Origin of the sequence: Duncaniella sp., assembly GCF_029056165.1 — a bacterium.
Classification (GTDB): domain Bacteria; phylum Bacteroidota; class Bacteroidia; order Bacteroidales; family Muribaculaceae; genus Duncaniella.
Window position 1 is genome coordinate 57,672 of the sequence record NZ_JAIDBW010000029.1, and the last position, 47,908, is coordinate 105,579.

At 49.7% G+C, this 47,908-nt stretch carries 34 protein-coding genes, 1 rRNA gene and 2 pseudogenes (1 of these 37 running past the window's edge); 15 read left to right on the top strand and 22 right to left on the bottom strand.

Annotated features, from left to right (window positions below):
* The 6 genes from K2G41_RS06090 to K2G41_RS06115 all read right to left on the bottom strand — a co-directional run.
* Positions 1 to 28 carry the beginning of a glycoside hydrolase family 43 protein gene (locus tag K2G41_RS06090; protein ID WP_300116447.1) on the bottom strand. The gene continues 1,568 nt to the left of window position 1, outside the view, so the window shows 28 of its 1,596 coding nt (coding positions 1-28); it begins with the start codon at positions 26 to 28; its stop codon lies beyond the left edge, outside the window.
* A 48-nt stretch (positions 29 to 76) separates the two neighbouring features.
* Positions 77 to 406, bottom strand: a complete 330-nt coding sequence (locus tag K2G41_RS06095; RefSeq protein WP_300116449.1) for a heavy metal-associated domain-containing protein — start codon at positions 404 to 406, stop codon at positions 77 to 79.
* A 33-nt stretch (positions 407 to 439) separates the two neighbouring features.
* Positions 440 to 2,473, bottom strand: a complete 2,034-nt coding sequence (locus K2G41_RS06100) for a TonB-dependent receptor (protein ID WP_300116451.1) — start codon at positions 2,471 to 2,473, stop codon at positions 440 to 442.
* 194 nt (positions 2,474 to 2,667) lie between these two features.
* The gene (locus K2G41_RS06105; RefSeq protein ID WP_300116453.1) at positions 2,668 to 5,064 is read right to left on the bottom strand and encodes a TIM-barrel domain-containing protein; all 2,397 of its coding nucleotides are present in this window, start codon (positions 5,062 to 5,064) and stop codon (positions 2,668 to 2,670) included.
* A 266-nt stretch (positions 5,065 to 5,330) separates the two neighbouring features.
* A complete protein-coding gene (locus tag K2G41_RS06110; RefSeq protein WP_300116455.1) occupies positions 5,331 to 5,582 on the bottom strand; it encodes a hypothetical protein in 252 nt (83 codons plus the stop codon).
* Between the two features lie 548 nt (positions 5,583 to 6,130).
* Positions 6,131 to 6,817: an L-ribulose-5-phosphate 4-epimerase gene (locus K2G41_RS06115; RefSeq protein ID WP_300116456.1), complete on the bottom strand. Its 687-nt coding sequence runs from the start codon at positions 6,815 to 6,817 to the stop codon at positions 6,131 to 6,133.
* Between the two features lie 189 nt (positions 6,818 to 7,006).
* Here K2G41_RS06115 and uvrB point away from each other — a divergent pair, with 189 nt between their 5' ends.
* The gene (gene uvrB, locus K2G41_RS06120; RefSeq protein ID WP_300116458.1) at positions 7,007 to 9,139 is read left to right on the top strand and encodes an excinuclease ABC subunit UvrB; all 2,133 of its coding nucleotides are present in this window, start codon (positions 7,007 to 7,009) and stop codon (positions 9,137 to 9,139) included.
* Positions 9,140 to 9,196: 57 nt separating this feature from the next.
* Positions 9,197 to 11,146 (top strand): YgiQ family radical SAM protein, encoded by a 1,950-nt coding sequence (locus tag K2G41_RS06125; RefSeq protein ID WP_300116460.1) that lies wholly within the window; start codon positions 9,197 to 9,199, stop codon positions 11,144 to 11,146.
* A gap of 18 nt (positions 11,147 to 11,164) precedes the next feature.
* Here the strand turns inward: K2G41_RS06125 and K2G41_RS06130 are convergent, their stop codons facing one another.
* The 7 genes from K2G41_RS06130 to thrA form a co-directional block, all read right to left on the bottom strand.
* A complete protein-coding gene (locus tag K2G41_RS06130) occupies positions 11,165 to 11,320 on the bottom strand; it encodes an MvaI/BcnI family restriction endonuclease (protein WP_300116462.1) in 156 nt (51 codons plus the stop codon).
* 435 nt (positions 11,321 to 11,755) lie between these two features.
* A complete protein-coding gene (locus tag K2G41_RS06140; protein ID WP_300116466.1) occupies positions 11,756 to 12,928 on the bottom strand; it encodes an iron-containing alcohol dehydrogenase in 1,173 nt (390 codons plus the stop codon).
* Between the two features lie 127 nt (positions 12,929 to 13,055).
* Complete coding sequence (gene scpA, locus K2G41_RS06145; RefSeq protein WP_300116468.1) at positions 13,056 to 15,191, bottom strand: methylmalonyl-CoA mutase; 2,136 nt, start codon at positions 15,189 to 15,191, stop codon at positions 13,056 to 13,058.
* Between the two features lie 28 nt (positions 15,192 to 15,219).
* Positions 15,220 to 17,082 (bottom strand): methylmalonyl-CoA mutase small subunit, encoded by a 1,863-nt coding sequence (mutA, locus tag K2G41_RS06150; RefSeq protein ID WP_300116470.1) that lies wholly within the window; start codon positions 17,080 to 17,082, stop codon positions 15,220 to 15,222.
* A gap of 279 nt (positions 17,083 to 17,361) precedes the next feature.
* On the bottom strand, positions 17,362 to 18,666 hold the full coding sequence (gene thrC / locus K2G41_RS06155; RefSeq protein WP_300116471.1) for a threonine synthase: 1,305 nt from the start codon (positions 18,664 to 18,666) through the stop codon (positions 17,362 to 17,364).
* A gap of 47 nt (positions 18,667 to 18,713) precedes the next feature.
* Complete coding sequence (locus tag K2G41_RS06160; protein WP_300116473.1) at positions 18,714 to 19,949, bottom strand: cofactor-independent phosphoglycerate mutase; 1,236 nt, start codon at positions 19,947 to 19,949, stop codon at positions 18,714 to 18,716.
* A 9-nt stretch (positions 19,950 to 19,958) separates the two neighbouring features.
* Positions 19,959 to 22,394 (bottom strand): bifunctional aspartate kinase/homoserine dehydrogenase I, encoded by a 2,436-nt coding sequence (thrA, locus tag K2G41_RS06165; protein ID WP_300116475.1) that lies wholly within the window; start codon positions 22,392 to 22,394, stop codon positions 19,959 to 19,961.
* Between the two features lie 296 nt (positions 22,395 to 22,690).
* Between thrA and prfA the strand changes: the two genes are divergently transcribed.
* The 9 genes and pseudogenes from prfA (at position 22,691) to K2G41_RS06205 (ending at position 33,531) form a co-directional block, all read left to right on the top strand.
* On the top strand, positions 22,691 to 23,800 hold the full coding sequence (gene prfA / locus K2G41_RS06170) for a peptide chain release factor 1 (protein ID WP_300116477.1): 1,110 nt from the start codon (positions 22,691 to 22,693) through the stop codon (positions 23,798 to 23,800).
* Between the two features lie 98 nt (positions 23,801 to 23,898).
* Positions 23,899 to 24,729: an orotidine-5'-phosphate decarboxylase gene (pyrF, locus tag K2G41_RS06175; RefSeq protein ID WP_300116479.1), complete on the top strand. Its 831-nt coding sequence runs from the start codon at positions 23,899 to 23,901 to the stop codon at positions 24,727 to 24,729.
* 338 nt (positions 24,730 to 25,067) lie between these two features.
* Complete coding sequence (locus K2G41_RS06180; RefSeq protein ID WP_300116481.1) at positions 25,068 to 27,167, top strand: pectate lyase; 2,100 nt, start codon at positions 25,068 to 25,070, stop codon at positions 27,165 to 27,167.
* Between the two features lie 122 nt (positions 27,168 to 27,289).
* Positions 27,290 to 28,165 (top strand): annotated as a pseudogene (locus tag K2G41_RS06185) (hypothetical protein); the annotation flags it as partial.
* Positions 28,166 to 28,537: 372 nt separating this feature from the next.
* Positions 28,538 to 28,828: pseudogene (locus K2G41_RS12385) on the top strand (thrombospondin type 3 repeat-containing protein); the annotation flags it as partial.
* 111 nt (positions 28,829 to 28,939) lie between these two features.
* On the top strand, positions 28,940 to 30,193 hold the full coding sequence (locus tag K2G41_RS06190) for a M64 family metallopeptidase (protein ID WP_300116507.1): 1,254 nt from the start codon (positions 28,940 to 28,942) through the stop codon (positions 30,191 to 30,193).
* Between the two features lie 123 nt (positions 30,194 to 30,316).
* The gene (locus tag K2G41_RS06195; protein ID WP_107033022.1) at positions 30,317 to 30,571 is read left to right on the top strand and encodes a type B 50S ribosomal protein L31; all 255 of its coding nucleotides are present in this window, start codon (positions 30,317 to 30,319) and stop codon (positions 30,569 to 30,571) included.
* Positions 30,572 to 30,906: 335 nt separating this feature from the next.
* Entirely contained in the window at positions 30,907 to 32,784 is a 1,878-nt protein-coding gene (locus tag K2G41_RS06200) for a LysM peptidoglycan-binding domain-containing protein (protein WP_300116484.1), read from the top strand.
* Between the two features lie 6 nt (positions 32,785 to 32,790).
* A complete protein-coding gene (locus K2G41_RS06205) occupies positions 32,791 to 33,531 on the top strand; it encodes a porin family protein (RefSeq protein ID WP_300116486.1) in 741 nt (246 codons plus the stop codon).
* A gap of 134 nt (positions 33,532 to 33,665) precedes the next feature.
* Here K2G41_RS06205 and K2G41_RS06210 read toward each other — a convergent pair whose 3' ends face one another.
* From K2G41_RS06210 to rplM, 7 genes are all read right to left on the bottom strand, one after another.
* A complete protein-coding gene (locus K2G41_RS06210; RefSeq protein ID WP_300116488.1) occupies positions 33,666 to 34,640 on the bottom strand; it encodes an SDR family NAD(P)-dependent oxidoreductase in 975 nt (324 codons plus the stop codon).
* A 475-nt stretch (positions 34,641 to 35,115) separates the two neighbouring features.
* Positions 35,116 to 35,844: a LytTR family DNA-binding domain-containing protein gene (locus K2G41_RS06215; protein ID WP_300116489.1), complete on the bottom strand. Its 729-nt coding sequence runs from the start codon at positions 35,842 to 35,844 to the stop codon at positions 35,116 to 35,118.
* Positions 35,845 to 35,860: 16 nt separating this feature from the next.
* Complete coding sequence (locus K2G41_RS06220; RefSeq protein WP_300116490.1) at positions 35,861 to 36,958, bottom strand: sensor histidine kinase; 1,098 nt, start codon at positions 36,956 to 36,958, stop codon at positions 35,861 to 35,863.
* Positions 36,959 to 37,230: 272 nt separating this feature from the next.
* Positions 37,231 to 38,223, bottom strand: coding sequence for a translation elongation factor Ts (gene tsf, locus K2G41_RS06225; protein ID WP_300116492.1), 993 nt, complete (start codon positions 38,221 to 38,223; stop codon positions 37,231 to 37,233).
* 51 nt (positions 38,224 to 38,274) lie between these two features.
* Positions 38,275 to 39,105: a 30S ribosomal protein S2 gene (gene rpsB / locus K2G41_RS06230; RefSeq protein WP_300116493.1), complete on the bottom strand. Its 831-nt coding sequence runs from the start codon at positions 39,103 to 39,105 to the stop codon at positions 38,275 to 38,277.
* A 235-nt stretch (positions 39,106 to 39,340) separates the two neighbouring features.
* Entirely contained in the window at positions 39,341 to 39,727 is a 387-nt protein-coding gene (gene rpsI / locus K2G41_RS06235) for a 30S ribosomal protein S9 (RefSeq protein ID WP_297072391.1), read from the bottom strand.
* Between the two features lie 7 nt (positions 39,728 to 39,734).
* Entirely contained in the window at positions 39,735 to 40,214 is a 480-nt protein-coding gene (rplM, locus tag K2G41_RS06240) for a 50S ribosomal protein L13 (protein ID WP_300116495.1), read from the bottom strand.
* 371 nt (positions 40,215 to 40,585) lie between these two features.
* Between rplM and K2G41_RS06245 the strand changes: the two genes are divergently transcribed.
* A complete protein-coding gene (locus K2G41_RS06245) occupies positions 40,586 to 41,575 on the top strand; it encodes a YitT family protein (protein WP_300116497.1) in 990 nt (329 codons plus the stop codon).
* Between the two features lie 301 nt (positions 41,576 to 41,876).
* On the opposite strand, the gene K2G41_RS06250 is transcribed toward K2G41_RS06245, so the two are convergent.
* The gene (locus K2G41_RS06250) at positions 41,877 to 43,067 is read right to left on the bottom strand and encodes a pyridoxal phosphate-dependent aminotransferase family protein (protein WP_300116499.1); all 1,191 of its coding nucleotides are present in this window, start codon (positions 43,065 to 43,067) and stop codon (positions 41,877 to 41,879) included.
* Positions 43,068 to 43,303: 236 nt separating this feature from the next.
* Between K2G41_RS06250 and K2G41_RS06255 the strand changes: the two genes are divergently transcribed.
* Both K2G41_RS06255 and K2G41_RS06260 read left to right on the top strand, forming a co-directional pair.
* On the top strand, positions 43,304 to 44,152 hold the full coding sequence (locus tag K2G41_RS06255) for a lysophospholipid acyltransferase family protein (RefSeq protein WP_300116501.1): 849 nt from the start codon (positions 43,304 to 43,306) through the stop codon (positions 44,150 to 44,152).
* Positions 44,153 to 44,243: 91 nt separating this feature from the next.
* The gene (locus K2G41_RS06260; protein ID WP_300116503.1) at positions 44,244 to 45,515 is read left to right on the top strand and encodes a sigma-54 dependent transcriptional regulator; all 1,272 of its coding nucleotides are present in this window, start codon (positions 44,244 to 44,246) and stop codon (positions 45,513 to 45,515) included.
* Positions 45,516 to 45,537: 22 nt separating this feature from the next.
* Here K2G41_RS06260 and K2G41_RS06265 read toward each other — a convergent pair whose 3' ends face one another.
* Positions 45,538 to 46,410, bottom strand: a complete 873-nt coding sequence (locus K2G41_RS06265; protein WP_300116505.1) for an N-acetylmuramoyl-L-alanine amidase-like domain-containing protein — start codon at positions 46,408 to 46,410, stop codon at positions 45,538 to 45,540.
* 672 nt (positions 46,411 to 47,082) lie between these two features.
* Here K2G41_RS06265 and K2G41_RS06270 point away from each other — a divergent pair.
* Positions 47,083 to 47,908 (top strand): 16S ribosomal RNA (locus K2G41_RS06270); the annotation flags it as partial.

The window sequence follows — 47,908 nt, forward strand, 5'->3', positions numbered from 1 at the left end:
CGATCGCTAGTGCCTGTAAAGTTTTCATGAAATAAGGTTTTTAAGGATAAGTGATGGATTGGGTAGGACAGACGGCTTATTTCTTTTCAGCCGGTTTGTTGTTACTGTCGTCACACGCGGTTACTTCTGTTGCAGAGTAGCCGATTTTTGCAAATCCTTTCTGTATGGCTTCAACCGAGGTCTTTTCGGGGTTATAGTCCACCTTTACAGTCTGGCCGGAGAGTGAGGTGTCGATGGATTTGACACCCTTTTCAAAACGCAGATTGGATTTGATCTTTTTCTCGCAGTTTTCACATGACATTTTGGGCATTACGGTGAATACTGCGGTAGCCTGATTGGGTTTCTTCGCGCTTGCACCCACACAGAGGGTCATGAGTAGGAGAGCGATGCTAAGGAGACGTTTCATATCAATTTGTAGTTTAGTGTTTATGGTTAAAGCTTAGAGATATTTTGTGAAGTTGTAGCGGAGACCGGCGTAGATCATCGCGCCGTGGATAGGGGTGTGGACCATTGTCGCATCGAAGTCTGGTCCCCACGGATCTGATGCCGATATGATGGGGTGTTTCTGTCGGTAGCCCGTCAGATTCTCGCCGCCGATGTAGATGCTCCAGTGACGGAAGTTGCGCGTAAGCTGTGCGTTGAGTTGTGCGTATGGATGGTAGCGTTCGCTCCACGACAATGCCCCGTCAGCCGTGCGGTATGGATCGGGATTGCGGCCACTGCCGTTGATGGCACAGGTGATGTCGAGTTGCCACAGTCCCATATCGGGTGTGTAGCCAAGCGTGATGAGACCTTTGTTGCGCGATGTCAGAGGCTTATGGCGCATTCCGTCACCGTAGTTTGCTTTAACGTCGGTCAGACGGTAGGCAGCTGTCAGGTTTAGATCGGAAAGAATGTTGTAACTCGCCTCGACCTGAAATGTGTGTGAATATGAGCGACCACCGAGATTTCCGATGATGGCTGCATGAGGATCTGCGTCAAGGTTGAGCAGGAGTTGGTTGGCGAAGCGGGTGTAATAATACTCCGCTGACAATCCGAGTGATTTCCCCCACAGGCGCAGTGATGAGGTCACGCCTGTGCCGAAATTCCACGCGCTTTCCTGCTTGAGATCTTTTTCGATAACGAGCCGGCGTGATGATGCAAGGAGGTAATGATACTCGGCAAGCGGATGAGGCGAATGGTAGCCTCGTCCGGCTGACAATTGCACTGACAGTGGATCCATGATGTTGTAGCGGACATGGAGACGCGGCGTGAACATCATACCGTAAAGCGAACTGTGGTCGAGTCTCACACCGCCCATAGCTATGAGACGGTTGTCAATGTTGAGAGTGTATTGACCGTAACCGCCGTATGTCATTTCATGGCTGTCAATATCATTGACGGGAGCGGAGAGATCGTTGACCGCGCGCAGATGCTGACGGTAATTGTCATAGACCATGCTGAGTCCTGCCGAGAGGGCATGAAGATCATTCCATTTGCGCTCGAACATGGCTGAGACATAGGCTTCCCGCTGGATCACATCGTAGAGCTTGCGTCCGTAATCCGAATTCTGATCATGAAAGCTCATAGAAGCGATCATGGCTACATTTCCGTCGTTGTCACGATCAAAAATGTAGGCATTTTTCGTGAAGGCTTCTACACGGCGGGTGTCGATATTTATGATGTAGGGATCTGAATAATGCTGACCGTGGGCTATCTGTCCGCTTTTCCTATGCTCATCAAGATATTTGACAGCTGCCTGAAAGACATAGTTTCGACCGAGGTAAGCCCAGCGGTTCATCCCGGCAAACTGGCGGATACGCGGAGCGTCGGCAAAGCCGTCGTCATTTTCATCATGAGATTTGAAAGAGTTCTCGCCATGAAGCAGGATCGCGGTGCTCCATTTGTCGCCGAGATGGATATTGCCGTCGAAATTTCCTTCGACCTTACCGAGATGGTCAGCATAGAGGTTGGCCGAGAGACTCGGATCAAGCTGAGGTTTCTTCATCTCGACGTTGATCTGTCCGGTGATGGATTCATAGCCGTTTTTTACCGAACTCGCGCCCTTGGACACCTGAATGGACTGCATCCACGGACCGGCTATGTAGCCGAGGCCGAATGGACCGGCAGCCCCTCGGAAGTTCGGAATGTTTTCTGTAAGCATCTGCACATAGCTTCCTGAAAGTCCGAGAAGTTTTATCTGACGCGCTCCGGTGGCTGCATCGCTGTAGCTGACATCGACTGACGGGTTTGTTGTAAAACTTTCTCCAAGGTTACAGCAGGCCGCGCGTTTTAGATCCGACGCGGAGATGACTTCAGTGTTGAGAGAAGTCCCGCGCAGTTTACCGAGCGTACGGCGTTCGGTGACGACGACTTCCTGAAGATCGGTCGTCAGGGAGTCGGGCACTTCCGGTGATGGGTTCTGTGCCAAGGCTGAAATTCCGCATGTCAGTGCGAGGAGGAGCGTGTGAAGTCTATCTGTGTTTGGTTTCATCAGTTTCTGTGTCAATGCTTTCAAATCCACCGCGAAGTTACGAAATTTCCGTGATAAAATTAATGTTTATGGAGTGACGGATAGCATGGAGCTAAGGAGAAAGAATAAGAGCGATGCGGTTACGTCACTATACATGGTGACTTGACCGACATCGCTCGGATTATTAAGAGTTACTTGACAATAAATGTTTTGGATCAGCGGATCTCTATGTCGAGAGGTTGCGCCACCGTCCATTTGGTATTTATGGTCACTGTGGCTGTTGCGGGATCATATTTCCATACTCCTTTCGAAAGCTTCCTGCCATCAACAGTGATTTCATTGGGACGGACATCGAGAAGGTGGATCTTGAAGGTCATTGTCTTGACGGCAGGTGCACCGGGATAAGTCCCCTCAGAGCTGACATGAATGTTGATACCCTCGACTGATGCCTCACCTCGGAACGTTATGAGTGAGTAAGCTTTGTCAGCGAGTGATGAGGTTGATTGGCGGTCATCTTCATACATCACGTATTCCGATTGGCCGAGGTAGGGATAATAGTTGACTGTGTAGCGGTCTGTGCGGTAGTCGCCAGTCGATTCCATGTCATAATCAGCTTGCGGGAGGAATGCTCCGGCACGTACGAAAAGCGGAAGTACGGAGAGCGGTGCAGGATAGGTGATAGTGTCTCCACCATGATAGAACTTGGCCGGATTGTTGTAATCCACCCAAAGACCGTCGGGAAAAATGATCTGACGCTCTGTCGTGGCAGGTGTAAGCACCGGAGCTACGAGGAGGTCGCGTCCCCAGAGGTATTCGTCAGTTATATCGTCATACTTCCCGCTTCCGGTCGCATAGAAGTTAAGAGGACGGACGAGTGGCTGACCCTGCGAGGCGTTTTCGTAGGCCAGAGTGTAGTTATATGGTAGCCAGCGGTAGCGTTCCTTAATGAGCGGAAGGATTATATCCTGTTGATCAGGATATTTGTAGGGTTCGGCTGTGGCCTGCGCGTGGGTGCGGAGAATAGGGGAGAAGAGTCCGAGCTGAAGCCAGCGCACATAGAGTTCCGGATCGTAGGGGTGGTTCTCATCAATAGCAAATCCGCCTACGTCGTGGCTCATATAGCCGAGACCGCTGAGGCCAGAGTTGAGCATTATGGTGATCTGCGGCTGCAGTCCTCCCCACGAACGCGACACGTCTGTTGACCACGGAAAGACACTGTAACGCTGGAGACCGGTAGTACCGCCGCGCATCATTGTCATGAGACGTGTGTCGGGGAAATCGGATTTGAACATGTCATATATGACCTGACTCCAGTCGTTGCCATACTGGTTGTGATATTCACGCGTGGTGAGACCATTGGCATGCAGGCCGGTCTCAGGATGAACTTCGGGTTCGCCGAGGTCGCCCCACCAACCGCCTACACCTTCTTGGGTCAGCGTGCGGTAGCGGTCAGCAAGCCATTTGCGTGTTTCGGGGTTGGCCATGTCAAACATACCTCCTTCTCCCACCCAGATGGTCACTTCCTGCGGATTGCCGGTCGAGTCCTTGAGGAGGAGACCTTTCGAGGCGAGTTCGTTGTAGTTTGCAAGACCGTTGGAGTTACGGAGGATGTAAGGTTGGGAGATGATTACTGTGTTGACACCCTTCTTCTTCAGGTCGGCAAGCATTTTCTTATGGTCAGGCCACTGGACGGGATCCCATTCGAGGCGTCCCATATCTTGTTCCTTGCCATACCAGTAAAGGTCGAGGACTATGCCATCTACAGGATAGCCTGCACGGCGGAGGGTGTCAACCACGCCTGTTGTCTCGTCCTGAGTGCGGTAACCGTATTTCGATGTTATGTAGCCCAAGGACCAGAATGGAGGAAGATCCTGACGGCCTGTGAGGGCAGAGAGTTGGCGTGTGGCGTCGGCAAGCGTTCCCGCGCCGTTTATGAAGTAATAGGAGATCGGAGTGCGCGATTCAGACGTATAGACTATGGGATTTGACATCACCATGCGGGCTGCGGCGTAGTCATCGAATACGACGGAGTAGCCGTTGGACGAAATGAAGAGTGGCATGGTGATATTCATTTGATTTATTCGTGGATCACCGGCGGTGTAGCCGTAGTTCTGACGGTTGTACATAACAAGGGTGTCACCGGCGAGATTGAAACTGTGACCTCTCTCGCCAGCTCCGTAAAACGATCCTGTGCCCATTGTCGAGAGTGAGATCGTGGGTTGTCCATCCGCATCTGTGCGGAGGCCGGGATCGCTCACCGCTTTGTTTGCACCGGCGTTGATATCGACTGCACCGCTTACGCTATCCACACGCACAACTATGCCGCTACCGGTGGTCATGAGGGCTATTCGGGGTGAGGTGCTTATGGTTGCTTTGGCCGTTGATCCGGTGAGTACGGAAGCCGCTGACGGCTTGATCTCCTCGCCGGGGAGACAGTTTGTAACTTTGATGATATTGTCGGTGACGGGGACAACTGTCACCTGTCGGCCTGAAGGTGTCGTAAGTTCAATACGTGCCGAAGATGTCTGGGCCGAGGCATGCGGGGTGAATAGTTGGGAGGCAAAGATCAACGCCAACGTTCCCGTCAATTTGGCAGAACCGATGATTTTCATATCTGATTGGAAGTGTAAGTTTGAATTTTAGAAATGTAGGATTCCCTGATAAATTTTTACGCTTCACAAAGTTAGTGAAATTTCTGATAAACAACAAACGGTTAGGCGTCCTCGGATAATTCCATCGTGGCAAAGATACCTGCAAAGATGGCCGTCCCACTGCTGATTTAAAGATTAGGGTATTGTCGAAAAAGCAAATCGGCTTCGCAATTCAAATTTGATGCGAAGCCGATAATAATTTATTGAAAACGATAAGACATCAAGACTTATTTGCCGAATATACCACCTAACATGCCACCGGCCTTACTTTTAAGACCGTCAATGACGTTGTCCTTGACGCTGTCGATATTGAGATTGCCTACACTGCTGAGCAGACCGTCTGCATGAAGCTTTGAAATGATATCGGGCAAGGAAATATTTTTAAGGTCGAGACCTTGAAGAACGCTTGTGACTTTAGAGATATCGAATGAGTCACCGAATTTTTCCTTGAGTTGGGCGAGGATTTCTTGGATGTCCATGTTTGCTGGGGATTTGAGTTATCGATTAGAGTTTTTTATTTAAACGTCCGGGTGATTGGAATAGTTTAAACTACGATAACATTTATTCGCTCAAACAGATGGCTGGAACTGTGAGTTGACTTTAGCGTTTCAAGCCTCCGATGATTGGACATCTGATCCAAACCGATCCAATTTACGGCATGTCCATTTCCAAGCTCTATAATAAACATAAAGAGTGATGGCCGATAATAATATCAGGGTATAGGATGAAGCTAAACCGTTATCACGAAGGATTCGGTTTACGATAACAATGATTACACTGAAAATCCCGATAAAAATGAGAAATCCGATAATGAATTTCCACTTTGCCAACTTACTTTTATTATTGATCATGCCAGTTAAGTCTTGATTTTAATGAGAAGATTAATTTTCAGTAAAGTTAATCTATTTGTCAGATTCACGCAAACATTGTGGATTGAATAAGGGAATGTTTCTACCTCATAAAAAATCCCGGTTGCCAGTCTGGCAGACGGCAATCGGGAGTGAGTTAATTAGAAAATAAGTTCTGATCAGTTCTGGCCGTAATATGCGCCCGGACCGTGCTTGCGGTTGTAGTGCTTCTCGATGAGGAGGGGATTCATCGTGAGGTTGGGATTGACCCCGTATGCAATGTAGGCCATTTTAGCTACCTGTTCGAGCACCACTGCGTTGTGAACGGCATCGGCAGGACTTTTGCCCCAAGTGAAAGGACCGTGGTTCTTCACGAGCACTCCGGGAGTGTGCATGGGGTTCATGCCCTCGAAACGCTTGATGATGACGTTTCCGGTCTCAAGTTCGTAGTCACCCATCACTTCAGCTTCGGTCATGTCTGGGGTGCAGGGGATGGCGTGATGGTAATAATCAGCGTGGGTAGTTCCGATATTGGGAAGGTCGATACCTGCCTGAGCCCAAGCTGTAGCGTAGGTTGAGTGAGTGTGGACCACACCGCCGATCTCAGGGAAAGCGCGGTAGAGCGCGAGATGGGTAGGAGTGTCGGATGAGGGACGGAGATTACCCTCTACGATGTTGCCGTCAAGGTCAACCACAACCATATCCTCAGCCTTCATATTGTCGTAATCTACACCGCTGGGTTTGATGACCACGAGACGGGTTTCAGGATCGATACCTGATACGTTGCCCCATGTGTAGATGACGAGGCCGTGTTTCACGAGATCAAGATTGGCCCGGAACACTTTTTCTTTAAGTTCTTCAAGCATTGTCAGTAATATATTTTTTGTTAGTTGGAAGATCGGGATGTTCTATCAAGTGCTGCAGAAGGAATCTCGCAACCACTCTCAGCAAAGTCCGTCCCAAAAATAGTCATAATTGCGGAGATATGCAAAAATAAGCTAAGAGAGAAATCAGTCTATTGGAAATAATGGGATAATTTACTACCTTTGTAAGTTATGAATTTCCAGTTATCTTCACAATATAAACCGACGGGTGATCAGCCACAGGCCATTGAGCAACTTGTGGCTGGAATCAAGGCCGGGGAGAAGGCGCAGACCCTCCTCGGTGTGACCGGTTCGGGCAAGACGTTCACGATGGCTAACGTCATAGCACAGATTGAAAAACCCACACTAATCCTAAGCCATAACAAGACCCTCGCGGCGCAGCTCTACAGCGAGTTCAAGGGATTTTTCCCTAACAACTCGGTGCAATATTTCGTGTCATATTACGACTATTATCAACCGGAAGCCTATATCCCGACGGTCGATAAGTATATCGAAAAGGATCTCATGATCAATGACGAGATCGAGAAACTGCGTCTCGCCACTGTATCCGCGCTGCTTTCGGGCAGGAAGGATGTTGTGGTGGTTTCATCCGTCTCGTGTCTCTACGGTATGGGTAATCCGGAGGATTTCGACAGTAATGTCGTGACAGTGAAAGTAGGGCAGAAGATAACGCGCAATAAGTTTTTGCGCTCGCTCGTGGGGTCGCTGTATTCGCGCAACGAAATGGAACTCTCGCGTGGAACTTTCCGCGTGAAGGGTGACACCGTTGATATACGCCTCGCATACGAGGAAATCATAGTCCGTGTGACTTTCTGGGGTGACGAGATCGAGTCGATCAAGACCATCCATCCTTCCGACAATACGTCGCTTGGCTCACACGATGTCTTTCAGATCTATCCTGCCAACCTTTTCGTGACTTCCCCTGAACGCATGGGGTCGGCCATCGGACAGATTGAGCTTGATCTGGGTGAACAGTACAACTATTTCATGCACGAGGCAAAGGAACTTGAGGCGAAACGCCTGCTTGAGCGTGTGACCTACGATGTCGAGATGCTTCGTGAGGTAGGCCATTGTTCGGGTATCGAGAACTACAGCCGTTATTTCGACGGGCGTCAGCCGGGAATGCGGCCTTTCTGCCTGCTCGATTATTTCCCGAAGGACTTCCTGACCATAATCGACGAGAGCCATGTGACTCTGCCGCAGTGCAGGGCGATGTATGGCGGTGACCTTTCACGAAAGATGAATCTCGTGGAGTATGGTTTCCGTCTCCCGGCCGCACTCGACAACCGTCCGCTTAAATTCGAGGAGTTCGAACGGCTCACACCGCAGGTGCTTTACGTGAGTGCCACTCCTGCTGACTACGAGCTTGAAAAGTGTGAGGGTGTGGTGGTCGAGCAGATCATCCGTCCCACCGGCCTTCTCGATCCGGTTATAGAAGTTCGCCCGTCGTTGAATCAGATCGACGACCTTTTGCATGAGATCAACGAACGCATAGAGCGTGATGAACGCGTGCTTGTCACGACTCTCACCAAACGTATGGCCGAGGAGCTCAACGACTATCTCACACGTCTGCGCATAAAGACTGCCTATATCCACAGCGATGTCGATACGCTTGACCGAATAAAGATTCTCGACGGTCTGCGGGCGGGCGAGTTTGATGTGCTTGTGGGTGTCAATCTTCTCCGTGAAGGTCTTGACCTACCGGAAGTGTCGCTCGTGGCTATCCTCGATGCCGACAAGGAAGGCTTCCTGCGCAGTCACCGTTCGCTGACTCAGACCGTAGGACGTGCGGCGCGAAATCTTAACGGTACTGTCATCATGTATGCCGACAAGATCACCGATTCCATGCAGCAGACCATCGATGAGACGGCACGTCGCCGTGCGGTGCAACTTGCCTACAATGAGGAGCACGGAATCACGCCTCAGGCTATCATCAAGGCGCGCAATTCTATAATAGGGCTTGAGACTGATGACGAGACTGCTGACAACCTCAAGGCAGCACGTTCGCGTGCATCCGCTTCGGCATCGACAAAGCAGCAGAAGACCGGCCGCTCGAAAGCTCCGGTACCCTACGCGGAGGAATACAGCACAAAGGTCAATCTTGCCGCTGATCCTGTCATGCCGTATCTGTCGGCCGAGGCGTTGCAGAAACTTATCACCAAGCGCAGACTGGAGATGGTCGATGCGGCCAAGCGTATGGACTTTATCGAGGCTGCGAGGCTGCGTGATGAGGTCTTGGCTATGGAGGAGCATCTGGCAAACATGCCTGCTGAAAGTAACGCCACTGAAACGAAGAGTGAATAAGCGCAAATCTGATCTGACTGTCCGAACGGACTTTTTATCCCTTTCCGACAAAAAACTATGAAGCAAGTCAAAAGAACACAAGATAAATCCGAGACACCGAAAATAAATGGCAAACAGCAGCCACAGACGGCTATCCGTCTGCCATATCCTCCGATTGACCGCTATCTCCCGACGAGCGTGAAGGAGATGAAAGCTTTGGGCTGGGATCACGTGGATGTGGTGCTGTTCACGGGTGATGCATACGTGGATCATCCCTCTTTCGGTGTGGCTGTCCTCGGACGGGTGCTTCAGGCTGCGGGCTATAATGTGGCCATAGTGCCACAGCCAAACTGGCAGGATGATCTGCGTGATTTCAAGAAATTCGGTGCTCCGCGATTGTTTTTCGGCGTTTCGGCCGGAGCGATGGATTCGATGGTCAATCATTACACCGCCGCACGCCGCCGGCGTAGTGATGATGCCTACACACCCGGAGGTCGTCATGGTGCGCGCCCCGATTATCCGACCGTAGTTTATTCGAAAATACTTAAAGAGCTTTTTCCTGACACTCCGGTCATCGCTGGCGGTATCGAAGCCTCCATGCGCCGTCTGAGTCATTATGACTATTGGCAGGACAGGCTGCGCCCTTCGCTGCTCGCCGATTGCGAAGCGGATCTGATCAGTTATGGTATGGGTGAGAAAACCATCCTTGAGATCGCACGGCGTCTCGACGACGGCGAGACTATCGGCTCGATGGTAGATCTTCCCCAGACTGTGGTTCGTGTGTCTGATGCTGATGCGGTTCCGGCCGAGGGTGACATAGTCCTCCATCCGTATTCAGATTGTCGGCGTGACAAGCGTCTTCAAGCCGAAAATTTCAAGCATATCGAGCAGCAGAGCAATGCGATGCACGGACGCACGCTGTGGCAACGTCACGATGATTTCTGGGTCAAGGTCAATCCGATGTATCCTCCGATGACCACCGGTGAGATAGATGCTTCGTTTGATCTCCCATACACGCGTATGCCGCATCCGCGTTACAAGGATAAGCGTATCCCAGCCTACGATATGATCCGCCATTCGGTCAATATTCACCGTGGATGTTTCGGCGGGTGCTCATTCTGTACAATTTCCGCACATCAGGGAAAATTCATAGCTTCACGAAGCAAGGAATCTGTGCTGCGTGAAGTGCGTCAGGTCACGCAGATGCCTGATTTCAAGGGCTATCTGAGTGATGTAGGCGGTCCGAGTGCGAACATGTATCGTATGGGGGGAAAGAATCTTGCTGTCTGTGAAAAGTGTCTCCGTCCCTCCTGTCTCCATCCCAAGGTCTGTCCAAATCTCAACACTGACCACCGTCCGCTGCTGGATCTCTATCATGCTGTGGATGCCATTCAGGGAGTGAAAAAATCATTCATAGGCAGCGGTGTGCGCTATGACCTTTCGATGCATCCTACCGGTGACGGAAAGATTGATGCGGCCAATCGCCGATATAACGAGGAGCTGATCACATCCCATGTTTCCGGCCGTCTGAAAGTTGCCCCCGAACACACATCGGATACCGTGTTGAACATGATGCGCAAGCCTTCATTCCAGCTTTATCACGAGTTCAGCCGATTCTTCGATACCGTCAATTCACGTCACGGACTCAAGCAGCAGTTGATACCTTATTTCATATCTTCTCATCCGGCGTGTCGGGAGGTAGATATGGCTGAACTTGCAGCCGAGACCAAGGAACTGAATCTGCATCTCGAACAGGTGCAGGATTTCACGCCTACGCCAATGACACTATCGACGGAAATATATTATACGGGCTATCATCCATATACCGGCGAAAAGGTTTTCACGGCCACTACTCCGGAGGAGAAACTGGCACAGCGGAAATATTTCTTCTGGTATGACCGTGCCTACCGTCCCGACATCACCCGTTCACTCCAGCGCATGAACCGTCCCGACTTGCTTAAAAAACTCTTCCCGGCTCAAGCTGCCTATCCTTATCGAGGAGCGAAAAATGAGAAATATAGGAGATAAATGTCATGAATACGAGGATCAATTGACTATTTCATGTAGTCTGTAGAGTTTGATGAGGTTGGATTCTTTGATCCTGAATCCACTGCCGTGGTCATGAGGCTTACCCATATTCTTCCCACTCCCGTAAGTTCCCATGCGGATATCGTAGCGGATCTCGCCTGCATCGACCATCATTGACAAGTGAAGACTTCTCTCACATTTTTGTCTTTATCCGTCATATTCGATGAGTGTTTGTATAAGTTTTTCTGAATCCAGAGTTTGATTCTCCTCGGTAAAGATATAATCCAATTTAACATTAAAGTAACTGGCTATGGCATAGAGTTGCTTGAGCGTATATTTATGTTGAAATTTAGGACTTTCAATGTTGCCGATCAGTCCGCTACTGATATCAAGGATATTGGCAAGACTCATCTGACTGACATTGTTTGCGAGTCTAAGAATCCGGATTCGGTTGATTATTTCTATCTGACATTCAGATTTTTGCATCGTTCACTTATTTTGTGAGTAAATTTATCTAAATTTTTGACCTATAGGCCAAAAATTACCGTTATCTTTCCGACATCTGAGGTTTGCGGAAAGGTAACGGTAAGATTTTCCTGAATTAATTGGTTACTCTGCTGCGAGGCGGAAGATGGCTTCGGTTGCTTTGGCATCGAGGGGGAGATAACCGCCGATTTGCGGACCTTTGTTCTCATGGAGTTTGGTCACGAGGCGGGTTATGTCGGGGTTCTCAATTCCAAGTTCCTTCATTGTGATGGGGAGACCGATTGAGTGGAAGAAACTGCGCAGTCGAGCTATGCCTTCAGTGGCAGCTTTCGTGTCGTCAGATTCGGTAACGTCAAAGACTCTACGTGCGAACTGTGCGACCTTTGCGGGGAGGATTGTAGTGACGTAAGTCATCCATGCAGGGGTGATCACGGCAAGTCCTGCTCCGTGTGTCACGTCGTAAAGTGCGCTCAGTTCGTGCTCGATGAAATGTGATGCCCAATCTTCTTGACGTCCGCAACCACAGATACCGTTGTGGGCAAGAGTGCCGCTCCACATTATGTTTGCGCGAGCATCGTAATTCTGCGGATCGGACATTACTTTCGGGGCTTCTTCGATGATTGCTTTAAGCAAGCCCTCACACAGACGGTCAGTGACCTCTACCTGCTCCGTCGGGGAGAAATATCGCTCCATGATATGGACCATCATGTCGGCTATTCCGCTTGCGGTCTGATATGGCGGAAGTGTGAATGTGAGTTCCGGATTCAGACATGCGAATTTCGGACGGAGTGCTGTGTCGGTGCGAAGCGAGAGTTTGCGGAGTCCATCAAGACGCGTGATTACGGAATTTCCACTTCCTTCGCTTCCGGCAGCAGGTATGGTGAGAATGACACCTAAAGGAAGAGCTTCGTTGACGGTTGCCTTACCGCAATAGAAATCCCAGAAGTCACCGGCGTAGGGAATACCTCCGGCAATGGCTTTGGCTGTGTCAATCACAGATCCGCCACCGACGGCAAGCATAGCGTCGATATTTTCGTCACGGCCGAGGGTGATGCCTTCATAGACTTTGTCGTCCGTAGGATTCGGACGTATGCCGCCGAGGCTTACGTGAGATATACCGGCTGCGTCAAGGGATTTTTTCACGCGGTCGAGCAGACCGCTGCGAATGGCCGACTGACCTCCATAGACAATCATGATTTTCTTCCATCCGGCAGCTGCGGCCAGTTCAGCAGCTTTTTCTTCAGCTCCGTGGCCGAACACATAGCGGGTGGGGGTGCAGAATGTAAAATTATTCATGAGTAATTTTCAGATTATTCTAAGCTAATAAAAGGATTACTTAAAACAGATAACCTTGCAGGAATTGCTCCCTGCAAGGTTATCAATGCTGATTTGTCCTGATGTTCAGGGTGTATGTGCTGTCCGATCAATCCTCAGGCTGGAGGAGTTCGAGCATCTTGATGGCTGATACGGGGATACGTGTACCGGGGCCGAAGATAGCAGCGACACCTGCCTTGTAGAGGAAATCGTAGTCCTGTGCGGGGATCACACCACCGGCAGTCACGAGTATGTCCTCACGACCGAGTTTCTTGAGTTCTTCGATCACCTGCGGGATGAGGGTCTTGTGACCTGCTGCAAGTGACGATACGCCAAGGATGTGAACGTCGTTCTCCACAGCCTGACGGGCTGCTTCGGCGGGAGTCTGGAAGAGGGGACCCATATCTACGTCAAAACCACAGTCGGCATAGCCTGTAGCAACGACTTTAGCACCGCGGTCGTGACCGTCCTGACCCATCTTTGCGATCATGATACGGGGTTGACGACCTTCGCGTTTAGCGAATTCCTCACACATCTGCTGAGCCTTCACAAAGTCAGGGTCAGCCTTGGTTTCTGATGAATACACTCCTGAAATAGTTCTGATTACTGCTTTATAACGGCCTACGACCTCTTCGCAGGCATCGGAAATTTCACCGAGAGTAGCACGGACGCCAGCGGCCTTGACTGCGAGATCAAGGAGGTTGCCTTCCTTGGTGCGGACGCATTCGGTGATGGCTTCAAGAGCTTTCTTGACAGCCTCTTCGTCACGATGTTCCTTCAGATCGACGAGACGTGCCACCTGATCCTTGCGGACTTCGGTATTGTCGATTTCGAGGATATCGATAGGATCTTCGTGGTCAAGACGATACTTGTTGATACCGACGATGGTCTGACGGCCTGAGTCGATGCGGGCCTGAGTGCGGGCTGAAGCTTCTTCGATACGCATCTTAGGCAGACCGGATTCGATTGCCTTTGCCATACCGCCGAGTTTCTCGATTTCCTGAATGTGTTCCCATGCACGGTGAGCGATCTCGTTGGTGAGAGCCTCCACGTAGTAAGAACCACCCCACGGATCGACCTGCTTGGTGACCATGGTCTCTTCCTGAATGTAGATCTGGGTATTGCGGGCAATACGTGCGGAGAAGTCAGTCGGGAGAGCGATAGCCTCGTCAAGCGCGTTGGTGTGGAGCGACTGAGTGTGGCCGAGGGCTGCACCCATAGCTTCGATACATGTACGGCCAACGTTGTTGAAGGGATCCTGCTCGGTGAGTGACCAGCCGGAAGTCTGCGAGTGTGTGCGCAGTGCGAGTGATTTGGGGTTCTTGGGGTTGAACTGCTTGACGATCTTTGCCCAGAGAAGACGTGCGGCACGCATCTTGGCAACCTCCATGAAGTAGTTCATACCGATAGCCCAGAAGAATGACAGACGGGGAGCGAAAGCATCGATGTCGATACCTGCGTTGATACCTGCGCGGAGATATTCGAGACCGTCAGCGAGTGTATAGGCAAGCTCGATGTCGCATGTTGCGCCGGCCTCCTGCATGTGGTAACCCGAAATTGAGATCGAGTTGAACTTGGGCATGTTCTGCGAGGTATATTCGAAGATGTCGGCGATAATGCGCATCGAGAATTCCGGCGGATAGATATAGGTGTTGCGCACCATGAACTCCTTGAGGATGTCGTTCTGGATAGTACCGGCCATCTCTTCGAGCTTTGCACCCTGTTCGAGACCTGCGTTGATGTAGAAGGCGAGCACGGGAAGTACAGCACCGTTCATGGTCATCGAGACAGACATCTTGTTCAAGGGAATACCTTCGAAGAGCACCTTCATGTCTTCAAGAGAGCAGATGGACACACCGGCCTTACCTACGTCGCCGACTACGCGTTCGTGGTCAGCGTCGTAGCCACGGTGTGTGGCGAGGTCAAATGCCACTGACAGACCCTTCTGACCCGAAGCGAGGTTGCGGCGGTAGAAGGCGTTAGATTCAGCAGCAGTTGAGAAGCCTGCATACTGGCGTATGGTCCAAGGACGGAGGGGATACATCGCGCTGTACGGGCCACGGAGGAAGGGAGGAATACCTGAAACATAGTTGAGGTGTTCGAGACCTTCGAGATCTTCCTTGGTATAGATGGGCTTTACCGGGATGAGTTCGGGGGTAAGCCAGTCTTCCCCCTGAGTTTCGGGAACGTGCTGCTCACCGAAAGCATCTTTTACAATGTCGATTTCTTTGAAATTCGGTTTCATGTCTTAAATATATGTGGGGGTTGACGATTTACTTTTTGAGCAACTTGGCATTGAATGCGCGGAGAGTGTCGAGCACGTTGCAGCGCACATGAACGAAGTCGTTGATGCCGATAGCCTTGAGATCGTCAGTGCAAGCGGGAGCACCGGCAACGACGAATTCTGCACGGCCGTCGAGATACTTGAACGCTGCGGGGGCAAGCTCTGCATACTCGTCATCGCTTGAACAGAGGACCACGATGTCAGCACCCTTTTCGAGAGCTGCATCAACGCCCTGCTCTACGGTGTCGAAACCGAGATTGTCAATGATCTCGTAGCCGGCGCAGCCGAAGAAGTTGGTCGAGAACTGTGCGCGGGCGAGACGCATGGCGAGGTTACCGATGGTGAGCATGAATACTTTCGGACGGTTGGAAGCTGCTTCTGTCTCAAGACGGAGGGCTTCGAAGTCACTTGCAGCACGTTTGGTGGGGAGACCGGCGGGAGTTTCGCAAGCGTCACCGTGACCACCGCATGCGCAGGGGAGTGAACCCTTGAGATCGACGATCTTATCAGCTGCCATCTCGTTGATGTTGGGGTACTGGTTAGTACCGAGAAGGATTTCCTTACGGCGAGCGACGTCGGTGTGACGTTTTTCTGCACTTTCACGGATGGCCTTCTGCACCTTATCGTCATTGCAGCAAGCGAGGAAACCACCGTTATCCTCAACTTCAAGGAAGAGTTTCCATGCTTCCTTAGCGATGGCTACGGTAAGTGTCTCCACATAGTAGCTGCCACCTGCGGGGTCAATGACCTTGTCGAGATGGCTTTCCTCCTTGAGAAGGAACTGCTGATTGCGTGCGATACGCTCCGAGAATTCATCGGGAGTCTTGTAAGGCACGTCGAAAGGAGTGACGGTGATGGAGTCAACGCCTGCGAGTGCGGCCGACATAGCTTCGGTCTGGCTGCGGAGGAGGTTGACATGTGCGTCATAGAGAGTCTGGTTGAAGCGCGAAGTGACAGCGTGGGCCACCATCTTTGCAGCCTCGTCGGATGCACCGTACTGCTTCACGATCTGTGCCCAAAGCATGCGGGCGGCGCGGAACTTGGAAAGTTCCATGAAGAAGTTGGATGATACACCCATGTTGAACTTGATGCGGTCAGCCACCTCGTCGGCACTGCGGCCGGCATCCGTGAGGAGTGTCATCCACTGTGCGCCCCATGCGAGGGCATAGCCGAGTTCTTGGAAGATATATGCACCTGCGTTGCTGAGCATGTCGCTATCGACAGAGAGTACGCGGAGATTCTTGACATCCTTTACAGCATCGAGAATCTCACATGCCATAGCCGTGAGGGTTGCAGGTTCGAATGCCACACCTTTGCGAAGAGGTTTGCGGAAGGGATTGAAGTCGATCGACCCCTTGAATGTATCTGCGCATCCATTGGCTTTCACATACTCTACGAGTGCCTTAGCGAGGGGAAGAGCCTTCTTGATGCAGCAGGTGAAATTGATTTCAACTTTAGCGAGATCGATTCCCTTGAGCATCACTTCGAGAGTCTCGACAGTGGGCTCGTCGATATGGAATCCGAGGGAGGTTACGCCCTTTGTAAGCACGTCGAGAGCCTTTTCATTGGCTTCGGCAGGAGTTTCGGCAATGATTTCCTGACGGGTGAGCCAGTCATTGTCGGTGCGGGTGCCACGGACGTAGGGGAACTCTCCGGGAAGTGAGTTGGTGGTTTTGAAGTCCTCAATGTCTTCCAGACGATACATCGGCTGTACGTTGAATCCTTCATTGGTGCGCCACACTAATTTTTTGTCAAAAGGTGCGCCCTTGAGGTCAGCTTCTACCTTAGCTTTCCACTCTGCGGTGGAGATGGGAGGAAACTGTTCGAACAATTTTTCTTTCTTTTCTGCCATGATTATGGTATTAAATAGTCTGTATCAGGTTTAGGTTAACCGAGATTGCAGTAATTTTGCTCTGCAAAGATAATCGGAAACTTCTTAACAGCAAAAAATATAGAGTGGAAAATTATTATCAGAGTTATCAGGGAGATCAAAGTTGTCAGAGCTGTCAGAGGAATCAAAGTTATCGGGAGGGATTGAGGCTGACAGCGTCATCATCCGGACGCGTGCAGACCGATGCCGCCGTTAAGCATGATTGTTTTGATTCCCTCCGATAGCTCTGATTTCTTCAGCTTACTGCTGCATGAGATAGGCTTTGAAGTCGGCAAAGTCGGCCGTCATGCCGATGGACTGCTTTTCACCTTTCATGAAGGCTGCAAGACGGTCGGGGATGGCTATTTCCGCTCCTATAGCAGCCTCGACCGTGTCCTTGAATTTGGCCGGATGGGCGGTTTCGAGGAATACTCCTGTTTCCCCTTCGCGCAGACCTTCGCGGAGGGCACGGTAACCGCAAGCTCCATGCGGATCAAGCACGTAGCCGGTACGTTCGTAGCACTCACGCATCGTCTCACGTATCTGATCATCTGTGTATGTCGTGCCGCTGATGAGCGATGAGATGCGTTCGTGTGAGTTGCCATAGAGATCAAGAATACGTGCGAAATTACTTGGATCGCCCACGTCCATTGCATTGGCTATGGTCTGAACACTTGCCTTGGGAGAGTAGATGCCGGTCAGGAGATAGTTGAAGAAGATATCGTTGGCATTGTTGGCTGCTATGAAGCGTTTGACCGGAAGTCCCATGCGGTGGGCGAACAGTCCGGCTGTAATATTACCGAAATTACCGCTCGGCACACTGATGACAAGTTCCTCTGCCTTTCCGAGAGCCTTCATCCGTGCGTAGGCATTGAAATAGTAGAACGCTTGGGGGAGGAAGCGGGCCACGTTGATTGAGTTGGCTGATGTGAGGACCATGTGGTCACAGAGTTCCTGATCCATAAATGCGCTTTTGACCAGTCTTTGGCAGTCGTCAAACACACCGTCGATCTCCACGGCTGTGATGTTGCGTCCGAGGGTGGTGAACTGGCACTCCTGAATAGGGCTCACTTTGCCTTTGGGGTACAGGACATAGACATGGATGCCATCGACACCGAGAAAGCCGTTTGCGACAGCTGATCCGGTGTCGCCACTGGTCGCCACGAGTACATTGACCTCGCGCTTGTCCTTACGGCTGCGGATAAAGTATTGCAACAGACGTGCCATGAAGCGTGCGCCGACATCCTTAAACGCAAGCGTGGGGCCGTGGAAGAGTTCGAGGCTGTAGATGTCGGGATCAACTTCCTTTACCGGGCAGTCGAACGAAAGGGTGTCGCATACGATGCGGTCAAGATCTTCTTTAGGTATGTCCTCTCCGAAAAATGCTTCTGCCACGCGACAGGCGATTTCGTGAAACGACATACGGTCGATATTGTCGAAAAATTCTTTAGGCAGAGCTTTGATGCGTTCGGGCATATAGAGTCCACGGTCAGAGGCGAGACCTTTGACAACTGCTTCTTCGAGTCCGGCTTCGGGTGCGTTATGGTTAGTGCTGTAATATTTCATTGGATTATTGATGTATCAGGAGGTGAGTAAATTAAGATAAAGGGGATTCAGCGCATGAAGTTCTGCATGAACTCCTGCAGGCGGAGTTTGCCGAAACTTCCTATTGCGCAGGCTTCTTCGCTGTAGGTTGTCACTGCGTCCGGTTCTACGCCGGGGGTGCGGATGACGAACGGTACAGGCTCGGCTACATGTATGCGTTTCTCTACCGGGGTGGCATGATCAGGCAGCAAGGCTATGCTGACCGGTTCGTCCCATGTGTCAAGTTCAGCGAGAATCGGGGCGACGACACGCCTGTCAAGATACTCGATCGCTTTAAGCTTCAGGTCGAGATCGCCATCGTGGCCTGCCTCGTCGGTAGCTTCGAGATGAAGAAACACAAAGTCATCGGTCCGCAGTGCGTCAAGTGCCGCACGGGTCTTGCCTTCATAATTCGTGTCGGCAAGTCCGGTCATACCGGGCACAATGATGGTCCGCAATCCCGCATAGTGGCCTATGCCGCGTATGAGATCGACAGCTGAGATAACAGCTCCTCTGCTGACCGACGGATACATCTGTTGGAGGGTCAGCATTTTCGGACGGTAGCCCGGACTCCACGGCCAAATCGAGTTGGCTGTAAGGTGTCCTTCGGCTTTTCGGTGGAGATTGATAGGATGATCGGCAAGAAGTTGCTGCGAACGGAGTATGAGATCATTGATCAGATCAGCTGTTTCAGCAGCCGTCATGCGCCCATCTTCGGCAGGGGAGTCAGGTTCGGGCTTGACCAGCAGTGGTCGCCACTCCGCACCGGGATTGTCATGAGGGGGAGCGCAGGTGATATGCTTATTGCCTCCTTTGATTACGAGCAGATGGCGGTACTGAATGCCGGGGATGAACTTCACGCGCTCGTTGCCGAGATGTGAGTCAAGATATTTTATCAGTTCCGTGCCCTCTTCCGTCGTCAGATGTCCACCGTGATGATTGGTTATCTCTCCGGCTTGACCGAGTGTGATTATGTTGCAGCGCATGGCCATGTCGTCAGGCTGCATCTCGTAACCTATGCTTGCGGCTTCGAGCGGTCCGCGCCCCTCATAGACCTCGTTGAGATCATAGCCGAGGATAGCGGTATTGGCCACTTCGCTTCCGGGAGCGAAGCCATCGGGTACAGTGACGAGGAGTCCGCAGCGACCCTCTGCGGCTAAACGGTCAAGTGCAGGTGTGTCAGCATACTGGAGCAGCGTTTTGCCACCCAGAGCGGCAACGGGATGATCCGACATCCCGTCGCCAAGGATGATAAGATGTTTCATGTGGCCGGTTTAGTTGTTGACAGACGACATTATATTTGCAAATACGCCTGCTGCCGTCACTCCCGCGCCAGCTCCATAGCCTTGGATTAGCATGGGATATTCGCGGTATCGTTCGGTGGTGAGGAGCACAATGTTGTTTGATCCTTCGAGTCCATAGAACGGATGGCGGGAATCGACAGCCTCAAGACCGACACTCATGCGGCCCATTTCCATACGCGCCACGAAACGCCAGCGTTTGCCTTCGGATGCAAGTACCTCACGGCGTGACTCGAAATCAGCATCGAGTTCAGGCAGACGTTTCCAGAAATCCTCAAGTGAACCTTCAAAAAGCTCGGCAGGGATGAAAAGATGTTTCTCAACCTCGTCCTGTTCGGCCTTATAGCCTGCCTCACGTGTAAGGATGACAAGTTTACGGACCACATCCTGTCCGCTGAGGTCAATTCTTGGGTCAGGCTCGCTATAGCCCATCTCTTTGGCGAGGCGGACGGTCTCGGAGAAGGGCACTTCAGCTGAAAGTGTATTGAATATGAAGTTGAGTGTACCGCTGAGGACCGCTTCGATTTTCAGGATTCGGTCGCCTGACGATACGAGGTCGTTTATAGTTCCGATGATCGGCAGACCAGCACCGACGTTTGTCTCGAAAAGGAATTTCACCCCGCGTCGGAGTGCGGTGTCCTTCAGGCGGCGATAGGTCTCATAGCTGCTTGACGCCGCAACCTTGTTTGCCGCCACAACTGATATGTTATGGTCGAGGAAACTTTGGTAAAGAGCGGCGACGTCGTGACTTGCCGTGCAGTCAACAAATACACTGTTGAAGATATTCATTCCGATCACTTCGTCGCGCAGACGTTCGGGCGAGCTTTCAGGACTGGCCTCAAGCTGCTCGCGGTAATTAGTGAGGTCAAGTCCTGCACGCGAGAAAATGGCATGGCGGCTCGATGCGATACCGACCACGTTGAGTTTCAGGCGGTGGGTCTTACGGAGGGTTTCCTGCTGACTGCGAATCTGCTCTATGAGCATACCTCCAACCGTACCGATACCGCAGATGAAAAGGTTGAGCTCCTTGTATTCGCTGAGGAAGAAAGAGTCATGGATTACGTTGAGGGATTTGCGCAGGTGATCGCCGTGGACCACAAACGAGATATTGGTCTCGCTTGCACCCTGTGCGCATGCAATGACACTGATACCGCTGCGGCCGAGTGTGCCGAAAAGTTTACCGGCAATACCGGGGGTATGCTTCATGTTCTCACCCACGATAGCGACGGTGGCGAGTCCGCTTTCGGCATGCATGGGGAACATAGCTCCTTCCTCGATTTCCTTGGCGAATTCGTGATTGAGCACACGGACTGCTTCCTCGGCATCCTGATCGCGCACGCCGATGGAAGTCGAGTTTTCCGATGAAGCCTGACTGACCATGAACACTGAAATGCCGTTTTCGGCAAGCGCGGTGAAGATTCGGCGGTTCACGCCGATCACGCCGACCATCGAAAGACCGGTGACGGTGATGAGCGATGTCCCGCTTATGCTTGAGATGCCCTTGATGGGTTTGCGGTCGTCATCTTCAATGTCATTACGGATTATGGTTCCGGGAAGTGACGGGTTGAAGGTGTTTTTGACAAGTATGGGTATATTCTTGACACAGACAGGATAGATTGTCGGTGGATAGATCACCTTTGCTCCGAAGTTGCAGAGCTCCATTGCCTCGACATAGCTGAGCGAGTTGATGGTATATGCCGTTGGGATAACGCGTGGATCAGCCGTCATGAATCCGTCCACGTCAGTCCAGATCTCAAGAGCTTCCGCATTAAGTGCGGCAGCGATGATGGAAGCCGTGTAGTCGCTTCCACCACGACCGAGATTGGTGATCTCGCCCGAATGCTTGTCAGTGCTTATGAATCCGGGTACGATGTGTATGCGTTCGCCGAGCACCTCATTGCGAAACTCCTCGGTGACAAGCCTTTTTGTCAGCTCGCTGTCAAGAATGTAGCGGCCGTGCTTACGTTCGGTCTTGATGAATGCACGTGAGTCATGAAGCATACTTCCGCTGATGAGACGTGCCACTATGCGGCTGCTCAGGCGTTCGCCGTAGCTCACGATTGCAGCCTGAGTCTTGGGACTGAGATCACGGATCAGATAGACTCCCTGATATATCGACGACAGTTCGGCAAGAAGCTGATTTACTTCTTTCACAAGCTCCTCGCGTCGGTCTGTTATCACTCCGGCTATAATATCATGATGACGTGTGACTATGTGTTCAAAGAGAGTCCGGTATTCATCGCTGCCTTCAGCAGCACTGCGGGCTGTCTTGATAAGAAGGTCCGTGACACCACCGAGGGCACTTACGACAATAATGGTCGGCAGACTCTGACCTTCGACGATCTCCTTGAGGTTAAGGAGGCTGTTTACGGAACCTACGGATGTCCCGCCAAATTTTAATACTTTCATTTTGTGTGTGAAAAAATGTTTTGCCTTGCCGTTGGTGACAGTCATGAATGAGGCTGTAGCGGCTGTTGGCGAAATAACTTTACAAACAGTTGTTTAATTTAGAGGGCAAAATTAAGCAAATTTATTTGCTGTGGCAATGCTTTTGTTGAAAATGTTAATGCAAAGCCTGTCGTTTAGGGGTTTAGATACGTTTTGTTTATATCAAAAGGAGTGTTTTTCATGATCGCTTTTTCGGATGGATGGGGATATAATCGGAGAAAATGCTTAAATTTGCAGTCATAAATAATATAATCGCTATGGCAGAAAGCACCCTATTGTCACGTCTGGACGGTATAGAGGCCCGCTTTGAGGAAGTGGGGACACTGATCACCGACCCTTCGGTGATTCAGGATATGAAACGTTATGTCCGACTGACCAAGGAATACAAGGATCTTGAAAAGCTCACGGCCGTGACACGGCATTACCGTTCGCTCCTCGGAAACATAGATGAGGCGCGCGAGGTGCTTTCGTCGGAAAATGATCCCGAACTCCGCGACATGGCCAAGGAGGAACTTGACGAGGCTACCGCCGCGCTTCCAGCCATAGAGGAGGAGATCAAGCTGCTTCTGATCCCTGCCGATCCGGAGGATAGCAAGAATGCTATAGTTGAAATCCGCGGAGGTACGGGTGGTGACGAAGCGGCCATCTTTGCCGGTGACCTGTATAAAATGTATGTCAAATACTGCGAGTCCAAGGGATGGAATGTCGCCGTCACCAGTTTCAGTGAGGGTGCAGCCGGTGGATTCAAGGAAATTGTCATGGCTGTTACCGGTGACAATGTATATGGCACGATGAAGTATGAGAGCGGTGTCCACCGCGTGCAGCGAGTCCCGGCGACTGAGACGCAGGGCCGTGTCCACACGTCGGCGGCTACGGTGGCTGTGCTCCCCGAAGCAGAGGCGTTTGACGTTGAGATCAACGAAGGCGAGATAAAGTGGGACACGTTCCGTTCGGGTGGTGCCGGCGGCCAGAACGTCAACAAGGTTGAATCAGGCGTGCGCCTGCGCTACATGTGGCGTAACCCCAACACCGGGGAGACCGAGGAGATCCTCATCGAATGTACGGAGACGCGTGACCAGCCCAAGAATAAGGAACGTGCATTGAGCCGTCTGCGCACATTCATCTATGACAAGGAACATCAGAAGTACATAGACGATATCGCTTCGCGCCGAAAGACACTTGTCTCGACCGGCGACCGTTCGGCCAAGATCCGTACATACAATTATCCGCAGGGCCGAATCACCGACCATCGTATAAACTATACCATATATAATCTGCAGTCATTCATGGACGGCGAGATTCAGGATGTGATTGATCAGCTCACCATTGCTGAAAATGCCGAGAAGCTGAAGGCTGCGGAGCTGTAAGACCGTCACTCTTTAAAATGAAGCAATCTGCGGTCAGGCATTGATCAGGTATAGGAACAGGTATCCGATTGAAAACTATTAAAACATTATACAAAACGATGAATCGCCATCAAATCATTGAACAGATCAAGAAAAAAGGATCATTCCTCTGCGTAGGTCTCGATACCGACATCAAGAAGGTGCCCAAGCATCTCCTTAACGAAGAAGATCCTATTTTCGCTTTCAACAAAGCCATCATCGACGCTACCGCTCCTTATTGCGTCGCTTACAAGCCCAACACTGCTTTCTATGAAAGCCTCGGCACTGACGGCTGGAAATCTCTGGAACGCACAGTGAACTATCTGCGTGAGAACTACCCCGAACAATTCATCATCGCTGATGCAAAGCGCGGAGACATCGGTAACACATCCTCGCTTTATGCGCGTGCGTTTTTCGAGAGCATGGGTGTGGATGCCATCACGGTAGCTCCCTACATGGGTTTTGACAGCGTCAAGCCTTTCATGGACTATGAAGGCAAGTGGGTGATTCTTCTCGCGCTGACTTCAAATCCCGGCAGTCATGACTTCCAGTTCCGCACGGACATGACCGGTACACGTCTTTTCGAGCAGGTGCTCGAAACAGCACAGAAATGGGGCAGCAATGACAATCTGATGTTTGTTGTCGGTGCCACTCAGGGTGCCATGTTCGCTGAAGTCCGCCGCGTTGCTCCTACCAGTTTCCTCCTCGTCCCCGGTGTTGGTGCGCAGGGTGGAAGCCTTGAGGAAGTGGCCAAATGGGGCATGACTCATGAGTGTGGTCTGCTCGTGAACTCATCACGTGGTATCATCTACGCTTCATCCGGCGATGATTTTGCTGAGGCCGCTGCTGCTGAGGCCCGCAAGCTACGCGATCACATGACAATACTTCTCTCCACCTATGGTGTGATCTGATAAGTTTACGATAAACGTTTTTACAGCATCCGGTTCTTGTCAGCTGACAAGCTTCCGGATGCTGTTTTTCATTTTACCGGTTATAGGGTAGGGGGCATGACGGATAACCGGACAACAGATGGACTGAATTATATCAATGGCGGTAGATGATGTTAAAAATACGGTATTTTCAGGTTGATAGCTGATTAAATTTTTGATAAATAGGATAAAAAAACTATATTTGCACACTGATATAGTAACATTTAGTAAATATCGAGTCATAAAATACCGACCTTATTGTACTGAAGCTTAATCTTAAAATCAAAAAATAAATTAAATCTCTATACCATTCATCAAGTATGAAAAAATCATTACTTTTTTCGGCTCTTGCCGTGCTCTGCACAGTCGGAGTATCCGCACGCGAGACGACAAACCGTCTCGAATCTTTCCCCGGTGCGGAGGGCTACGGCCGTTACACTACCGGTGGACGTGGGGGTAAAGTCTATCATGTCACTACACTTGAGGATAACAATCAGCCGGGATCGTTCCGCTACGCATGTAATCAGTCAGGTGCCCGTACGATTGTCTTCGATGTTTCGGGAACAATTTTTCTGACATCTGAGCTGCGTTTGAGAAATGGCAATGTTACGATTGCCGGACAGACAGCTCCCGGTGACGGTGTTTGTATTGCGGATTATCCCTTTACTATTAGCGCAAAGAATGTCATCATCCGCTTTATGCGTTTCCGCGTAGGCAATAGAAATGTTGCATATCACGAGGGAGACGGTCTCGGTGGAATGGATACCGAGAACGTTATGATCGACCACTGCTCAGTCAGCTGGAGTATTGATGAATGTTTGTCCGTTTATGGAAGCAAAAACATCACAGTTCAATGGTGTATTGCCGCCCAGAGTCTGAGAAATTCCGGACATTCAAAGGGAAGCCACGGCTATGGTGGCAACTGGGGCGGTAGTGGAGCAAGCTATCACCACAATCTGATTGCCCATCATGCATCGCGCACTCCGCGTCTCGGTCCGCGTCCCGGTACGCAGACGGACGAAAGGATGGATATGCGTAACAATGTGATCTATAATCATGGTAGCCTTGGTTGTTATGGCGGTGAAGGCATGAACGTCAACATTGTGAACAACTACTATAAAGTAGGCCCGCAGAAAAATAATCATCCCCAGCGTATAGCCGGTGTCGGTGTCCGTACGTCGGACTATACCGGTCATAATACCTCTTCTCCCAATCAGTGGGATGTGATGTGGCATAAATGGGGTACATTCTATGTGACAGGCAACGTTAATCCTACTTATTCTACAGTTTCCAATGACAACTGGACTTACGGAATACGTAATGAGATTGATAACTCGAAATGTGATAATACGTTTAATTCGGACGTAGAACGTGAGATGCGTCTTGATCTTCCGATAGAATATGTATATACTACAACCCATTCGGCCGAAAAAGCTTATGAAAAGGTTCTGGCCGGTGTAGGAGCTTCCTTACACCGCGATGCGCTTGACGAGATAATAGTTAACGATGTCAAAAATGGTGTCGCTACTTTCGGAGAGAATGGTATTGTTGATTCTCAGGATCAAATTAAATATTCAGATGGTACTACCGGATGGCCTGTACTGAAGAGTGAAGAAGCTAAAAAGGATAGCGACGGTGACGGTATCCCCGATGAGTGGGAAATCGCAAATGGTATGAATCCTGAAGATGCTTCTGACGGAGCAAAGACCGGATCGGACGGATACACCAATTTAGAGTTCTATATGAACTCTCTTGTGGCTGATGTAATGGCAAATTGTAATAGCGATGGTAAGATGCTTAACGGAACTCTTACATTCGCAGATCCTGCAGTGGAGCTTCCGGTTTATGACAACGGAAGTAACGATGATGTCTCACGCCAAGATTATGAGCTTTCCGTATCGACTTACGCAGGAGGTACGACAGACATGGCCTTTGATGGTGGTTTTATCATCACTAACACCAAAGGTAAGGGTTATGCAACCGGTAAAGAAGATTGCATCAAATATTCTGTCGGTGTCCAATATACAGTGAAACTGCCTGAAGATATGTCTGTGGAAGGCATGACCATATATGGTTATGATAATTATGACGGTGAAGATTCGAAGTTCTCTGAAATTAACGGTTCTTCTGTGGATTATATCTTCCCGCAGAAGGTCGGGGGTGAGAACCAGTATGTCACTCACGAGCATAAATTCGCTACTCCTGTAAGTAACTCGTTCACGTTCACCCCGTCTGGTAAACAAGTAGTCCTGAAATTTACACTTCATACGCTCAAGGGTGAGAATTCTGCTATCGAGGAGATCGAGATGGACCAGGCGGCCGGCAATGGCAAGATCTACAACATCATGGGTATTGAGGTGAAAGAGCCGCTTCTGCCCGGTGTCTATATCCGTGACGGTAAGAAATTTATTGTACGCTGATAGTAATTAAATCGGCATAATTCCGTTGTAGGGATACATTTCGATGATGTCTGATAAGTCTGCTGACTTGATACGGACGGATCGTAAATGTGTCCCTACAATGGCATTAATATAAAGAAAATATGCGTAAAATCACTACATTCATCACGGCCCTGACTCTCGGCTGCGGATTACTGACAGCTGGAGTCCCGGCAAACCAGCTTCCCGCTTTCCCCGGAGCTGAGGGTTTCGGACGTTACACCACTGGTGGTCGTGGGGGAACGGTCTATCATGTCACCACTCTTGAGGATAATGACCAACCGGGATCATTCCGTTATGCCTGCAATCAGTCCGGTCCGCGTACCATAGTTTTTGATGTTGCAGGTACTATATTCCTGAAATCACATCTGCGTCTGGAGAATCCTGATGTCACGATAGCCGGTCAGACGGCTCCGGGCGATGGAGTGTGTATAGCTGATTATCCTTTCCTGATCAGTGCGGACAATGTGATAATCCGGTTCATGCGTTTCCGTCTCGGAGACCGTCAGATGGCTCATCACGAGGGTGACGGCCTTGGTGGCAGTAACCACCGTAATATAATGGTGGATCATTGCTCGGTGAGCTGGAGTATCGACGAGTGTCTGTCGGTCTATGGCATGACTGACTGCACGGTGCAGTGGTGTATAGCTTCCCATAGTCTGCACAACAGCGGTCATAAGAAGGGTGCTCACGGTTATGGCGGTAACTGGGGTGGCAGCGGAGCGAGCTATCATCACAATCTTTTGGCTCATCACGTCTCGCGCACACCCCGCCTCGGCCCAAGTCCTTACACGCAGACTGACGAACGTATGGATCTCCGAAACAATGTCATCTATAACTACGGTTCTAACGGATGCTACGGAGGCGAGGGAATGACGGTCAATATAGTCAATAATTATTTCCGTCCCGGAGCTACTAATAACGTCAATCCTGAAAGAATTGCGAGTCCGGGCATACGCACGGTGCGCTATTGCCTCAACACCCGTGGTCTCGCCCATGATTACAACCGGCGTTTTAGTGCGGACGTGACGCGCGACGATGTGAAGGGTCTGCGTGCAGGCACTCCGTCCGACGGCCGTAATCAGGTTTCGATCGGTGGCCGTGTGTTTGACATAGACATGACCGACAGCAGTATTGATGCCGACGGAGAGAAAATGAAAGTGGGTTGGAATGTCTGGGTTCCTATGCTTCATAAGTGGGGACATTTCTATGTACAGGGTAATGTCAACCATGAGATTGCAGCCGTCGGCTCTGATAATTGGAAACTCGGAGTGGTGGATCAGATACGCCCCGAAGAATTTGACAATTACTGGGATGACCGGATCGAGCGTGAGATTCGGATGGATGTTCCTATGGAATATGTCCATACGACCACTCACTCTGCCGATAAAGCTTATGAGCTTGTGCTTGCATGCGCCGGAGCATCGCTCAGACGTGATGCCTACGATGAAACCGTGATCAGCGATGCCCGTGACGGAAAGGCGAGTTTCGGCAACAACGGTATAATCGATTCGCAGGATCAGGTGGTCTATCCCGACGGAAGCCGGGGATGGCCTGCGCTTAAAGGCGGAAAGGCGGAGCGAGATACTGATGGTGACGGAATGCCGGACAAGTGGGAGAAATCACACGGACTTGATCCAAAAAATCCTGCCGACGGAAATCTTGTGACTGAATCGGGATATACAAATCTTGAAGTTTATCTGAACTCAATAGTCGCTCCGATAATGGAAGCCGGACTTGCCGACGGGAAACTCATGGATGGAAAGCAGCAGTTTTCTTCAGAAAACTTTGATAAGAATTTCGATGACCGTACTCTACGGCTCGACTATCTTTTTTCCGCCACTCCCGACGGTGGACGTGGAGTCCATCTTTCGGATCAGTCGGTGACCGACGGATGGGCCGGACGTCGCCACAACCTTTCGGGTCTCCCGCGTCAAGGCGGAGGCATCGTAACGGTATGCTCGGAGGCTACAGGCGACACACTCTACCAGACATCCTTTTCGTCGCTATATCATGAGTGGCTCTCCACGGATGAAGCTGCATCTACAGCCAAGGCATTCGAGCATACAGTGCTCCTGCCTTATCCCAAAGAGCCGGCGGTGATATCGATAGATCTGCTTGACAGCCGTCACGAGACTATGACTTCGATGAAACACCGCTTTGATCCGAAAGATATTCTCGTTGCCGTCAAGGGGAAGGGGAAAGTCCCGGAGCACCGCTACATACACCGTGGCGGTGATCCGGCTGAGGTTATAGATGTGGCGATTCTTGCCGAAGGCTACACGGAGGCGGAGATGGATAGTTTCTACCGCCATGCCGAGGTTGCTGTAGAGTCCATCCTGTCACATGAACCGTTCAAGAGCCGTGCTTCGAAATTCAATTTTGTCGCTGTGGCCACTCCCTCGGATGATTCAGGTGTAAGTGTCCCGCGTTTAGGTGACTGGAAATCGACAGCATTTTCATCAAATTTCAGCACTTTCTATTCTGACCGTTATCTGACGACGCTCCATGTCAAGGATATTCACGATGCTATCGCCGGTATTCCGTACGAACATATAATTATACTGGCGAATACCGATGAATACGGTGGAGGTGGTATCTACAACAGCTATACATTGACCACGGCCCGCCACAAGAATTTCCGCCCTGTCGTTGTCCATGAGTTCGGTCATAGCTTCGGAGGACTTGCCGATGAATATTTCTACGAGGGAGATGTGATGGAGGAGAGTTATCCTCTTGATGTCGAGCCGTGGGAGCCTAATATCACCACATTGGTGGATTTTGATAGCAAGTGGAAACCAATTTTGGCAGAGGGAACGCCTGTGCCGACTCCTGTCAAGGATGCTGACAAGTATCCGGTCGGTCTGTATGAAGGTGGTGGATATTCGTTCAAAGGCGTCTATCGTCCGGCGGACCGGTGCAGGATGCGCGATAACGAATGGCCTGTTTTTTGTCCGGCTTGTCAACGGGCTTTGGCTAATCTCATTGATTTCTACGTCAGTGAATGAAAAAAAGATAATAGATTTTTGCTAAATCGATTTTTATCCTTACCTTTGCACCGCCATTACGAATCCACGCGCCCTACCAGCGCATTTTCGGTAAAATTGACAACAAAAACTCCAGATAACAAAATGAAAGCAGATCTCCATCCTTCCAACTACCGCGAAGTAGTATTCAAGGACATGTCAAACGATGAAATCTTCATCACCCGTTCTACTGTCGCATCTAAGGAAACTATCGAAGTTGACGGCGTGACCTATCCTCTGGTCAAGCTTGAAATCACCAGCTCGTCACACCCCTTCTTCACAGGTAAGCAGAAGCTTGTCGATACCGCAGGTCGCGTGGATAAGTTCATGAGCCGCTACGGTAACCGCAAGAAGAAGTAATCCTGCTTCCTCAATCAGAGGCACATCATTGCTTCAAAGCATAACGCGCGCTTCATATTTCCGAGATATAATCCGGTGAATATGAAGCGCGTGTTGCGTCCGGACAATAGCATTGATGAATCCGGGCAATAGTTAGGGTTCGTCATGAAATCATCTGCCCGGTCGGTGTTTCTTGGGCTTGCAAATGCTTTGCCGTCTTAATAATTCTCCGTAAATTTGCAGTTGAACTGATTCAAACTTTTAGAACTGATCAAAAACAAACGCGAAATCTTAACTTGTAGTAAGTTTAGGCAGTTCCGCAGTAAAAGTTTATACTTGAAATTTATATTCCATATATGAAATTCTCTCGTCTGAGCATTCTTGCTCTCCTCATGTCATGGTCATCATTCGGTCTGATCAGTGCATCGGTGAATGACCTGCCTACCCGTGAGGTCAATGGACATATCTATCATTATTATGAGGTCGCTCCAAAGGAGACTGTCTATTCGATCTGCCACCGTCTCGGCATTACCAAGGATGAACTTGTCCAATCCAACCCGACTGTGGCCGACGGCCTGCGTGCGGGGATGATCCTCTTTTTCCCTGTCGATGGTAATGATCACGCAAGCTCTGCTCCGACAACAGCTACGCCCGGTGTAACCATGATCACGCATCAGGTGGAAAAGGGCCAGACCATCTATGGAATAGCCACCAAGTATGGGATCTCGACACAGGATCTGATAGACCAGAATCCGATCGTCAGCGAGGGGCTTAAAGCCGGGCAGACGCTTCATCTTACTGTGCCCGACAGGAATGTTGCCGTTGCTGTTACTAATTCGTCGGCTGCCGAGAAAGCTGTGACTCCACCTGTGATCGATGAGGGATATATAGTTAAGAAAAAAGAGACTTTTTACTCGATTGCCAATGCTCACGGAATAACCGTGGCGCAACTTGAAGCCGCAAATCCGGGTATCACTGTGCTCCGTGAAGGACAGGTGCTGACAATTCCGGGACAGCAGGCTGCGATGACTGTTGAAAACGTTGTGGAGAATGTTCCGGCGGATGTGACCGCCCCCGTTGTTTCAGCAGTCCCCTCAATTCCCGGCGAGTTGAGTGTGGCAAATGATTCAACGGCTACTGTCAGTGTAGAGGAACTTGCGACGGCTTCAGGTGTAACGCCCCAACAGACTGAACTGTCGGTGGCCGTAGTGCTTCCGTTCATGCTCAATGAGGAGAATCCTGCCAAGAGTGCGCAACGCTACACTGAGTTTTACAAGGGTCTGCTGATTGCAGCTGACAGTCTGCGAAACAACGGTCAGCCTGTGCGCATAAGCGTGTATGATACGGAGGGATCTACAGCAAAGGTCAATGAGATCATTGCCAATCCGGAGTTAAAGACTCACCGGATGATCATAGCTCCCGACAATCTCGAACAATTTGCCATGCTCGGTGAGTTCGGTCGCGTCAACAACATAAAGGTGCTCAATAATTTTATTGTCCGCGATGAGACTTACCGGACCAATCCCGCTGTCATGCAGGGTAATATTCCGAGTAGTCTTATGCTTGACAAGGCTGTCAATGCATTCGCCGACCGTATGGGCGGTACGACTCCGGTATTCCTTACGCTCTCTGACGGACTCAATGACAAGGGAGAGTTTGTGGATGCGCTCAAAAAGACTCTTGACGGGCGCGGAATTGCCTATAAGACCATAAATGCCGATGGACGTCTGACGCAGAATGATCTCAAGTCTCTTCCCGCTGAAGGTAACTACACCTTTGTGCCGACATCCGGCCGCCAGAGCGATGTCAACCGTCTTCTTCCGGCCATAATCGAGTGGCGTGATGAGGCGATAACTCCTTTTGTGAAAGTGATGGGCTACCCCGAATGGATCACCTTCAGAGGCGAGACGCTGACGAATATGCATAATCTTAACACTTATGTCTATTCCCGCTTTTTTGACGATGAGGATGCTCCTCGGTCAAAGGATATAGAACAGAAATTCAAGAGATGGTATGGCGCGGGAATGGAGAATGCTATTCCGCGGCAGGGTCTTCTCGGATTCGACACAGGTATGTTTGTGTTCAATTATCTCAAGGATTCCGGTGCGCGATATGACGGCGTTCAGAATGGTTTCAGTTTCTCAGTTCCTGAAGGAGCGTCAGGCGATTGCAACTCATTGCTCTACATAGTCAACTATCGTCCCGGTGGTCTTGTCGAAAAGATTAATCTTTGATAAAGTATGGTGAATAGTCGCTTGATTCAGTCGGTCTCGTTCACTTCCCTGCGGACCTTTGCCGTCGGGGTGATTGTGCTTGCATCTCTGGTTGTGCCCTGCCGGATGTCTGCTCAGCGTGAGTATTCTCCTAATTTTGCCATTGGTGGAAAGGCTGGTGCTACGCTGTCGCGCATGTCGTTCTCACCGGAAGTGCATCAGAAATTCACGCAAGGAATGACGATGGGTTTAGCTGCCCGCTATACGGAGGAGAAGTATTTCGGCTTGATCGCGGAGATAAATTTCACTCAGCGTGGCTGGGATGAAGATTTCGTCCGTGATGAAGCTCCGCAGTTCAACTATACGCGTACTCTAAATTATGTGTCGATACCACTGCTGACACATATCTATTTCGGTTCCAATAAAGTGCGTGGATTTTTCAATCTTGGCCCGGAGGTGAGTTTTATGCTCTCAAATTCGATCTCGGCCAATTTTGACTATGAAAATTATAAGTCCATACCTGATTTTCCGCAAGGTTACCGCACGAATGAGCAACTCAACAAGGAGATCGAGCGGAAGTTCGACTATGGTATTGCCGGAGGTGCAGGAGTTGAGGTTATCGTTAAGGGAAAGCATTCCTTCATGCTCGAAGGACGATATTATTTCGGATTAGGAAATATTTATAAGGATTCGAAGCGTGATTTCTTCGCAGCCTCGCGCAATCAGTCGATCGAGGTGACGCTGAAGTACATGATAAGGGTCAAATAATTTTTTTGACGCGGCGTGCCGCGTATGCCATTTTTAGTGGTATCCTTTTGGGTTATCCTTGCTTAGGAAGACCTTGTTTTAAGGATGTAATCCACCGGGGGCATACGCGGCACGTCGTGTCCGTGTAAAGAACTTTAAGCCGGATTTTCGGGGCTTGTGGCTACAGGTTTTGCTTCCGTTTCTGATTCAGTTCCCGGAACTGTTTGTGCATTCGATGCTGTTGCCGGTTTCGATGCTGTTTTCGCCTTTGTCACGTCTTTTCTTTCAGGTTCGGCTGTCAACGGTTGGGGAACAGCGACAGCAGCCGGAGCGGTGGGTTTCTGAAGCTTGGCTTCGATTTTGCTTGCGATCTTGTCCTCGACAGGAGTTGCTGAAGCTGATACATGTATGGGTAGGCGTTCCCAGATACGGTTGGGGACCAATTTCCATGCACCCACGAGGAGGTTCCATTTCCAGTCAACTACACAGACACGTTTTCTTGCTATGATAGCCCGGACTATACCTACGACTGCATGATCGAGGCTCATGGTCATCGGATAGATGCGGTCGGGGTTGAGGAGAGGTGTGCGTATCCATCCGGGACGGATATCCGTGAATGATATGTCGAGTCCCTGCATACGTGAGAGCTGATCAAGCGCAGTGAGATACGTCTGCTGATATTTCTTTGAGGCGGAGTATGAAGCGAGTTCTCCTATGCCGTTTGTTCCTGCGACTGAAGTAATGGCTGCTATGCGTCCGCGCTTGCCATGTGAACGGAAGTAACGGTAGGCGGTGTCGATCATGCGCGTGAAACCAACCACATTGGTCTGTGCTGTCGCTGTGTCGTGGTCAGTTGTCAAGGCTTCGTTTTCGTAACCGATTCCGGCTACATGGAAGTAGATGTCCATGCCTCCGAGTCGGCTGATGAGGTCGCGCAGATGAGTACCGGCGTCAGGTTCATCGACGTTGATCTGTGCATAGCGTATGCGGTTGGGAAAATCGGACTGAAGCTTACGCAGAACCTTTTCTTTGCGTCCGGCCGCGCCAACGTGCCATCCGGCCTTTGCGAATATTTCAGCAACGCGCAGACCTATGCCTGAGGTTGCGCCCATGATTACGATTCGTTTCATAAATGTGTATGAGTAAGGATAAGGGTTGAATTAATAAAATAGGAGGGGGGGAGAGGAGAGGTTGTGATCCGGCAAAGGGAATATTACTCCTTTTGGTATTTAGAACGTTGTAGATAAATATAATGTTTTCACGGATTTATAGATATTTCATAGATCAGCAATATGATTTTTCTCTAAGCTGATATGGTCTTTACTCCAGACTCAGGTGTAGGCATGGTGATAGATTACTAAAAATGTATGGATAGATGTTAAATTAAGCAAAAACATGACGGAGCGAGTAACTATTGCAGGGGTAAAAGCGTCATATAAGTGAGAGTCAACAAGAGACTCATAAGTAATACGAGATTAATTTAGCTTCTATTTGTAATTACTCCGCCGGGAAAAGGCGGATTAAGTATAAAGCAACAGAGGGTTGGTCGTGATGACTGACCCTCTGTTGTCATTTGTGGATCTCAGCATGGATAGATGAGATGGCTTATCCGATAGTACGGCGGGAAATGTATTCGGAGAATGCCTCCTTATAGCTGTCCGAAATAGGTATCTGCGTCCGTCCAAACACAATGCGGTTACGTTCGATAACCTTGATTTTGGAAAGATTGACGATGAACGAGCGATGAACACGCATGAAGAGTTCAGGCGGTAGGCTCTGTTCAAGGGTCTTCATGCTGAGGAGTGTCATTATGGCTTTTTCAGTTCCATCCAGATAGATTTTCACGTAATCTTTCAGCCCTTCCACATACATGATATCATCAATTTTTACCTGTACAAGCTTGTATTCGCTTTTAAGAATGATGTAATCGCCTTGGATGGTGTCGGAACTTCCGGCAGGATCGGCACGTCGGGTAATCTCGTGCCAGTTGAGCGCGCGGTTGGCCGCTGCGAGGAATTCCTCATAGCTGATTGGTTTCAGCAGATAATCGAGAGCATTCACGCGGAAACCATCCACAGCATAGTTTGAATAAGCCGTAGTGAAAATTATGCGCGTGGTCTGAGGAATGATTTTGGCAAATTCGATGCCGTTGAGCTGAGGCATCTGTATGTCCAGAAATACAACGTCGATGTTGTTGTTGAGGATAGTGGAGATAGCATCCTTTGGTGATGAGTATTCACCTACCAATTCCATGAAGGGAGTCTTTTCGATGTATGATGCTATGAGGCCGGAGGCAAGGGGTTCGTCATCAATGACGCAGCAGCGGAGTGACATAGAGGTTGGTTGAGCTTTAAGGATTGGTGATAAGATTTGTTGCCGAGGTATTGATCGTCAGGGTGACTGTATAGTGATCATTATCCGAGCTGACGTTTAGATCGGCTTCATTTCCGTAGATCAGGTCGAGACGCCGACGGAGGTTGGCAAGCCCGATTCCGCCGTCCGGATTCTCAGGCGTAACGGGTTGTTGATCCGAGGGTGATAGTCCGTTTGACGTGCGGCAGACGATTTGTCCACCATGGGCGGTAATAGAGATGTCCAGCGGAATGTCGGGTGTGTGTATGCCGTGCTTGAACACGTTTTCTATTTGAGTTATGAAGAGGAGAGGAGCTATCCGGATGTTTTCATCGTTACCGCCATCAAGAGTGACATTGAGACGTATGGCAGGATTGAGGCGGAGTTTCATCAGATTGATGTAATTGTCGATGAACGCTATTTCCTGTCCGAGGCTTACTGTGGCTGAGGTGTCGTAGAGCACATAGCGCAGCAGACGGCTTAGTTCGTGGACGGCTGCCTGCGCTTTATCAGGTGAGATGGCTATGAGAGCGTAGATAGAGTTGAGGGTGTTGAAGAGAAAGTGGGGATTGAGCTGGCTTTTGAGATTTTTGAGTTCTTCCTCACGCTGTGTATTCAATAGGTCCTGACGGCGGCGGTCAAGTTTGATCCACATGTCACCGAGGCGGAGTGCGGTGGCAAATCCGATAACGAGGATGAGCATCACGAGGTCACGTGAGAGCATTCCAGCAGCCTTGGCAAGATACATCCATTCGGTAGGTGCCACTTGATTGCGGAGCGGGGTACGGCCGCCGAGATGACCCTTGAAACGCCAGATAAGATATATCAGTCCAAGTGATACGAGGATAAGAATAAAATTGTAGGCGAAGAAGCGCAGGAAGTGGCGGGGCTTGTCGAGCGAACGTTCGATAATGCCGTAATAGTTGGCATAAAACACACCGATGAATACGAATGTCTTGGTGTACATCCATAATTTGAGCGGACGTCCGGGATTGGCAAGGCTGGTCAGAAGTTCCGGCAGGACGAAGAGGATTATAATGCAGAGCAGGTGGGTAAAGAACGTCGTGACCCGCTGCCGGGTTAGTATTTCTCGCATGGCTGTGACTCTGAGATTGGTTATTGCCTGAAAACTAAATGCAGTGGTTGACTATCACTGTCATTACAAGCAAAAGTAAGATATTTCCCGGTGACTTGCAAATATGTTGGACAAGCCGATAATTTTCACCGACTAAGCGGATGAGGATGATTGGATATCGGATAAATAACAATATGTGTTAAAAGGCCGGACGGTTACCGGGCTGATGGTGATCAGCGAGGTAACCGTCCGGGGTTTATTGCGTTGTTATGACTTTCAGGATTGGGATTGTATTAGTCCTGATTGAGGTTTACACGCTTGAAGGCAACTACAACGAGACCCTTCTTGGTGTTGTCGAGGAACTGACCTACAGTGAGCTTGCTGTCCTGAACGTACTCCTGCTCCATGAGGCATGATTCCTTGAAGAACTTGTTGAGACGACCGTTGGCAATATTCTGAATCATTGCTTCGGGGAGGTTAGCAGCCTTAGCCTCTGCAGTAACCTTGATGATTTCGCGGCCCTTGGCAGCGTCCTCTTCAGTGATCCAGCCCTTAGAGATGTTGGATTCTATGTGGTCCTCAGAGTCGAAGTGGTTGGGGTTGAGACCGGCTTTCTTGAGAGCGGCTTCAACGGCCTTGCGTACCTGTTCCTGCTTAGTCTTTTCAACTGCTACAGCGATCTCCTGATCGATTGTGGCTTGAGGAACATCGTTGCGGCTTACAGCAACGGGGTTCATAGAGGCGATCTGCATGCAGACTTCACGACCGATCTGCTCGTCAACACCTTCGAGGTTGAAACCTACGATAGCGGCGAGCTTGTTGTTGAAGTGGTTGTAAGCAGCTGTAGTGGGAGCCTCAACTACTTCGTAAGCACCGATCTCGGTCTTTTCGCCTGTCTTACCGCTTTCCTCAGTAATGAGGTCAGCTACAGTCTGTCCGTCAACAGTGAAGGCTTTAAGCTCTTCAACAGTCTTGAACTTGTTGGCCATAGCGAGATCCATGAGTTTGTTGGCAAGAGCCACAAAACCTGCATTCTTCGCTACGAAGTCAGTCTCACAGTTGAGAGCGAGAACAGCTGCGAAAGTGCCGTCAGTACGGGCGATTACACAGCCTTCGGAAGCCTGACGGTCCTCACGCTTGGCTGCTACTGCCTGACCCTTCTTGCGGAGGATCTCAACGGCTGCTTCGATGTCACCGTCAGTTTCGGCGAGAGCTTTTTTACAGTCCATCAGACCTGCGCTGGTAAGGTTGCGCAGCTTGGTGATGTCTGCCATTGTTACTGCCATAATATCTGGGAGTTTTTAGAATGGTTGTGATTAATTGGATTAACAGCTGAATTATTCAGCAGCCTCAGTCTCGGTAACTTCAGCTTCAGCTACAACTTCACCTTCGTTGTCTTCCTTGCGGTTAACGCGACGGCGTTCGTTGCGGCGGGGAGCGTCGGCATTTTCGCCGGCAGCTTTCTCGTCAGCCTTTTCTACCTTACGCTCTTCGAGACCTTCGCTGATGGCAGAGCATACGGTGTCGAGGATGAGCTCGATTGACTTTGATGCATCGTCGTTTGCGGGGATCACGAAATCAACGTTTGAGGGATCTGAGTTGGTATCGACAATAGCGAATACGGGGATACCGAGACGGTTTGCCTCAGCAACAGCGATGTGCTCCTTGCAAACGTCAACGATGAAGAGAGCAGAGGGAAGACGGTTAAGGTCGGCGATAGAACCGAGGTTCTTTTCGAGTTTTGCACGCTGACGTGAGATCTGGAGTTTCTCGCGCTTAGAGAGGTTGTCGAAAGTGCCGTCCTTCTGCATCTTGTCGATGGAGGTCATCTTCTTCACAGCCTTGCGGATGGTGGGGAAGTTGGTGAGCATACCACCGGGCCAGCGTTCGATCACGTAGGGCATGTTGACGCTCTGAGCCTTGTCAGCGAGGATTTCCTTAGCCTGCTTTTTGGTAGCGACGAAGAGGATCTTCTTGCCACCCTTAGCGATATTGCGGAGGGCTGCTGCAGCTTCTTCAAGCTTAGCCTGAGTCTTATAGAGGTCGATGATGTGGATACCGTTGCGCTCCATGAAGATGTAAGGAGCCATTGCAGGATTCCATTTTCTTTTCATGTGGCCAAAATGGCAGCCTGCTTCGAGGAGTTGGTCAAAATTGGGAGTTGACATTTTAAGAAATTGGTGGTGTTGTTTACGTTCTTTGAAAAATTACAACCGGGGAGTAGGGAACGTGTCCATCTCGGCGGTTTAGATACTAAACACTTGAGGAGATTGAGTGAAATGGGAGAATTCAAGATGATGGTCAGATGTTCCTGCAGTCGGTTGTTTTCAGGCTCTATGCCCTGACACGGCAAACAGGAAATATGTGAGAATCGAAATCGAGGTCTCCCGACAGGGGATCGGATTAACGCTTGGAGAACTGGAAGCGCTTGCGTGCTTTGGGACGACCGGGCTTCTTACGTTCAACGACGCGCGGGTCACGGGTCATGAAGCCTTCGACGCGGAGTGCGTGCTTGTCCTCAGGATTGATCTTCACGAGGGCACGTGCGATAGCGAGACGGAGAGCTTCGGCCTGACCTTTGTAGCCACCACCGTTAAGGTTGACTTTGATGTCGTACTTTTCGGTTGCTTCGAGAGTGCTCAGGGGCTGCTTTACGATATATTGAAGGATGGAAGAGGGGAAGTAAACATCGAGGGGACGTTTGTTGATGGTGATTTGACCGTTTCCTTCTTTAACGATCACGCGAGCTACGGCAGCTTTACGGCGGCCAACTGCATTAACTGATTCCATTCTTCAATTATTTAATTTTGTTGATGTCAATAACAATAGGATTCTGCGCTTCGTGGGGATGGTTGGGGCCATTGTAAACGTGCATGTTGCCGATGATGGCGCGACCGAGGCGGTTTTTGGGAAGCATACCTTTCACAACCTTTGTGAAGAGGGGATGGTAGCCGGGTTTGAGGTGCTTGTTGAGTGATTTCTTCATCATGATCTCAGGGGTAGCGACACGCTGACCTCCGGGATAGCCGGTGTAAGAAAGATATTCGCGGTCAGTCCACTTTTTGCCGGTGAGACGAACCTTGTCGGCGTTGATGATGATTACGTTGTCGCCGCACTCGATGTTGGGTGAGTAGCTGGGCTTGTTCTTACCACGGAGGATAAGGGCGACTTTGGCACAAAGGCGACCGAGTACCTGATCGGTAGCGTCGATAACGACCCAGTTGTGTTCAACGCTCTCGGCGTTGGGAGTAATGGTCTTGTAGCTTAAAGTATCCACGTTAAATGTTTAATTAATAGAAAGTTACTTTTGGTCGCATCAAGGCTTGGCTTGGCCAAAAGCGTCTGCCGGAAGCGACCGGGTTTATTAATTGGACATAATCGGTCTGCAAAGGTAGTCATTTTCCGGTGATTAGCAAAGATGTTTTATGAATCTTTAACAATTTAGTGTCGCGGTTTATTTTGGAAATCAAGTGTAGGTGTGGTGCAAAGAATCATTACAAAACGGAGCGGTTTTAGTACATATTTATAATATAATGGTGGCAGGGTAGGGGTGAAGAGCAGTGATGACAGTGATTTCAGCTATTTGGAGAAGATGTTTAAAAAACTTAAATTTGTGCCGTAATATAAATCAATCAGCAGTTTGCATTTATGGCTTTTTCAAGAAAAAAACTCTGGATGTCGAGCCGTGACTACGTGATGATCACACTTGCTGTGATATTGTATGGTTTCGGTTTTTCGGCTTTCATTCTTCCGGAGAAGGTTGTCATCGGTGGTGTAACCGGTGTCGGAACGATCGTGTATTTCCTTACGGGAAATGTGTATATGATCGGTATAACTCAATATGCCATCAATCTTGTACTCCTTGCGATCGCTTGGAGGGTTGTCGGGCATACGTTCGTCTATAAGACGATTTATGGAGCGACGGCTGTGTCGCTTGTGGTCACGCTGATGCCTTCGTTGTTCGACGGTCCGCTTATTCCCGATCAGCCATTCATGAGCGTATGTATCGGATCGGTCTTGGCGGGCGTCGCACTTGGAATTGTATTCATCCACAACGGTAGCACAGGCGGAACGGATATCGTGGCAGCGATAGTGGCCAAACGGACCAACGTCACTGTTGGCCGCACGATGCTTTATGTCGATTTTGCGATCATATCGTCGAGCTATCTATTTTTCCATAATGTCACTACTGTGGTCTATGGTTTCATAGTGCTGTTTTTTGTTACATATATGGTGGATCTCATGATCAATACCAACCGTCAGGCGGTGCAGTTCATCATCATCTCGAAGCGTTGGGAGAAGATTGCGACGGCTGTCAACAAGTATGGACGGCGCGGTGTGACGGTGCTTGACGGTATGGGATGGTACACGAAGCAATCTGTAAAGATCCTTCTGATTGTGAGCAGGAAGATCGAGTCGGTCACCATCTTCCGTATCGTAAAAGATGTCGATCCTAATGCTTTCATCACGCAGGCTAATGTCAATGGAGTCTATGGTCAGGGTTTTGACAATATAAAGCTCAAGGCTGATGAAGAGCTTAGCAAGAAGCTCGACGCAGAGGATGTTGAGGCGTACGATGCTTGTTTTTGCGTAGATGGGAAAATGGATGTTAAATTAGCAGAATCATTAGAAAAATAGCGATAAATTTTAAGTAGTCGGTCGGAAATTTTGTGGGATTATAAAAAAATACTATCTTTGCAGAGAATAGAAATATTCGCATCCCTATACTCCGGCCTTTACTTGATCTAATTGATTTTGTTTATGGATATTTGGATTGTCTATGATTCACTTATTTTTTATTTATTTTAAATGAGACAATCAAAGTTAAGGCGCATCTGCGGTGAAAGCGGATGCGCCTTAACTTTTAAAGGTTTAAAATTAATCCCACAGAATGCGTGAGCAAGCTGTGGGATCAATTTTATATTTATGTAGGGAGGGATTAGTCGTGCAGTATATCGTATTTCTTGAAAATACGGGTGATAGTCTCAAGCGCACGATCGACCTGTTCCATCGAGTGTGTAGCCATGAGCGAGAAGCGGATGAGAGTATCGGTGGGTGCAACGGCCGGAGAAACCACCGGATTCACGAAGATGCCTTCTTCGAGAAGGTCGCGCGTGATGGCAAATGTCTTGAAGTCGTCACGGATGAAGAGCGGGATGATGGGGGTCGAGGTGTGACCGATCTCAAATCCGCGTGAGCGGAAGCCTTCAAGTGCGTGATTGGTGAGTTTCCAGAGATTTTCCTGACGTTCGGGTTCGCTCTGCATGATTTCAAGAGCCTTGAGAGCCGCAGCGGTAGATGCGGGAGTGATGCTGGCTGTGAAGATGTAGGAGCGTGAATGATGACGGAGGAAGTTGGTGATTTCCTTATTGGTGGCAATGAAACCTCCGAGCGAAGCAAATGACTTGGAGAATGTTCCCATGATGAGATCCACGTCATCGGCGAGGCCATAGTGATGAACGAGACCGCGACCACCTTCGCCGAACACACCGATACCGTGTGCCTCGTCAATCATGATGCTTGCATCGTATTTCTTTGCAAGCTCAACCATGGCGGGGATGTTGGCAACGTCACCTTCCATAGAGAAGACACTGTCGCTGACAATGAGTTTGACTTTGTCAGGGTCACATTTCTGGAGCTGCTTTTCAAGCGACTCCATGTCGTTATGCTTGTATTTGAGCTGCTGGCTGAATGACAGACGGCGTCCTTCGATGATCGAAGCGTGATCCTGCTCATCCCAAAGGATATAATCTTCGCGGCCGGTGAGGGCGGAGACTACACCGAGGTTGACACCGAAGCCGGTTGAATAGATCATCACATCTTCCTTGCCCATATATTCGGCAAGTTTGGCTTCGAGTTCCTTATGGATGTCCAGAGTGCCGTTGAGGAATGGAGAACCCGCACATCCTGTGCCATATTTGCGGGTAGCTTCGATTGCTGCTTCTTTTATTCGAGGGTCATTGACAAGACCGCTGTAGCAGTTGGAGCCGAACATCAGCACTTTCTTACCGTTGATGATGACTTCAGGATCCTGCTCGCTTGAAATGGCGCGGAAGTAGGGATAGACTCCGGCCGCCTTAGCTTGCTGCGGCGCGGTGTATTGGGATAGTTTCTTCTGTAGTAAATTCATAATCGGTAACTTGATTCCGCGATTAATCTGATTGACGATAGCTTAATTTGCGGAGGGCAAAGTTAGGAATTTTTTCACATTTTTATACTTTTTGTGCGCGTTTTATTTGTTAATTTTACAAAACAGGGCTATTTAACCTAAGTCTCTAAAGGATTTTTGGCTTATGCCGGGCAGTGGTGACGCCGATTTAAAGGATTTTTGTTAATTTTGCAATTATATTGAAAAACAGCTTCTAAATGGAAACTACTGAAACAAATGATGTCAAGCGCACGGTGCTTGACTATGACGATATAGTGAAGATGGCTCCCTTTTTCAAGGGAAAGAGACGGCTTGTCGAATGGTTCATGAAGGTCCTCGACATTGATAAGGTCAACTGGATTCATGACCATAATTTCGATACTCCCGGCCCTCAGTTCTGCCGCGGACTTCTGACGGATCTCAATATCAAGCTCAGGATTGACAACGAGCAGGTGTTGGACAATCTGCCGGAAGGCGCATTCATCACCATAAGCAATCATCCCTTTGGCGCACTCGACGGTATAACGCTGATTGATATTGTGGGCCGTCGTCGTCCCGATTTCAAAGTGATGGTAAATATGATTCTGAATTATATCGTTGCGATGCGCCCCAATTTCATCGCGGTGGATCAGACTGCGAGCGATGATCCTGCAAAAAAAGCCGTGTCGATGAAGGGCATAAAGGAGGCGATAGTGCAGGTGCGCCGCGGACACCCGATCGGATTCTTTCCTGCCGGTGCCGTTGGTAACTACAACAAGCATCTGAAGTTTGAGGACCGCGAATGGCGCGAATCCATCATTCGCCTGATCCAGCAGTTGAAAGTTCCGGTAATACCCATCTTTTTCCACGGATATAACAGTTGGTGGTTCCGTTTCCTCGGCATCGTAAGCTGGCAGCTGCGTACATTGCGACTCCCAGCCGAAGTGTTCCGCCGCAAGAACGATACGCTCCACATCTCTGTAGGCGATCCTATCTCGGTCGAGGAGCTTGAGGCTCACAGCGGATCACTGAAAGAATTGGGCGATTTCCTGCGCGAACGCACTTATTCGCTTCAAAAGATAAAGTGATGACGTTGAATGATGTCCGTGTGTCGGATCGTCGTGAAAAAATAATATTGTTTTACGGTATAAGATTTAAGTTGTCGAAAGGTTTATAGATATGCAGCTTAACCTACAGGAATTGCCTGCCGAGATTGTGCAGGCCAAACAGCGGTATGGCATTGTCGGTAACGCGCCGGGATTGATTGCTGCTATTTCGCGTGCGATACAGGTCGCACCGATAGATCTGTCGGTGCTCGTGACAGGCGAGAGCGGTACCGGAAAAGAATTTTTTCCAAAAATTATCCACGGTTTTTCTCCACGTAAGCATGCGAAGTACATAGCAGTCAACTGTGGAGCTATACCGGAGGGTACGATTGATTCCGAGCTTTTCGGTCATGAAAAAGGGTCGTTTACCGGTGCGATCTCATCGCGTAAGGGTTACTTCGAGGAGGCCGATGGAGGAACGATATTTCTTGATGAAGTCGGTGAGCTGCCGCTCACCACTCAGGCTCGCCTGCTTCGTGTGCTTGAAAGCGGTGAATTTATAAAGGTCGGTTCTTCCACGGTTCAGAAGTCAAATGTCCGCATAGTGGCTGCGACGAATGTCGATATGGCTAAAGCTGTGGCGGAAGGAAAGTTCAGAGAGGATCTTTATTACCGATTGTCAACCGTCTCCATCCATATTCCGCCACTGCGCGAACGCGGAAATGATATCTCGCTTCTTGCAAGGAAGTTTGCAGCGGATTTTTCCGAGCGATACACGATGCCACCCGTCTCTTTCGATGAGTCGGCGAGGGCGATGCTCATGCGCTACAGATGGCCGGGAAATGTGAGGCAGCTGAAAAATATCGTAGAGCAGATCGCACTTTTTGAGTCCGGTAATTCAATCGACGGAGAGATAGTGAGGTCATTCTTGCCTGACGGATCGGTCAACTATAGCCCGGTTGCTGCTCGTCCGGATGGATCGCACGATTATTCGGCGGAGCGCGATGCGCTGTTCGGAATGATCCTTCGGTTGCAACGGCAGATTGAGTCGCTCAACGCGCGGATTGATGAATTGTCGGCCGGTGGAGTAGAGATCGCTCCTCAGGGTAGCTTTCAGCCTGTAGAGGAAGTGGCCGGCGTTGAGGCCGGAGTGCCGGTGCGTTCCATCGTTAAATTTCAGCCGTTCTCATCTCCACTGCCCGCTGACTCTGCGCGTGGCATGAATTCTGACAATGGAAATGCCGGCCAAACGTCCTCGCCGTTGACACTGGAGGATACTGAGCGCGACACCATACGGCGTGCCCTTGAACGCAACGGGGGGAAACGTAAGGAAGCAGCTCGTGAGCTTAGTATATCAGAGCGGACACTATACCGCAAGATTAAGGATTACGGTATAGATTTATAAACCGATCTGGATCTCGGTTTCTTTATTGAGCCTGCAGTCTGATCACTCTTATGCCTGTTATAGCGGGCGATTTTTTCAGATACTCTGCGAGAGAAAGTTTATCGATGGTCACCTTCCCTTCACGTGAAGATGCGTGCAGGAGTCGGGGGCCATCTTTTTCCATTACGATAATACCGACATGGCTTATGTCGAGGCCATCTTTTTTAGTGGTAAAGGCTATGATATCGCCTCCTCTCAGTGACGAAAGTATCGGTTTGGCCGCGATGCGCCCTGATTTTATGTACGGGAAGCGGTGTGAACGGAATCCGACTTCCATATTCTTTATGGCCTCATATTCTGCGTCGTCAGCTAATGCCGGATACGACGAACGGTTGCGCGACATATAGTCAAGCGTCTTTATTTGGGAATCTGATTGTGGAATACGGTCTGTAACTTCGCGCACTATTCCCCGATGGGTATTTGAGACGATCCAGTCACTGAAATAATGCAAGCGTGACGAGTAGCCGTTAACCTCTCCCTGACGATATCTGATGGTTTCGAGATTGTCAATGAAATCCTGCCATGAATTCTTATGTTCTTCGACTGTAAGTGCAAGAGCGGTTACGGTCTCAATGAATGTTGTGCAGTCAAATTCTTCAAGGTTTACAGTTAGAGCTTCCGGTTGGCTCTCAAGAGTACCGGCCTTATAGGGTGTGTCTATGAATTGTCGCCCAATGAACTCCATTAGCTCATTTGGATTTGATGCGCCGAAATCCGTAGCCTTTATTAGAAATTTTGTTATGGCTGTCGTATCGGCTGCTTCATTGTGCCATCTTATTTGTTCAGGAGCTGCTCCGTGGAGAACTGGAGCTGTCAGCATGAATGCTATATATAATAATGTGGCAAATTTTTTCATGATCTTATCCTTTTTTATTTATATGGAGATGGGCGATTGGTTTATTTCTCCCCCAAAATTACATATTTCCTGATTCATGGCCAAATCCTGCTGATTGAAAGCTTTGTGAATTTCTATCCTTGATGGCTGTTAAATGTGAAAATGTGTGTATTGAATATAGAAAAATAAGTCGAAGTGTTAAATTTATGTTAAAATGCTTATAGAAATTTGGAGGGAATTAGAAAAGTGCCTACCTTTGCACTCGCTTTTGAGAAGCAAGCCCCCGCAGCGGCGGTAGACTTAGAGAGGATAACAGATTTGATATGAAAACGGTTTACCGCTGAAGTGTTAAAGAAAAGTTAAAATCTCGAAAAGAATTTGCGAGTCTCGAAAATAGTTCGTAACTTTGCAAAGTTTTCCGCTGAACGCTGAGGCGCGAGGCTTACGAGAAAGCGACGAGAGAACATTGAAAGAATTACAATAGACATTGAAAGTAGTACAAGAGTCATTTTGAGATGACCTCTGTCAATTCTACAGACAATCGCAATAAAGATTAACGGACATCTCCGGGTCGGCAGACTTCCGGTTGGCGTTTCTGTGAAAGCAAAAAAAAGAACAGAACAGCAGTCGGTCTTTTTGTTAAGCTTTCCTGCTCTATATAACTATAGAAAAGAAAAGAAAAAAAGATAGACAACAACGAAGAGTTTGATCCTGGCTCAGGATGAACGCTAGCGACAGGCTTAACACATGCAAGTCGAGGGGCAGCGGGGGAGGAGCAATCCTCCCGCCGGCGACCGGCGCACGGGTGAGTAACACGTATGTAACCTGCCCGTAGCAGGGGGATAAGCGGAAGAAATTCCGTCTAATACCGCGTAACATCCTCCGGAGGCATCTCCGGGGGATTAAAGGAAGCGATTCCGGCTACGGATGGACATGCGTCGCATTAGCTAGTTGGCGGGGTAACGGCCCACCAAGGCGACGATGCGTAGGGGTTCTGAGAGGAAGGTCCCCCACACTGGTACTGAGACACGGACCAGACTCCTACGGGAGGCAGCAGTGAGGAATATTGGTCAATGGCCGAGAGGCTGAACCAGCCAAGTCGCGTGAGGGAAGACGGCCCTATGGGTTGTAAACCTCTTTTGTCGGGGAGCAAAGAGCCCGACGTGTCCGGCCTCGAGAGTACCCGAAGAAAAAGCATCGGCTAACTCCGTGCCAGCAGCCGCGGTAATACGGAGGATGCGAGCGTTATCCGGATTTATTGGGTTTAAAGGGTGCGCAGGCGGGATGTCAAGTCAGCGGTAAAATTTCGGGGCTCAACCCCGTCGTGCCGTTGAAACTGGCGTCCTAGAGTGGGCGAGAAGTATGCGGAATGCGTGGTGTAGCGGTGAAATGCATAGATATCACGCAGAACTCCGATTGCGAAGGCAGCATACCGGCGCCCGACTGACGCTCATGCACGAAAGCGTGGGTATCGAACAGGATTAGATACCCTGGTAGTCCACGCAGTAAACGATGAATA

Coding starts and splice junctions, on each gene's coding strand:
- K2G41_RS06095 (WP_300116449.1), bottom strand. CDS start 406: ATGAAACGTCTCCTTAGCATCGCTCTCCTACTCATGACCCTCTGTGTG.
- K2G41_RS06100 (WP_300116451.1), bottom strand. CDS start 2,473: ATGAAACCAAACACAGATAGACTTCACACGCTCCTCCTCGCACTGACA.
- K2G41_RS06105 (WP_300116453.1), bottom strand. CDS start 5,064: ATGAAAATCATCGGTTCTGCCAAATTGACGGGAACGTTGGCGTTGATC.
- K2G41_RS06110 (WP_300116455.1), bottom strand. CDS start 5,582: ATGGACATCCAAGAAATCCTCGCCCAACTCAAGGAAAAATTCGGTGAC.
- K2G41_RS06115 (WP_300116456.1), bottom strand. CDS start 6,817: ATGCTTGAAGAACTTAAAGAAAAAGTGTTCCGGGCCAATCTTGATCTC.
- uvrB (WP_300116458.1), top strand. CDS start 7,007: ATGAATTTCCAGTTATCTTCACAATATAAACCGACGGGTGATCAGCCA.
- K2G41_RS06125 (WP_300116460.1), top strand. CDS start 9,197: ATGAAGCAAGTCAAAAGAACACAAGATAAATCCGAGACACCGAAAATA.
- K2G41_RS06130 (WP_300116462.1), bottom strand. CDS start 11,320: ATGATGGTCGATGCAGGCGAGATCCGCTACGATATCCGCATGGGAACT.
- K2G41_RS06140 (WP_300116466.1), bottom strand. CDS start 12,928: ATGAATAATTTTACATTCTGCACCCCCACCCGCTATGTGTTCGGCCAC.
- scpA (WP_300116468.1), bottom strand. CDS start 15,191: ATGAAACCGAATTTCAAAGAAATCGACATTGTAAAAGATGCTTTCGGT.
- mutA (WP_300116470.1), bottom strand. CDS start 17,082: ATGGCAGAAAAGAAAGAAAAATTGTTCGAACAGTTTCCTCCCATCTCC.
- thrC (WP_300116471.1), bottom strand. CDS start 18,666: ATGAAATATTACAGCACTAACCATAACGCACCCGAAGCCGGACTCGAA.
- K2G41_RS06160 (WP_300116473.1), bottom strand. CDS start 19,949: ATGAAACATCTTATCATCCTTGGCGACGGGATGTCGGATCATCCCGTT.
- thrA (WP_300116475.1), bottom strand. CDS start 22,394: ATGAAAGTATTAAAATTTGGCGGGACATCCGTAGGTTCCGTAAACAGC.
- prfA (WP_300116477.1), top strand. CDS start 22,691: ATGGCAGAAAGCACCCTATTGTCACGTCTGGACGGTATAGAGGCCCGC.
- pyrF (WP_300116479.1), top strand. CDS start 23,899: ATGAATCGCCATCAAATCATTGAACAGATCAAGAAAAAAGGATCATTC.
- K2G41_RS06180 (WP_300116481.1), top strand. CDS start 25,068: ATGAAAAAATCATTACTTTTTTCGGCTCTTGCCGTGCTCTGCACAGTC.
- K2G41_RS06190 (WP_300116507.1), top strand. CDS start 28,940: ATGGATGGAAAGCAGCAGTTTTCTTCAGAAAACTTTGATAAGAATTTC.
- K2G41_RS06195 (WP_107033022.1), top strand. CDS start 30,317: ATGAAAGCAGATCTCCATCCTTCCAACTACCGCGAAGTAGTATTCAAG.
- K2G41_RS06200 (WP_300116484.1), top strand. CDS start 30,907: ATGAAATTCTCTCGTCTGAGCATTCTTGCTCTCCTCATGTCATGGTCA.
- K2G41_RS06205 (WP_300116486.1), top strand. CDS start 32,791: ATGGTGAATAGTCGCTTGATTCAGTCGGTCTCGTTCACTTCCCTGCGG.
- K2G41_RS06210 (WP_300116488.1), bottom strand. CDS start 34,640: ATGAAACGAATCGTAATCATGGGCGCAACCTCAGGCATAGGTCTGCGC.
- K2G41_RS06215 (WP_300116489.1), bottom strand. CDS start 35,844: ATGTCACTCCGCTGCTGCGTCATTGATGACGAACCCCTTGCCTCCGGC.
- K2G41_RS06220 (WP_300116490.1), bottom strand. CDS start 36,958: ATGCGAGAAATACTAACCCGGCAGCGGGTCACGACGTTCTTTACCCAC.
- tsf (WP_300116492.1), bottom strand. CDS start 38,223: ATGGCAGTAACAATGGCAGACATCACCAAGCTGCGCAACCTTACCAGC.
- rpsB (WP_300116493.1), bottom strand. CDS start 39,105: ATGTCAACTCCCAATTTTGACCAACTCCTCGAAGCAGGCTGCCATTTT.
- rpsI (WP_297072391.1), bottom strand. CDS start 39,727: ATGGAATCAGTTAATGCAGTTGGCCGCCGTAAAGCTGCCGTAGCTCGC.
- K2G41_RS06245 (WP_300116497.1), top strand. CDS start 40,586: ATGGCTTTTTCAAGAAAAAAACTCTGGATGTCGAGCCGTGACTACGTG.
- K2G41_RS06250 (WP_300116499.1), bottom strand. CDS start 43,067: ATGAATTTACTACAGAAGAAACTATCCCAATACACCGCGCCGCAGCAA.
- K2G41_RS06255 (WP_300116501.1), top strand. CDS start 43,304: ATGGAAACTACTGAAACAAATGATGTCAAGCGCACGGTGCTTGACTAT.
- K2G41_RS06260 (WP_300116503.1), top strand. CDS start 44,244: ATGCAGCTTAACCTACAGGAATTGCCTGCCGAGATTGTGCAGGCCAAA.
- K2G41_RS06265 (WP_300116505.1), bottom strand. CDS start 46,410: ATGAAAAAATTTGCCACATTATTATATATAGCATTCATGCTGACAGCT.